Consider the following 57,671-nt stretch of genomic DNA (forward strand, 5'->3'; position numbering starts at 1 on the left):
TTTGGTCTATTAAATGTAGCCTCGCCTCATAAAACACATTTTTCTGAGGAGGAGTTAGCGTTATTAGAAGCGATTGCATTTCAAATTGGAACGACAATACAACGTATTCAATTAGTTGAGAAAGAACGAAAATATGTAGTAGTAGCTGAAAGAAATCGACTTGCACGTGACCTACATGATTCCGTTAAACAATTGTTATTTTCAATTATGCTAACAGCGAAAGGGACTCTAAATATGACGAAGGATAGAGACTTGCAAGAGATGTTAAGTTATATTGGAGAATTATCACAGGAAGCATTGCAGGAGATGACACTTTTGATTTGGCAATTAAGGCCTGAAGGATTAGAGAAAGGTTTAGCAGAAGCGATTCAAAATTACGGAAAACTGTTAGGGATTCAAGTGGAAGTTCGAATTGATGGAATGGTTTTAATTGAAGATGAAATAGAAGAAGTTTTATGGCGTATAAGCCAAGAGGCATTACATAATTGTAAAAAGCATGCTTCGTGTGAAAAAGTATGTGTTCATTTAAGGATTGAAGATAATAAGTTGCACTTTTACATAGAAGATAACGGAATAGGATTTATACAGGATCAAGTAAGAGAGTCAGCACTTGGTTTGAAAAATATGAAAGAACGAATTGAATTAATGAGGGGAATTTTTCGAATAAAAGCAGAACCGGAAAAGGGGACAAAGATAGAAATTCAATTACCGGTTTGAGAGGGAGAACATCAGTGAAAATTAAATTATTACTTGTAGAAGATCATCATATCGTTCGAAGGGGACTCGTATTCTTTTTGAAAACGAGAGAGGAATTTGAAATTATTGGGGAAGCAGAAAATGGTGAAGAAGCATTAACATTCGTCCAAACAGAAAGGCCAGATGTAGTATTAATGGATTTATCAATGCCGAAAATGGATGGTATTGAAGCGACAAAACGCATAAAACAATACGATGAGACAATAAAAATTCTTATGCTCAGCAGTTTTTCAGAACAAGATTACGTTTTACCAGCATTAGAAGCTGGGGCAGATGGTTATCAATTAAAAGAGGTGCAGCCAGATCAACTCGTTGCGTCAATTGTTGCGGTATATCAAGGAAATGCGAATTTTCACCCGAAAGTAACACCTGCACTATTAGGACGGTCAGCAGTCAAGAAAGAAAAAGAGAATCCTTTTTCCATGTTAACGAAAAGGGAGCAAGAAGTACTTCGTGAAATTGCGAAAGGAAGGAGTAATAAGGAGATTGCAGCGGCGCTTCATATTACAGAACAAACGGTTAAAACACATGTTTCTAACGTATTGGCTAAATTGGAAGTAGATGACCGCACACAAGCTGCCTTATACGCAGTAAAGCATGGGGAAAACTAGAAATAAGTATGAATAATTGTGTCATATGCTACGGAAGAATACATATGAGAAATTAAAATGTATAGAGATGCCGAATAAAGGTTTTTCTTCTTTCGATAATTAGGTACAATAAAGTGAAACTTTAATCAGTGGGGGGGCCATCCCCACTGATTATTAGTTGAACCAATCGGGTTTTTACGGGCAGTTGATCTCCCACCTAACTCCCTTGCATTCATCGAATTTTGAGGTGGGAGTCTTACTGCCCGTTAATACGGGATAAAGCTACTATGGAAGGGGAAGATACGCTATGCCTGGTACAAAAAGTGGGATTGGAAAGATTCAGGCTTCGTTAAATGGTTTATCACCGAAATTACGAAGTATTGCCGAACATATTTTGAAACATCCACAAGATGTTGTACATAAATCGATTACGGAATTAGCGGAAGTTACGAATAGTTCCGAAGCAACGATATTCCGCTTATGCAAACACTTAGGTTTTCAAGGGTTCCAAGACTTGAAAATTACATTAGCTCGTGAGATTGTACATACCCCGATGCAAAATATTCATGAGGAAGTATCGGTAGAAGATAATATGGTCACTGTTGCTAAAAAAGTTTTTCATTCACATATTACAGGACTGCAAGATACATTACATTTGTTAAACGATAACGCGTTGGAACAGGCAGTAAGTGCGCTGAATGAAGCGAAACGAATTGAGTTTTATGGAAATGGTGGGTCGGGTATTATTGCGATGGATGCTTATCATAAGTTTATGAGAACGGGTATTTCTTGTATTGCTCATACGGATTCTCATTTTCAAATTATGGGAGCTGGCTTGCTGACAAAAGAAGCAGTGGTCATTGCAATTTCTCATTCGGGTAGTAATAAAGGATTACTTGAAGCATTAGAAGTAGCAAAAGCAAGAGGAGCTCGCATTATTGCGATTACGAGCTATCAAAAATCGGCATTAAGCCAACTTGCTCATATAACGCTATATACTTCGACGCGTGAGACTGAATTTCGTACAGAAGCAAGTTCATCACGATTAGCGCAGCTTAGTTTAATAGATACTTTGTATGTGGGTTTGTCGTTGCAACGACAGGAGGAAACACTGCAAAATTTACAAAGCATACGTGAAACAATTTCAATGAAGCGAATATAAAAAGCTCTTCAAATGAAGAGCTTTTTAGTTTGTTGATATATCCTCAAGATCTACTTGTCCGTAGAAATACGCAACATGTTCATCTTTAGCCTTTTAATTAGTTTTATCCCGCTATTTGCGGGCAGTAAGACTCCCGTCTCAAAATTAGGAACAGGCGAGGAAGTTAGGTAGGAGAGTAACTGCCCGTAAAAGCCCGATCGGTGATATCCCATCACAATCAAGCTAAGAAAAGTAAATACCCCAAGATGAACTACAAAAAAATTGTTTGAAACGTTTTACTTATAGTCATAATCTCCCATCTTTACAACCATTCATTTTTTCTAACCTCTATATACTTCACATTTAAAATCAAAAGAATAGCTTGATAAATTCAAATGTAGATATAATAAAGTTTCAGATTTTCCTTTTAAATACATCAAAAATCCTTTATGTAATAATTCGAATATTGTTCAATATTTCGCAATTTGTTTATAAAATTCCATGTTATGATGAACCTGTAATGATGATTGAACACTTAAATTTGGTACAATAATTAGCCAAAACAGTGAGGACAGAATTTGTGAGATGAACTCATTAAAACTCTAAAACACTAAAGGGGAGATCACATATGAAAGCAGTAGTAGTTAATAAAAACAGCAAAGCAAACATTGAAGTTATTGAAAAAGAATTACGTCCGTTATGCTCAGGCGAAGCGTTAGTAGATGTAGAGTATTGTGGAGTTTGCCACACTGACGTACACGTTGCGAATCATGATTTTGGTAATACAGATGGCCGCATCCTTGGTCATGAGGGTGTAGGTATTGTTACGAAAATTGCTGATGATGTTACTTCACTTAAGCTTGGTGACCGTGTAAGTATTGCATGGATGTTCCAATCTTGTGGACGTTGTGAATATTGCGTAACTGGTAGAGAAACATTCTGTCGTGAAGTTAAAAATGCTGGTTATACAGTAGATGGTGGTATGGCTGAACAATGTATCGTTACAGCTGATTATGCTGTGACAGTACCAGAAGGATTAGATCCTGCTCAAGCATCATCAATTACATGTGCAGGCGTAACTACATATAAAGCTATTAAAGTATCAGATATTAAACCTGGTCAACCTATCGTAATTTATGGTTGTGGTGGATTAGGTAACTTAGCTATCCAATATGCTAAAAATGTATTTGGTGCAAAGGTAATTGCAGTAGATATTAATGACGACAAATTAGCATTGGCAAAAGAGGTTGGTGCTGATATGACTATCAATCCAATTTCTCAAGGTCCTGCTGATAAAGTTGTTCAAGAAACATTTGGTGGCGCTTATGCTGCTGTAGTAACAGCCGTTTCTAAAGTAGCATTCAACTCAGCGGTTGATGCAGTACGTGCCTGCGGTAAAGTAGTTGCGGTAGGTTTACCAGTAGAAACTATGGATTTAAACATTCCACGACTTGTACTAGACGGAATTGAAGTAGTTGGCTCTCTAGTAGGTACTCGTAAGGATCTCGAGGAGGCATTTATGTTCGGTGCAGAAGGAAAAGTAGTACCGGTTGTTCAAACTTGTCCTTTAGATGAAGTACAAGGTGTATTCGAAGAAATGGAACAAGGTAGAATTCAGGGACGAATGGTAATTGATTTTAAACAACACAATTGTGATTGCAAATAATTCACTTTAAATATAAAAAGCATGAGTCTAGCAAAGGACATTAAAAAAAGTTAGACGGCATAAAGAAGATGATCCCTGTATTCTGATATGATCCCCTTATAGTAGACAGTTGAAAGAAAGTTACTTTACTGTTTATTATGGAGGGGATTTTTTATGGGGAAAATTAGAAGAACTTTTTCAATTGATTTTAAAATGAAAGCTATTGAATTGTACTTACATAGAGGAATTGGAAGTAAGCTAATTGGAAAGGAATTAGGAGTTACATATTCAGTTGTAGATAGATGGATTAAAAAATATAAAAATGAGGGTATTCTGGGCCTACAAGAAAAACGTGGAAGATCTAAACAAACAAATGAAATAAGTCAAGATGCTAGAATACAACGATTAGAAGCGGAAAATGCATACTTAAAAAAGCTATTAGATACGAAAAGGGGGATGAGATCAAAAAAAGTAAATCAGTAGAATATGAGGTCATTCATACCTTAAAACAAAATTTTTCAATTGTATTGCTTTGTGAAATTGCAGGTGTTTCAAGAAGTGGATATTATAAGTGGAAAAAAAGAATCAACAATCCCTCTGAAAAGATGAAAGAGGACCAATTTATCATGTCTAAAATAGGAGAATGCGAACGAGATCCAGATATAAATGGCAGCTATGGTTACCGAAGAATTTGTATATGGCTCAAAAAGTATTATGGTTTACAGGTAAATCACAAAAGAGTATATCGTTTAATGAGGAGAATGGGGCTACAAGCTAAGATTCGAAAGAAAAAGTGGCGGCATTTTGGTTTAAAAGAACAATGCGTCGTGTCGGAAAATCTGTTAAACAGAGAGTTTTCAACTACAAGACCAAATGAAAAATGGGTTACAGATATAACTTATCTTACCTTTAATAATAAGCGCATATATCTTTCAGTGATACTAGATCTTTACAATAACGAAGTTGTGGCCTACCAAATGAGCGAATACAACAATTTAAAATTAGTTACAGATACAGTCAATAAAGCCTTAAGAAAAAGAAAAGCCTGCGAAACAGTATTACATAGCGACCGAGGTTATCAGTATACGTCAAAAAAATATAACCAATTACTTAAAAAGCACAAAATAACTGTGAGTATGTCTAGGAAGGGAAATTGTTACGATAATGCATGTATAGAGAGCTTTTTTAGTCATTTTAAGGCAGAATGCTTTTATAGACATACCTTTTATGAAAAGGCAGAAGTTTTTAAGGCCACTAAAAGATATATAAGCTATTACAATAACAAAAGATTTCAAAAAAGATTAAACAACCTTAGTCCTATTGAATTTGGAACTAAGGCTGCTTAATGAAAAGGCACCTAATCTATTACTGTCTACTTGACAGGGGTAAGACCATTCAACAGGGATCATCTTCTTTATATTCTACTAATATCAATGCCAATTAATACTTGATTGATGAGACATGATTAAAAGTTCACTTTATTTGCAAACGAAAAAGAATCTTTATGTTTAACAAATTTTTTATGATCTGGAACGGTTTGAATTGCTACAACTTGCGAATCTCTTGCTTTCAGTGCATCTTGAATCCCGATTGTCATAAGCTTAATAAATAGAATCGTAATAAAGAATGAAACGAGAGTATAAAAAATAATCCACCATGACAGATTCATTTCATAACGATTTAATCCAATAAGGCCTGCCCAATCATTAGATAGAGAAACAGGTTTGAGCACTCCGTCATAGAGTTCACGCATTTGTATGCCGCCAATTACAATATCAAGCAACGCTAAATGGATAACGAGTATGAGTGTTTGGACGATATGTTCCATGAATAACACAAATAAGCGGTCAAGTAATAAGACTCGTAAGTGTTTTTTGATAATATGAAAACGGCTAGCACCCAGTAATTGTGAACTTAAAATGTAATCTTGTTTCATAAATTCATCAACCTCTGAGGATATATATAAAGAAAGTGTAGGCAGAGCCACGAAAATAAGTACGAGTACTTGATAAAACGTAAATGAAATATTTGGATCTAATCTATCAGCATTTGATGTGATTACGATATTAACGGGCGTGATGAGTATGAATGCGATAAATAAAGTTGGAATATAATAAAAAACTTCTGAGCATGCCTGGAAAAATCTCTTGAATTTTGGAGCATATAAACTTAAGAGGATTCCTATACATGTTCCGCATAAAATTCGAAAGAAGCTAATTGCCACGGCTAATAAAATGGTGAATTTTGCTCCTTCTACAATTTGTAAGAAAACAGACTCTCCAAAACGATCAGTTCCAAAAGGCGGCATTAACGATGGCGGAAAGGGGGCCTTTCCAAGTAATTCGTTATTGTCATTGTAAAGTAACTGAGGCGGTTTTGGGATGTTATCTTTAAAGAACCAACTATAAATAAAACTAGCTGAAACAAGTATGAATAGATAAGTAAAGCCGATTAAAAAGCGTTTTGATTTCCAAATAGATTTCATAATGCTGCTCCTTTCAATTGCTTTTGCCATCTATTCATCATGAGAGAGATTATTTGAAAAATGGCATAAAACGGTAAAATAATCATTACAAGTATGATAAATGCAGCTGGAGGTGAAATAAACGCCTTTTTAAATAAAAATTGAATAATGCCTTCCATATTAAAAACAAATTCTAAAATGAATAAGTTAGAAAGTAAGAAAACAAAAATCGTTTTTAAATGATGGAAGAAGTGGATAGATATATTTTTGAATAAATGAATGCATAGTATATAACTTGATGAAAGGCCTTTTCCATATGCAACCTCTACGTAATGTTTTCCATGTTCTTCTTTTATGTATAACACCATCATCCGAAACATTTGTAATGTAGGTAAGACTGCTAAAGATAAAATAGGGAGTAAATAAGCTCGATTTTCATTAAAAGAAATAATGGTGACAGGAGATTCCCCGAATTTCTGAAGTACCCATATGAAAAATATTTGCAAACAAATCATCATCATCATATCAGGGATAGCTTCTAATATGAATACAATTCGGTTTATCCATTTTTTTATATAATCTTTTGCTAAAAAATAAAAAAATGCCATACTAGATGATAGAAAGAGCGCAAGAAAAAAGGCTATAAATAATACAGTAAATGAATATAGGTAAGGTTCTAAAACAGTTGGAAATAATGGTGTCTTTTTGAAACTACCAAATTTTGGATCTGATCCTATAACTACTAATGATGCAGGTGAGAAAACCTGTTTTAACATAGTAACGATCTGATTAAAAAAATGAATTGGTTGAAAAGTGAATCCCTGTTGAGTGATAAATAAATAAGGTAAATTTAGTAATAGTAAGAGTGATAAAAGAATTGATGAAAGTTTTATTGTGAATTGAGATATTTTATTTAACATTAAATCCCTCCGACATCTTTTTACAACATTATACAATAAAGTTTATATTTTGTTTTGATTTTTCTGAAAAATATAAATACTATTAGATTTTATAGTATGGAACATATATTTACAAGGTAAAAAAGTGATAGTAGGGAGCCGTGCTCTATGTCCATCAAGATAAAAGGACTAGTGAACCTAAAGCAATAAAAAGAGCAAAATGCACAAAATTTACGTATTGGTGGTAATTGCTTTTCTTAACTTGATAGCGATGTGACCCCTAATAATGAATATTGCTTTTCAACTCCTTTTTCATGCAAATGAGTAGAAAGTATGGAAGGACTATGTATGTGTTGTTAATGAGAGGAAAAGAGTGTGTTGCGAAACGAATATAATGCAACTTTACCGCACGGAAAAGCTAATTTTAGTTTGTAAATGAAATGAAGGGGTTTATTTTTTTGTTATGAAAAAAATTTTCTTTATAAAACTTGATTTATGAAAAAATATTTTATATACTAATTCATGTAAACGGTTTACTAGATCGCATTTTGCTAGAAACGAAGGGAAGATTCGCATGGAAACAAGGGGGAGAGTAATCGGGATTGACATCGGTACCACTAGTACGAAGACGGTTGTATTCACTGAAAAGGGAAAAGTCGTTGCTTCACATGCAATTGATTATCCAATCATTCAACCGAACGTCGGATGGGCGGAGCAAGATCCTGATGTAATATGTGCTGCTGTATACAAAACTGTAAGCGTCGTCATCGAGAAGGGTAATGTGTTACCGGAAGATATTTCTTCTATCGGGATTAGTACAGCAATGCATGCCTTAATTGCAGTAGATGAAAACGGTGCGCCGTTAACGCGCTCTATCATTTGGGCAGATAATCGAAGCACAAAACAATCAGAAAAACTTTTACAACAAATGAATGGTCATGACATTTATAGAAGAACTGGTACACCAATTCATCCGATGTCACCACTTTCTAAGTTACTGTGGATGAAAGAAGAAGAATCGGATTTATTCAGAACTGCTCATAAATTTATTTCTATTAAAGAGTATGTCATTTATCAATTGTTCTCACGCTATGTAGTTGATTATTCTATCGCATCTGCTACTGGGTTATTTAATTTAGAAACATTAAACTGGGATGAAGATGTTTTAACTATGTTAAATATGTCACCAGAACAATTATCAACACCTGTACCGACTACATATATTTTATCGGGAATGAAGCCGGAATTAGCACAAAAGATGGGGATTAGTGAGGATACTCCAGTTGTTATTGGTGCAAGTGATGGTGTTCTTGCAAATGTAGGTGTCGGTGCAATATCACCTGGCTCAGCTGCAATTACGATTGGAACAAGTGGAGCAGTTCGAACAATTTCATCAAGTGTTAATACAGATGAAAAAGGAAGAACTTTTTGTTACGCATTAACAGATGAGCACTGGGTAATCGGTGGACCGACGAATAATGGCGGGATTTTATTAAGATGGCTACGTGATGAATTCGGTAGTCCAGAGCAAGAAGTTGCAAGGAAGCTTGGGATTGATCCTTATGATTTATTAATTAAGTATGCAGAAAGTGTACCAGCTGGAGCAGAGGGATTGCTATTTTTACCGTTTTTATCTGGAGAACGTGCACCCTACTGGAATGCAAATGCTCGTGGTACATTCTTCGGTATAAACCTTCAGCATAAACGTGAGCATTTCATACGAGCTGTCATGGAAGGAGTTTGTATGAGTGTGTATTCAGTTGCACTTGCCATTCGTGATTGTACGGGGCCACTTTCTGAAATACGTGTTTCAGGAGGCTTTGCAAAGTCTGCATTTTGGAGACAAATGTTATCTGACATGATGGGGAAAGAATTGCTTGTTCCAGAAAGTCATGAAGCATCTGCGCTTGGGGCAGCGGCACTTGCTTTGTATGCAATTGGGAAAATTGATTCGCTTGAAGAGGTGAAGGATTGGATTGATATTGTCCATCACCATGTACCGAATAAAGAAAATACGGCTTTATATTTAGAGATGTTTTATATGTATGAACGACTTTACAATCGTTTGAAAGAAGAATTTGATTGTATAGCTGCTTTCCAACGTAAACAATAGGGGGATTGGGAGAAATGGTAGTTGGGATCATACTAGCGGCTGTTGTCATATTACTTTTACTAATTACGGTAGTAAAATGGCATCCATTTGTCGCGTTAATTTTAACAGCAATCGGTGTAGGGCTAGCAATGGGGATGCCCTTAATTGGAACTTCACCACAACATCCAGGGATTATCGATTCTATTAAATTAGGTCTTGGTAATACGTTAGGATTTTTGGCGATTGTTTTAGCTTTAGGAACAATGCTTGGAAAAATGATGGCTGAGTCTGGCGGTGCTGAACGAATTGCTAACACATTAATTGGACGTTTTGGGAAAAAGCGTGTTCACTGGGCAATGATGTTCGTTGCATTTATAGTAGGGATTCCGGTATTTTTCCAAGTTGGATTTGTACTATTAATTCCGTTAGTATTTACAATTGCGTTAGAAACAGGGGTATCACTTATTACAATCGGTATTCCGCTAGTAGCAGGTCTTTCGGTTGTACACGGACTTGTTCCACCGCATCCAGCAGCTATGGCAGCGGTAGGTATATTTAAAGCAGATGTAGGGAAGACAATTTTATATGCATTAATTGTCGGACTTCCAACTGCAATAATTGCAGGTCCGCTTTACGGGAAATGGATCGGTGCTCGTATACATAAAGAAGTACCATTAGATATAGCGGAGCAATTTATTGAAAGAGATAAGAAGAAGGAACTTCCTAGCTTCGGAAATACATTGTTTACTATTTTACTTCCAGTATTTCTTATGTTAGGTGCATCGATAGCGGAAGTAGCATTAAATAAAACAAGCCAACTTGCACAAGTATTGCACTTTATTGGAGATCCAATAGTCGCATTATTAATTGCAACGATATATTCTTTCTTTAGTCTTGGCTATGCAAAAGGGTTTTCTAAAGACAAAGTCTTACAAGTCACAAATGATTGTTTAGGCCCAATTGCAAACATACTGTTAGTTATCGGTGCAGGTGGCGCCTTTAATAAAGTGTTATTAGATTCTGGAATTGGAACTACAATTGCGGAGATGGCGAAAGAATCACATATTTCACCAATATTATTAGGGTGGGGAATTGCTGCACTTATTCGAATCGCGACTGGCTCTGCTACTGTTTCCATGATGACAGCAGCAGGAATAGTGGCACCGATTGCGGCAAGTACACCAGGAGTGAATGTAGAGTTACTGGCACTTGCAACAGGAGCAGGGTCATTAATATTATCACATGTGAACGATTCTGGATTTTGGATGATTAAAGAGTATTTCGGAATGACTGTGAAAGAAACATTATTAACATGGACTGCAATGGAGACAATACTATCTGTTGTAGCACTTGGACTGATTTCGTTATTAAATATATTTGTATAGAATGGGAGATTGATTAATATGAAACTAGGTTTAATTGGATTAGGAAAAATGGGATTCCCATTAGCTGAACACTTACATGAAGACAAGCATGAAGTAGTTGTATACGATGTAAATAATGAGCTTGTTGAAAAGGCAGGAAAACTAGGGATTACTGCACGTCATACATTAAAAGAAATGATTGCTGAACTAGAAGCACCTCGTACAATTTGGGTAATGGTACCTGCAGGAGAAGTTGTTGAGTCAGTACTAAAAGATGTATATCCATTATTAGAGGAAGGCGATATCGTTATTGAAGGTGGAAATTCATTCTATAAGGATACGTTGCGCCGTGCTGAAGAAGCGAAAAGCTTTGGCTTACATTACGTAGATATCGGTACATCAGGCGGTGTAGAAGGAGCTAGATACGGTGCGTGCTTAATGGTTGGTGGAGAAAAAGAAATCTATGATCAATTAGAACCTTTATTTAAAGACTTAGCAGTAGGAAACGGTTATTCTTATGCAGGCCGCGTTGGAAGTGGTCATTTCTTAAAAATGGTTCATAACGGTATTGAATATGGAATGATGCAAGCAATCGCTGAAGGATTTGAAGTGTTAGATAAAAGTGATTTTGATTTCAATTATGAAGATGTTGCAAAAGTATGGGCAAATGGATCAGTTATCCGTGGTTGGTTAATGGACTTAACTGAAAAGGCATTTGCAGATGATCCGAAACTTGATGGTATTAAAGGTGTAATGAACTCTTCCGGGGAAGGAAAATGGACTGTTGAAACTGCGCTTGAACTACAAGCAGCGGCACCAGTTATCGCAATGTCATTATTTATGCGCTATCGTTCTCAAGAAGATGATACATTCCATGGGAAAGTTGTTTCAGCTCTTCGTAATCAATTCGGTGGACATGAGGTTGTGAAAAATTAGTTTTGTGAAACTCATACGAAAGTATGAGTTCTTTTTTATTTCTCATACTATTTTATGAAAGCTTTTACCTCTTTTTACTGTATTTTGTATAGAAATTTCTGATAATATAAAGATAGAATTTGAAAACAAAGGGGAGAAATGATTATGAAACTAGTCGTAATTAATGGTACACCAAGAAAGTTTGGAAGAACTCGCGTTGTGGCAAAATATATTGCAGAGCAATTTGAAGGGGAGTTATACGATTTAGCAGTAGCGGAATTGCCTTTATATAATGGAGAAGAATCACAACGTGAATTAGAGGCAGTAAAAAAATTAAAAGCTTTAGTGAAAGCTGCGGATGGAGTAGTACTATGTACACCAGAATATCATAATGCGATGAGCGGAGCGCTGAAAAATTCGTTAGATTACTTAAGTAGCAGTGAATTCATCCATAAGCCTGTCGCATTATTAGCGGTTGCTGGAGGAGGTAAAGGGGGAATTAACGCATTAAATAGTATGCGCATTGTTGCTAGAGGCGTTTACGCAAACGCAATTCCAAAACAAGTCGTGCTTGATGGATTACATGTGCAAGATGGTGAACTTGGAGAAGATGCAAAACCATTAATTCATGATTTAGTTAAAGAATTAAAAGCATATATGAGCGTATATAAAGAGGTGAAAAAACAATTAGGAGTTGAGTGATATGTCCTCTCTTTATCATGATTCTCGTTTGTATTACATTCTAGGAGCCAATAGTTTATCTGCTATTGGTTCTGGGATTGTTATGATTACGATTCCATGGTTATTGATTAGGGAAAGTGGAGGAGAGACGACATTTGGTTATGTTTCTATCGTTGCAACTCTCATAATGTTTTTATTAACGCCATTTATTGGGCAAAGTATAGATCGTTTTTCAAGAAAATATTTGTTGTTATGTAACGAAGGTATCGGGATAGCGATTATAGGAATGATGGCTATTTGGGGATTTGCTGGGCAATCATATAATTCTATTCATTACATTATTATTTATATAGCGGGTTCTTTCTATTATCTATTATTCTATCCTACAATTTTTGCATTCAACCAAGAAATATTTCAATCTGAGCATTATAAAAGTTTAAGCGGCACGATGGAAATACAAGGACAATTAACGCAAGTTATTTCAGGGGCAGCTGCTAGCTTTTTAATTGAAATCATTTCTTTGAAATGGATCTTATTAGTAGATATGTTAACTTTTGCAGGAGCATTTTTTCTTTTCTTATGTATACCGTATGTAAAGAAAAAAGAAGTAAAACGGAAAGTAACATTTAAGAAGCAATTGTTCGAAGGTATTCATTTTATGAAAAAACGTCCTAAGTTCTTTTGGTTTTTACTTGCCACTTATATGCCGTTTATCGGTGTTATGATGGCAAATTATTTAATCCCAGTTTATATTTCAGATATACTCAAAGCTAGTGCCTCTGTATACGCGATAGAAGGTATGATGTATGGTGTAGGGGCTGTTATTGCGGGAATAAGTATTCCAATCATGATGAAATATGTCAAAATAGAAGTTTCAATCGTTATGACGATGTTTATTTATGTAATTTCAATTACCGCAATGATTATTGAGCCTTCCATTATGTTATTATATGGACTTGCGATTTTTCATGCGATTGGAAATGCTGGAACGAGAGTGGCGAGAAATGTATTGATGATGGAAGAAATCCCAAATGAATTAATGGGACGTGTGGACAGCTTATTTCGACTAATTGGTACAGGAATTCGAATTGTATTATTAATGTTGTTTACGGCAGGCGTATCTAAAGCCGGGGTAATGATCCCGTTTTACGTACTAAGCTTTATATTGATCCTATCATTAGGGATTGCTTTTTATTATGTAATTTCAAAACGTAAAATGAAAGCGAATGTGTCTAATAAATCAATTGTTTAAAAAATACTTCTGCCTCCTTTTCTTTTTCTATATAATAAAAAGAAAGGGAGTGTTAACTTATTTATGAACAAATGGATATTGCTTATAATCTTATTACTACCTCCGCTATACATCATTTATATGACGTTTCGAATGAATAAAGTTGCTCGTGAAAAATTGAGTAATCACTCTCCATACGTTCTTATATTAGGTGCAAAGTTATTTGGAGATAGGCCTTCTTTATCTCTTCAAAACCGTTTGGATGTGGCGCTCGAATATTTACATGCTCACTCTGAGGTGAAAGTAATTGTTTCAGGTGGTCAAGGGGAAGATGAAGATATACCGGAAGCTCACAGTATGCGAAACTATTTAATGGTACATGGTATAGATGAGAATCGTATTTTAATTGAAGACCGCTCTACAAATACGTATGAAAATTTAAAGTTTAGTATGGATTTATATGATGTAAAGCATGCGGTAGTTGTAAGTAATACGTATCATTTATATCGAACGAAAATAATTGCAAAGCGTTTAGGGATAAAGATGGAAGCACTAGCTGCTGAAACACCGAGTCGTTCTAAGAAAAAAGCGTATGTGCGTGAATATGCTGCAATTATGAAAACGATATTGTTCGACCGTTAGAGCTCAAATGAGAGCTCTTTTTTTGTATAATAAAGCGTATCATTTGAAATGAATTCTATATTCCATCAAAATAAAGGAAACAACATGAAAGGAGTTGTGTCTGTGATTCAATTTAATCATGTGTCAAAAGCGTATGAAGATGGCACAAAAGCAGTGGATTCATTGCATTTAGAAATTAAAAAAGGAGAATTTTTTGTTCTCATTGGTCCGAGTGGTTGCGGGAAAACAACGACAATGAAGATGATTAATCGTTTAATTGAAACGACGGAAGGATCAATTTTAATCGATGGAAAAGATATTCAAGAATATAACATAAACGAACTGCGTTGGAATATAGGGTACGTGTTGCAGCAGATTGCGCTGTTTCCACATATGACAATTGCTGAAAATATTGCAGTTGTCCCTGAAATGAGAAAGTGGAGTAAGGAGAAAATAAAAACGCGTGTTGATGAACTGTTACATATGGTTGGATTAGAACCAGATGTATATCGTGATCGTATGCCAGATGAATTGTCGGGAGGACAGAAGCAGCGCGTTGGTGTCGTTAGGGCATTAGCTGCAAATCCGAAAATCGTTCTTATGGATGAACCATTTAGTGCGTTAGATCCATTAAGCAGGGAACAACTTCAGCAGGATATAGTGCAATTGCAAAAAAAAATTCAAAAAACGATAGTATTTGTAACGCATGATATGCAAGAGGCTTTATCACTTGGTGATCGCATTTGTGTAATGAAAGAAGGGAAAGTTGTTCAATTAGATACACCAGAAGGTATTATACATAATCCGAAAAATGAGTTTGTAGAGGAGTTCATTGGAAATCGTGGACGACCTTGGTATGAGGGGAAGAGTATAGAAGCGGTATTGCCGCTAGACAATCGTATACGAGTAGAAGGGAAGGCTCTATCTTTACATTCGACTTTACAAGAAGCGCTAGTCCGCTTACAAACTGAAGAGTCAGTGCCGGTTGAAGAAAATGGTCAATATGTTGGAGCGTTAACAAGTCGTCATATTGTCAATTACATTGTTGAACAAATGAAGGAGAGAGGCTAAACAGTGACTGATTTTATTCAAACGTTTCAAGAACGAAAAGTAGAATTGCTAAGTGCATTAAGTGAACATTTACAAATATCGCTTATTTCATTATTTTTTGCAGTAATTATTGCGGTGCCTCTTGGCATTCTATTAACGAGAAAAGAACGGATGGCTGAATTTATAATAGGGACTTCTGCTGTTATGCAGACTGTGCCATCACTTGCATTACTTGGACTTTTAATTCCATTAGTAGGAATCGGAAAACTTCCAGCCATTATCGCATTAGTTGTGTATGCACTATTACCTATTTTGCGAAATACTTATACAGGAATACGGGAATTAGATGAATCACTTATAGAAGCGGCGAGAGCTATGGGAATGAATAGCTGGAGAAGATTATGGAAGGTAGAGCTTCCTCTCGCATTGCCAATTATTATGGCTGGTATTCGGACAGCGATGGTATTAATTGTTGGAACGGCTACATTAGCTGCTTTAATAGGCGCTGGTGGACTCGGTAAGCTCATACTACTCGGTATCGATCGGAATGATCATGCGCTTATCATTTTAGGGGCCGTACCAGCTGCGTTACTCGCTTTATTCTTTGATATAGTACTTCGCATGCTTGAGAGGCCCAAACGCTCATATAAGCGCGTTATATTAACGATATGTATAGTTGTCGTAATGATCGCTTCGCCATTTCTTTGGAATACACAAAAGAAAGATATAGTTATTGCTGGAAAACTTGGATCTGAACCAGAAATTTTAATTCAAATGTACAAGCAACTTATTGAACAGGATACAGATTTACAAGTAGAATTAAAACCAGGCCTTGGGAAAACAGCATTTGTATTTGAAGCGTTAAAATCAGGTGAAGTAGATATATACCCAGAATTTTCAGGAACAGCTTTATCTACTTTCGTGAAAGAAGAACCGAAAAGTACAAATCGTGATGAAGTATATGAACAAGCTCGTATGGGAATGGAAAAGAAATATAATATGGTTATGTTAAAGCCGATGGAGTATAACAATACATACGCACTAGCTATGCCGAAAAAAATAGCAGATCAAAATAACATAAATACAATTTCTGATTTAGGAAATATTGCACAGGAAGCTAAGATAGGATTTACATTAGAATTTGCTGATCGTGAAGATGGTTATAAAGGTATGCAAAAATTATATAACTATAAGTTTTTAAATGTTAAAACGATGGAACCGAAACTACGCTATAGCGCAATTCAATCGGGGGATGTTAACGTAATCGATGCATATTCAACAGATAGTGAACTTGAGCAATATGGACTTAAAGTGCTAAAAGATGATAAAGGACTATTCCCTCCTTATCAAGGAGCGCCATTATTAAGAAAAGAGACGTTACAGAAATATCCTGAGCTTGAAAAAACATTGAATAAATTATCTGGAAAGATTACAGATGAAGAAATGCGAAAAATGAATTACGAAGTAAATGTGAATGGGAAAAGTAGTGAAGAAGTAGCAAAACAATTTTTACAAAAAGAGAATTTACTTCGTTGATTTTACAAGAAATATACAACTTTATATGTTTGAAATAACCGTTCATTACAAAATGAACGGTTTTTTTGTGCATACTTATACATTTTTTCAAAAAAGTATTCCATTTTTCTTCATTTTATTTTAGAATAAGTAATGTTTTCCTGAAAAAATATAAGAGAAACGTCTATTAGAGAATAGGTGACTTTAATAGTTGAACGAACATAACACCTAGAATGACAGATGGGGTGGTACAAATAGAAAAGAAGTTAGGGTTTTTTCCGTTAATCGCATTAGTAGTTGGAACAATGGTTGGTGGCGGTGTTTTTAGTTTACCGCATGATTTAGCAGTAGGAGCAAATAGTGGTGCAACAATAATTGGTTGGTGTATTACAGCGATGGGAATGATTCCGCTTGCGCTCGTATATCAAACGTTAGCAAGACAAAAACCGGAGCTTGAGGGCGGAATTTATAGTTATGCACGAGCTGGTTTCGGTGAATATATTGGTTTTAACAGTGCGTGGGGGTACTGGCTGGCAGGAATTTTAGGAAATGTCGCAACAATTATGTTGTTGTTTAGCACATTAGGTTATTTCTTCCCGATTTTTAAAGGAGGGAATAATATTGCGTCTATCGTTGGTGCCTCTCTTTTATTATGGACACTTCATTTTCTTATTTTATTTGGAATTCGTGAAGCGTCCATTATGAATGTTATCGCAACAATTGGGAAATTAGTTCCGATCTTATTATTTATTGTTGTGATGGTAACGGCGTTTCGCTGGGATACATTTACACATGACTTTTGGGGCGAAGGAACAATCTCAGTTTCCTCTGTACTAGGTCAAGTGAAAAATACAATGCTTGTAACTCTTTGGGTGTTCATTGGGGTTGAAGGAGCAGTTGTATTATCAGGAAGAGCTAAAAATAGCAGAGATGTTGGAAAAGCGACAGTACTTGGATTAATTTTAGTTATGTCTATTTATATTTTAATTTCTGTTCTGTCAATGGGAGCTATGACGAGAAATGAACTTTCGGTTTTAGAAACTCCTTCAATGGGACATGTATTAGAACATGTTGTTGGACCATGGGGGGCAGTTGCGATTAACATCGGTTTAGTTGCTTCACTTGTAGGGACATTGATTGGTTGGTTTTTACTTGTTTCTGAAATTTCGCATGTAGCAGGAAAAGATGGCGTGTTTCCGAAAGTCTTTACGAAAACAAATAAGAAGCAAACGCCGCATATGGCATTATGGATTTCAAATATCGTTGCCCAAATTATATTTATAATCGTTCTGTTTTCAGAATCGACATATCAAATTATGTATTTTATTGCGTCAACATCAATTTTATTACCGTATTTATTATCAGCGCTATTTCAATTGAAATTAGTCATTACGAAAGAGCTGAAAGTTGCGAGAGTAAAAAATGGCTTATTAGCTTTAATTGCTTGTGTATATTCTGTATGGCTCATTTATGCAGCTGGTTTAAAGAATTTATTACTTGTTTCAATTGTATATGGAATCGGGATTATCGTGTACGTTTTTGCAAGAAAAGAAAAAGGGAATCGTTGTTTTGTAGGTATAGAGAGATATGTGATGTGGGCAATTGTTATTGCAGCTATCACATCACTTTATATGTTACTGACAGGAAATATAAAAATGTAAAAGTCCTTTTAATTTAAAGGGCTTTTTTCCTTGTCTAGAGAATATTTAATACATAAGATATTCAGGAGGGATGAAAATGGAAGAAAAAGAACAGTTGTCTAGAATTATGGATTTAGCTAGTGATTTAAGGAAAGTATTAGTACAAGAATCTTTTTTTAATCATCATCCTGAACTTCGAGGCGTGATTGAAAATTTAGCGAGTTCTGTAGAGAATTTGGCGAGTTTGCAGCAAAATAAAGATGAAAATGCCGAAGATCGATTACGGTACGTACTTGCTAAAATGAAAATCGCTCATAATGCCATTTTACAAGAAAAAAAAGCATTTCCTTCTCATTAATATACGTTTTAATTTTGAACCTGACGGATGACGTCAGGTTTTTTATTTCTAGTTTTAGATTGTAGTTCATACACTAAGAATAGTATGAAAAAAAGAAGGTGACTACGTTGAAGTTACATAAAGCTCTTCATCCAAGTTTTATAAAGCGAATGTATTATATGAGGTTTATTGGGAAGTTTGCAAAAGCTGAGGGAGAGAAGAATGGGGAAAATTTCTTTGTACAATGTCTTTCTCCAATACCTTTAACTTTACAAGAGTTATTTCCGACTGGAAAATATTTGTTTGAAGGATTATGCAGTAATAAAAAGAATGAAAAAATCTTTACTGATTTAAAGAAGCGTAAATTAGAAAAGCAACTGGTTATGTTTCGTCTTTATTATGATCGTGGAAATTTATTACTGGAATTAATATGCACAGAAGAGCCTCGGGAAATAGCATCTTCATATAAATTGATTCCTTCACCAAAGGTCTCAAATTATAAAAAGAGAGCGTCTTTGGAACGGAAGTTAGGCAACGGTTACTTATCATTTCTTATGCCTAAATTACCAAAAGACTTTGAGCCTCCAGAATTATTGTGGCATGAAGGAAGGCTATATGGAAATTTATCGTTAAAATCATCAATAAGTTCAATTTCATATTTTGAGCAAAGAAAAGAATGTAAATATATTGAAATAAACGAGTGGATGAAACATGTAGAAATAGCAGTAGATGATCATTTATATTTTGTAAGTGAAAATGTGTATGCCCAACTAAATAAACGAATTGTTGAAGAAGGTAAGTTAGTTGAAGTAGAAGATATTAAAATGCAAAAGGAGGACTGGGAATGGGATGAGCGTGAATCCTCTTTTTTGCAGTATGTACAAAGTATGGTTCGTAATAAAGGGCTATATTTGGATGATACAGATATATATAATTTTCACATTAGTATTAAAACCAATATGTTAACAATTGTTGGTGGTATACCAGGTGTTGGGAAATCACGCTTTGTGCAAGCTTATGCAGAAGCACTTGGGTTACGTTATGGTGAAGAATTAATTTGGATTCCGATTTCACCATCGTATCAAGAACCACATGATATTCTCGGTTACCTTCATCCGAATGGTAATTTTATTGAAAGTGAAACGAAGTTAGTTCGGACATTGTTAAAGGCTAAAGAAAACCCAAATCAGTTGTATATAATTGTATTCGATGAAATGAACATGTCACATATTGAGCATTGGTTTACTCCGTTTCTATCTGTTCTTCAACTTGAAAAGAAAAATCGTATTTTGAGTTTGTATGAGAAAGTACAAGAAATAGAAAATCAAATTCCACCCTCAGTGGAAATTGGTGAGAATATTATTTTCGTAGGCACTGTAAATTTTGATGAAACGACGAAAGAGCTTTCCGATCGATTATTAGATCGAACAAATTTGATTACATTACAAAAAATTCCGTTTTGCGAGATGAGTATAGAACATGAGAAAGTTGTTCAGCAACCCCCGCTGAAAGTAACAACGGGAGAATTTCGACTCAATTGGTTTAGGAATAAAGAGATGATCGAAGTGTTTACTGAAGAGGAATTAGAGTTATTGGATAAGTTACATGATGTATTATCATCACACGATATATCAAAAGGAATTTCTTTCCGATGTGCAAGCGCAATCGCTACGTATTTGCAAAATATACCGTTCCAAAATAATCAATCCTATATGATTAGCAGGGAAGAAGGTTTTGATTTGCAAATAAAGCAACGTGTATTAACGAAATTAAGGGGGACAGAAATGACAGTGGGCTCTCTACTTTCTGAAGAAGCAAAAAGGGGAGCGACATTGATACCACTTTTACAGTCTCCGCTTGCAAATCGTGTATCTACATTTGAACATTCTCTAGCTTATATAAGACAAAAGCGTAGAGAACTGGAGCTGTATGGCTATGCAAAATGAGGAGCGTTATGAAACAGCAATCGTCGATACGAAAGAAACGCTCCCGTTTGTATTGAAGCTAATTATTGGTACTGAGGGAAAAGGCGATTTTATCCTTTTAAACCGGCTTTGTACGTCTACTACAGCACTAGTTCAATGTATTTATAAAGTACAGGAATTAAAACCACTGAAATTGCATTTCCATTATCAAAATCCAATGGATATTACATTCGTATGGAATAAAGTATATGAGGGACAAAAGAATATAAAAGAGTCACAATATGAATTAAATGAAAAAAAACAAAGAGTATTAGTGTATGAACATGGAAAAACTGAATTTTTTTATCCGTGGCGCTGTGGCTTATACCATTTTGAAGTGCGTATAGAAGATAGAACTTATTATGGTGCGTTTCAAGTTGTTCCTAAAAACTTTTTTGATGACCAATTTGAAATGATTCAAGATTATGTGAAGTCAATTTTAAACGAGTTAATTTTAGATAGAGGTTATTACAAGAAAACTTTCTCAGCACTTAGCGATATTGAAGATTCTTCTTATTTGGTACTGTTAAGAAAGTTGCCACAAAAAATGAAAAGAATAAAACAAATTTTTAAGAAAGTAGAATCGAATGCGGAATTTGTACACGAATATGAATGGGAAACGAAAGAGCGGAAGACAACGAGAAAAACTGCCATTATGACAGAAAGAAAGCTTTATGCGAAATATTACAACCGTAAATTTAAGGAGAAAAAAAATAGTATTGAAAATGCATTTCTTAAATTTAAAACGATGCAATTCTATTATTATTTACTTGAAGCAGAAAGTTTTGTACGCAAAACTATTGAAATACTAGAAGGAGAAAAGAAGAAAAAGTCAGATGAATTTCAGGCTGTTAAAACAATTATGAAAACGATTGAACGAAATGGGTCCGTGACGGATAGGGAAAAACAAAAATATAGAAATTTACATTTACTGAAAGAAGCAGATTTACGGAAAAGTTCTGTGAAAATACAAGAATATAAAATATTAGCTCATATCGTATATGAAAGCGTGCAATACTTTCGAAATTTATTGTATTCTCCATTTTGGAGGGAAGTTTCTGAAACAGCTACCATTAATTCGAACACTTTATCTATACCGCATCAACAATTAATCCACCATTTAGAATTGTTACCGCAACATACAGAGCAACCCCCATCTTTATTATTCGTATATAAACCAACGTTTTTAGTGTATGAGTATTACGCTTTTTTTATCGTTATTTCTATATTAGAACAAATCGGATTTGAAGATAAGAATCCTATCCGTGAACAAATACAAGAATATTTTTATTTAGACGGATTACAAGATGGAACGACAGTGATATTACATCGAGATGATATAAAAGTGCACGTCGCGTTTAATGATTTAATTGAAACACACCCTCTTATCGCACTAAGCAAAGGAAGTAATTTTTATAACGGAGAGGACACAAAGAAGCCGGATATTCGTTTAGATTGTTATGTAAAGGAAGAAGAAAAGTATGTATATAAATCTTCTATTATTATCGAAGTGAAATACAGCCCTATGTACAATATTTTTCAGCCTGTCGGTAATACGAAAGCAACTGAGCAAATGTATAAATACTGGTCCATTAAGTATGTAGAAGAACAGAATGGCAAACGAATTTTTAAGCGAAGAGCGATTTATGAAGTGATTTGTGTATATCCAGGTAGCCATATGCATAGTAAAAAAATTGAATCTGGTTGTGGAGTGTTTTTACAACTATATCCATATAAAACGAAACAAGGAGAAGAGAAGTTGGCTGGGAAGCATGGGATGATTCAAATTTTTGAGAAATGGTTAAAAAGTAATAAAATGTAAAAGGAATCCTTTTTAATGAAGGATTTCTTTAGGTTAAGAAGAATTATATGCCATAAGGAAAGAAGCATAACGTGGGTCGAACTTGAAAGGATAAACATTTTTCATTGGAGCAATTAACTTTCTTTGTATGTATGATTGTATAAGAAAGTAAGAAATGGTACATGCGGGGGAAAAGAGTGTGAAATAGGAATTTAATTCAATTTGCAGAATATAATAAGACATAAATATTTTTAGTTGCATACGAAGATTTGTTCTTATATGATAGTAAGTGAAAGCGTTATCAAAAACAGAACGGCGATGGGAAAGGCGGGTAAATATGTTCCAACGTGTTCAAACAAAGGAAGAACATTTTTGGTTCGAGCAACTGTGGGGAGATTTTTGTGAAGAAAGAAACTTAATGTTTGTAGAACGTAATTTAAATCCATCACGATTTTTATTAATAGAAGATGAACATCATATTGGTACAGTAGAATGTATTAAGTTTACAGTACCTGAACAATCAAATTCTGAGTTTTTCTATCCGTTTTCTAAAAATGATTTAGTGAAAGATTTGAAAAATGTGTATGAAATAGGAAAGTTAAGTATTGCGAAAACGTCTCGGGGGAGAGGACATTTCAAAAGGCTGGCAGCTATTTTATTTATGCATGCGTTAGAGACGAAAGCGGAATGGTATATTGCAGCAGTTACAAAAAGAATGTATATGTATTTACTTACACTCGGTTTTCCAATTGAACCGATAGATAGTCCATTCCAGTTTCATGATACTTTACAAGGTGTACCAGTGCGGATTCATGCTCGAAAAGGGGCTACACATCTGTATTCTTTGAAAGAATTCCGTGATATTATTCAAGGGAATGCTCATGCGCAGGTACTTATTGCAGAATACAGTAAAAATATTATGTTAACAAAATGAAAATATATGAATATGTATAGTATGAAGAAGGGTGTCATATTACAGTCATCTTTCTTCATACGAAAAAGTAGACCCTTATTTTTGTAATAAGGGTCTAAAAGGTTATAGTCCAAATATACTAAAAATCATTTTACGACGCTTCGGTTTCTTTTCTCTTTCATATGTTGGTTTTGCATCAGGAGTAATGTATATTGGTTCTTCTTTTTTTAGGGCAGCTTCTAGTTTTTGAATTCGTTCTAACATTTCCTCCATTTCGCGGCGATGTTGTAAAAGTTGGTATGTAACGACATCATTTGCTTTATCTTGCATTTGTTCTTCCATTCGATCTAGTCTTCTTGTAATTGTGGTTAATTGAGCTGTTAATTGTTTAAAATCATTCGATGATGTATTTTGAACAATTGTGTTTACTTGAGTTTTTAATTTTTCTACATCATTTGAAGATGTTTTTTGAGTAGTTTGAGAGTTTTGAGGCTGGTCCATTTGAGAACGATGGTATTCTAACATTAAATCTAAATCACCTTGTGTAAAAATAAAATGACCATATTTATTTTTTTTTATCGTAAGATTTAATTGTTGTGCAATCCGGACAACAGCCTTTGGGCTAACACCTAATTTCTTTGCGATAAATGGTGTTTTATATTCCAAAATAATCCCTCCTATATATATCCTGTTGAATGATTTCTAGTTATGTAGCAAGTTCCCTTCAGGTGTGACAAAAGAAGTGTGGAATCGGCAAAGAAAGTGTTTTTTCACGAAGTTTAGCTGTTTAGCACATACGATTTATATAAATCATTTTCAGTTATCGGAAAATTGGGCTTATTATAGTTTGACGATAATAAGCTAATTAGATTATCATAATTATAAATATCTTTTTTATGTATGCATATAATATATAAAAAGGTGGTTACTAATGTAGAATTTTATTAGAGTATAAGAATGCTTACTTCACTTGAATAAATTTAAGTAGGAGGTGGCTTCCTTGCTTACACTGTAAGTAAGGAAAAGTATTTGGACATATATAGTATAAGTATAGTGATTGTTTTGATTGCCTTAACGGCATTTTTCGTTGCAGCAGAATTTGCAATTGTTAAAGTGAGGAGTTCACGAATTGACTATTTAATTGCAGAAGGAAATAATCGTGCAATATCTGTCAAAACAATCATTACAAACTTAGACGAATATTTATCAGCTTGTCAATTAGGAATAACTGTTACAGCTCTTGGGATTGGGTGGTCTGGTAAACCTGCGCTAAAGCACATGTTTGATGTGTTGTTTGCAAATTGGAACGTCCCTACTCAACTCGCAGACATTTTCGCTATAATTTTGGTATTTTTGTTTATCACATTTTTCCATGTGGTAGTAGGAGAGTTAGCTCCAAAAACATTTGCGATTCAAAAAGCAGAACAAGTGAGTTTCTTTGTTGCTAAGCCACTCATTTTGTTTTATCGGATTGCATTCCCATTCATTTGGATTTTAAATGGATCAGCTCGGTTAATTACAAAGTTTTTTGGGTTGAAACCACCAAAAGGGCATGATGAAGTGCATTCAGAAGAAGAATTGCGGTTGTTAGTTTCAGAAAGTTATAAAAATGGTGAGATTAATCAATCTGAATATAAGTATGTGAATAAAATATTTGAATTTGATGATCGTATTGCGAAAGAAATAATGGTACCACGAACAGAGATGAATATTTTAAATAAAGAAATGCCTGCTGAAGAGGCTTTACAAAAAATGTCTCATGAAAAATATACGAGGTATCCGGTTGTTGATGGTGATAAGGACCATGTAATAGGCTTTGTGAATTTTAAAGATATATTTACAGATTTTGTGAAGCATCGAGTTGTTAGTGAAAAGACAGTGGAGCAATATATTAGGCCAATTATTTTAGTTATTGAATCTATCCCAATTCATGATCTATTTTTAAAAATGCAAAGAGAAAGGACACATATCGCTATATTAATTGATGAATATGGTGGTACATCAGGTCTTGTAACCGTTGAAGATATTTTAGAAGAAATTGTAGGGGATATTCAAGATGAGTTCGATACTGATGAACAACCGGAGATCCAACAAGTTAGTGAGACGAAAACGATTTTAGAGGGAAAAGTACTTGTTAGTGAAGTGAACGCATTATTAGGTTTGACTATTGATGACGATGATGTCGATACGATTGGCGGTTGGATTCTAACAAAAAATATTGAGATTTCCGAAGGCGATACCATTAAAATTGAAAATTATAAATTTTGCGTGAAAAAATTAGATGGACACTATATTAAGAGGTTAGAAGTAACGAAACCTTCAGAATCGATTGTTATTGTTGGAGATGAAAAAAAGATTTCGCTCCAAGAACAAATTAGTTCGTAAACTCTGCTTTGTAGCAGAGTTTTTTTTGAGCAAAATGTTTTTTGGTGTATTAGGGCTATGATACAATTACATAAGTCAGACCTTTCACTAGGTGAAGTAAATGTAATGTATTATTGTATACATATATTTGGAAGGAGAACCACTATGAAAAAGCATTTATATATAAATGGGATATGGAAATCAGTAGGGACGTATAAACCATTGTATGCACCATATTCTGAAGAAACATTAGCGGAGATTGCGCAAGGTACAGAAGATGACGTTAAGGAAGCAGTAGTTTCAGCTAAAAATGCAATGAAAGAAATGAAAAAATTATCTGCATACGATCGCGCAACCATTTTAGAAAAGGTTGCACAAAAAATGGATGAGAGAAGAGAAGAGTTTGCAGAGATTATCGCAAAAGAAGCTGCAAAACCAATTCGTGCTGCACGGGGAGAAGTAGATCGCACTGTTCAAACATATAAGTTTGCAGCTGAAGAAGCGAAGCGAATATATGGTGAGACGTTACCATTAGATGCTGCGCCAGGAGCAGAGGGCCGTATAGCGTATACAATTCGACAACCAATCGGGGTTATTGGTGCTATTACACCGTTTAATTTTCCGCTTAATTTAGTAGCACATAAAGTAGGCCCAGCAATTGCGGCTGGAAATACTATTGTGCTAAAGCCAGCAGACCAAACGCCACTTTCGTCGTATGCATTGGTAGAATTATTTGAAGAAGCTGGTTTACCAAAGGGAGCTTTCAATATAATTTCTGGACCTGGATCTGTTGTAGGTGAGGCATTAGTAAAAGATGAGAACGTTGCTAGTATTACTTTTACAGGAAGTCCGAAAGTAGGTATTGGAATTAAGGAAAAATCTGGATTGAAACGAGTGACGTTAGAATTAGGATCGAACGCTGCTGTAATTATTGATGAAGATGTTGAATTGACAGACGAAATAATTGAACGTGTAAAATGGGGCGCGTTTGTGAATAATGGACAAGTTTGTATTTCAGTACAACGTGTTTTTGTGCATGAATGCAAAATGGAGGAGTTTATTACAAAATTAACGAAAGCAATGGAAAACGTTGTAGTAGGAGACCCGCTTCATGAAGAAACAGATGTATCGGCACTTATTTCAAAAAACGATGTAGAACGTATAAATTCATGGGTGGAAGAGGCAGTTAAGGAAGGAGCAAATGTTGTATACGGTGGTAACAAACGTGATGCAAGGATTTTTGAACCAACTGTATTAACAAATGTTCCAGAGTATGTATCTGTTCAGTGCCAAGAAGTATTCGGTCCACTTATGACTGTAAATACATTTAAAGAATTTGATGAGGCTTTAGAACAAGTAAATAATTCACGTTATGGATTACAAGCAGGTGTATTTACAAACAATCTATGTAAAGCAATGCGTGCAATTGATGAATTAGAAGTCGGTGGTGTCATGATTAATGATATTCCAACGTTCAGGGTAGATCATATGCCTTATGGTGGTGTAAAAGAGAGTGGCACAGGCCGTGAAGGGATTAAATATGCAATAGAAGAAATGACAGAAATGAAATTAATATGTATTAAAAAATAAAAAGTACACTTTTTTAATCAAGTGTACCTTTTATTTTACTTCATTTCTTGTTTGAAAATATCATCTTCGGCATAAATGTGTTCTTTATCTACAGCAGTGCTATGAGATAGTACTAAACCGATTGGTGTTTCTGTGCCTTTATTTTGAACAATTGTAAAAGGAACATTTTTTTCATTTGCTAATTTAATGTATTTTGATAAATGTGGGTAAGCAATGCTACCATTTAGGAATAGTTGTAATGATTGAGAAGAACGCATGCTACCTGTTACTTCTGTATACACATTACTTTGCATTACTTGACCGATGGTTAAAGCGATTTCTACACGCTCACGTAATGTAGTTAAGTACATATTACGTTCTTCTGGTTTGTTTTGCTTTTGGCCATATATGCCTTCTTGGAGATAGTCTTCCACATTTTTATTTACCATATTTTTCACACCTTTCACTTCTTATTGTACGCAAGAATTAAAAAGGATGCAAAAAAAGTAGTTTTGAACAGGAAAATAATTTAAAAAATGAGAAGGGAAAAGGGATATATGAATACAACTTATTTAAATAAGAAAGGAAAAATAAATTTTATCAACAGAAATTAACAAAATGTGACAAAAATCTATTAACGAAATGTATTTTTTGTGTTAATATTCAAAATATAAAGGGTATTCGTCGTATGGAAATGGAGGGAATGGAGGTTTTTCCAATCGATAAGGATATTAAAGAAGTATTTTGTTCGCACTTGAAAAACAACAGGCACCAATTCGTAGAGAACTGGAAAAACAAAATGATAATTTCCGAAAAAGATCCATTTAAACAAGAAGTTGTTCAAAATGGAGAAAATTTATTAGAGTTAATTATCGAACTTATTATGGAAGATAAAGACATTAATTATCTTCAGCCATTATGTGAGAAAATGGCTATTGAGCGTGCAGGTGCAGATGCGAATATTGGAGATTTTGTTTACAATGCAAATGTGGGAAGAAATGAACTTTTTGAAGCAATGTGCGAATTGGATGTAAGCGCCCGTGAATTGAAACCGATTATGGCCAAAATACATACTTGTTTTGACAAATTAATTTATTATACCGTTTTAAAATACTCAGAAATTATATCGAGGAATTTAGAAGAAAAACAGCAATATATAAATGAAACACATAAAGAAAGGCTTACGATTCTAGGGCAAATGTCGGCTAGTTTTGTGCATGAATTTCGTAATCCGCTAACTTCGATTATGGGATTTGTCAAGCTATTGAAGACAGACCATCCTCATCTATCGTATTTAGATATTATTTCACATGAATTAGATCAATTGAATTTTAGGATTTCGCAATTTTTACTTGTATCGAAAAAAGAAATGTGGAATGAATCGGAACGTTTTTGGCTAAATGACTTATTTCAAGATACTATACAATTCTTATATCCAAGTTTAGTTAATGCAAATGTTTTGATTGAAAAGAATTTGCCGTATCCTATTCCACTCGTTGGTTACCGGAGTGAAGTGAGGCAAGTAGTTTTAAATATTTTAATGAATTCGATTGATGCTCTTGAATCGGTGAAAGAAGAGCGGAAAATTATCATTGATGTATTTGAAGAGGATCAGGCTGTGCGCATTGTTATAAAAAATAATGGACCTATGATTCCAGCAGAAAATGTAGAGACTATTTTTGAGCCATTTGTAACTACTAAAAAGCTAGGAACTGGTATCGGATTATTTGTATGTAAACAAATTGTAGAAAAACATAATGGATCCATATTGTGTCGTTCGAATAACGATTGGACAGAATTTCAAATTACGTTTCACAAGTAAACAGTCTACACCATACGAATGGTGTAGACTGTTTTAATTTGTAAGTATAACGGTCTCTAATTTTGGATCCTCAGCTGAATAACCTACCATTGAAATTGTGTAAATTGTATTTGGTTCAACGTTGAATTTCGGAATGGTTAATAGTACTTTTTTTGTATCCGCAAGTGAAACTTCAATATCTGCTGTACCAGGGCTAACTTGTAAAAAATCTGTTATTTGTTTAAAGAGTACATTTTCAAATAAATGATCCCCATCTTTTAAATTTACATTTACTACTGGAGTGTCTGGTGAAAAATGTGCAAACCGTATTTTTGCTTGACCAGATGGTAAATGAGTATTATCAAGAATAGGTTGTAATTGGAGATGATTATCGCTATTGACTGCTGCAAGGGTATAAGCGTGATTCCCCATTATTGGTACTAATGCTGAGAATATTGGAGTTTCGTTTCCGACAGGGACAATATCAATACGGTATTTACCTTGTACTAATGATAAATAAGGACTGAATTGTTTAAAAGAAATATTTTTAATAACCTTTTGTCCGTTTATTATAATATCAACTGCTGGTGTATGGGGAGCTGTGTGAAAAATTCTCATATGTGACGGTAAAGTTGCTTCTTGTGAATCTCTCTTTTCATATGCTTGTACAAGTTTTGTAATTGCATCATGGTATTTCATATAGAGTTCTACATATCTTTTAGGATTGCTATATTGATAGTAACGAGCGAGCTGTTCGTAACGTGCAGCTTCTTGTCCATACTTTTCAATTTCGGATTGAGTCATGAACATTCCTCCTTTATCATCATTACAAATATATGCGAAGCTAGAAAGAGGTTATGCAAAAAACTTACCTTTCTAGAAGGAAAAGTTAAAATGGGGATTTTTTTATTTATAGGCAAACACACATACAAATCGATAATTGTCCTACATAAATTATAAAGGAAAGGTAGTTTGACTTTTATGGAAGGAGTGGAACCCTAGGGATGGGGATATCCCAATAGTTATTGGGAGGAGGATTTGGTGCAATAGGCTGTGGGACGAATTATGGATTTGCATTATGAGTATTTCTATTAATTTTAGTGATGCGTTGGATAAGGTAATACCGATAAAAGAGCGTCGTGCCGAACTGATTAATATGGTTAATCGGTTCTTTTTTTATTGTTCTAAACAGGTGATACTATTTGTTAAGTAATAGTTACGATAAATATGGCGAAGTAAAATGTCGAATTTTGTTTGAAAATATGCAATATAAAGTAGGATAATAGGAAGGAGAATAACGGGAGTTCCGTCGAAGTTTACACAATGTCAGCAATTGAGGGGAGCTGATATTATGTTGAAAAAATATTCGATTTATTGTTATCTTAAATCAGGAAGGGGTATTTAAGGGTAAAGATAAGGATTGGTCTTCGTGTTTGATTCTGAATTTTCTGTTTTATAATTAATATTTAGCACTCATTTGTATATTTTATAATAGTTTTTTGATAAATTCACTGCTTTCGCAGAGGGTTCTTTTTTATGAAAGAAACGTCAATTTTCTTCATATATATATACAAATTGGAGAAATGGGGGAGCGCTATGCGCGATTACTTAATTAAGCCACTTGTTGGTCAGCCGTATCCAATGATTTCACATGGAAAAGGTGTTTATTTATATGATCAAAACGGAAATAAATATTTTGATGGTTCGTCAGGAGCGATTACGGCAGGTATTGGACATGGCGTAACAGAGATTGCGGAAGTTATTAAAAAACAGGCAGAGGAGATTGCGTTCGTTTATAGATCACAGTTTACGAGTGAACCGGCCGAAAAATTAGCGAAGAAGTTGAGTGATTTAAGTGTAGGAGATTTGAACTGGAGCTTTTTTGTGAATAGTGGTACGGAAGCAAATGAAACAGCTATGAAAATCGCAATTCAGCATTTTCAGGAGCGTGGCATTCAAGGGAAACATAAAATTTTGTCACGGTGGATGAGCTATCACGGGATTACAATGGGAGCTTTATCTATGTCTGGGCATCCACTGCGCAGACAACGTTTCGTTTCTATTTTGGAAGATTATCCGACTATTCCAGCGCCATATTGTTTCAGATGTCCTGTACAAAAGGTATATCCAACATGTCAACTTTCTTGTGCGACTGAACTAGAAAGAGCGATTGATCGAATTGGTGCAGAGCATATTGCAGCTTTTATTGCTGAACCGATTATCGGAGCTGCTGGAGGCGCGGTTGTCCCACCGAAAGAATACTATAAAGTAATTAAAGATATTTGTAGTCATTACGATATATTATTTATTGCGGATGAAGTAATGACTGGACTTGGTCGTACTGGTGCATGGTTTGCTATGGAGCACTGGGGTGTAGAACCGGATATTATGACGCTTGGTAAGGGGCTAGGAGCGGGTTATACACCAATGGCAGCGACAATTGTAAGTGACCGTGTTATGGAGCCGATTTTACATGGATCACGTTCTGTAATGAGCGGACATACGCTTAGTGCAAATCCATTGTCTGCAGCAACGGCTTTAGCTGTTATTGAATATATGGAGAAACATAATTTACCTGAAAAAACAGCAGAAAAGGGAGAGTATTTGTTAAAAGGTTTGCAGAAAGTTCAACAACAATCGACAATCATTGCCGATGTGCGTGGAAAAGGGTTGCTAATTGGAATAGAATTGCAACCGTTTACAAAGGCATCAGAGCTTATTTCAGTTGCTGCTAAAAATGGACTGCTCTTATACCAAGCTGTTTCAGGGCAAGCAGGAAAAGAGGATAGTGCACTGCTTGTTGCACCACCAATGACAACTACATATTCCGAGTTAGATGAATTACTTTCAATTTTTGTACAGAGCGTGGAAGAGATGATGCAAAAAGGAGGGCATAGTATCGCATGACAACCATTACAAATACATTCGGTAAATTAAAAGAAATAGAGGAAGTAATTTCTTTGTTCCATGATGATATGACATTAATGTTTGGGGGATTTGGAGGAATCGGATCCCCACCATCTTTAATTCAAGCTGTTTTAGATAAAGGTATTACAAATTTAAATTTAATAGGAAATGATACTGGATTTCCTGATGTAGGAATCGGTCGTCTTGTTACGAATGAAAGGGTTAAATCTTTAGTTACTTCTCATATTGGGTCAAATCCAAATGCGGGAAGACAATTAAATGAAGGAAGATTGCAAATTGAATTCTCTCCGCAAGGAACACTCGCAGAGCGTATTCGCGCTGGCGGTGTAGGGCTTGGTGGTATTTTAGTTGATGTTGGTGTTGATACGATTGTAGAAGAAGGAAAACGAACAGTTGAAATGAATGGAAAGACATATTTAGTTGAAACAGCTTTAACGGCTGAAGTCGCAATTGTATATGCGAAAAAAGCGGATCCGTTTGGCAATCTTGTATTTGATAAAAGCGCTCGTAATATGAATCCACACGTAGCTATGGCTGGTGACATAACGATTGTAGAAGCAGAAGAAATTGTTCCACTTGGAAGTTTAGATCCAGAAGAAATTGTCGTCCCAGGTGTATTTGTAAATTATATCGTGCCATCGGAAGGAGTGAATTGGAAATGGGTATGGGCGTAGAAGTAAGAGATAAGATTGCAAGACGTGCAGCGAAAGAAATTCAAAATGGTATGCTTGTAAATTTAGGTATTGGGATTCCATCGCTTGTACCGAATCATTTGCCAGAAGATATGAATGTTATGTTTCATGCGGAAAACGGTATTGTTGGTATGGGACCAACGCCAAGTAAAGGGAATGAAGATGAGAATTTATGTAACGCAGCCGGTTTACCAACATCTCTCATTACAGGAGCAAGTTATTTTGATAGCTGCATGGCATTTGGCATGATTCGAAAAGGATTACTTGATGTTACGATACTTGGTTCGTTACAAGTAAGTGAAAATGGTGATTTAGCGAACTGGATTGTACCAGGAAAACGTGTTCCAGGTATTGGAGGAGCGATGGATTTAGCGCAAAAAGCGAAGCGGGTCGTTGTTGTGATGAATCATGTTGATAAATACGGAAATGCAAAGATTGTTTCGGAATGTACATTGCCATTAACCTCGAAAAAATGTGTAGATTTAATTATTACAGACATGGCTGTCATGGAAGTGACTCCAAGAGGACTTGTCTTACAAGAATTAATGAGTCCGTACACTGTAGAAGATGTAAAACGACATACGACAGCTGATTTTCATATAAGCTCAAATTTACTAGTAATTGAATGAGGGGAGTTGTAATATATGGAGCAATTAAAAAAACAAGTTTGTGATTATATTGAGAGTCATGAAGAAGAGAGCGTAAAATTTTTAACACGATTAATTCAAGAAAAGAGCGTATCTGGTGATGAAAGTGGTGCGCAGGCAATTGTTATTGAAAAGTTGCGTGAGTTAGGTCTAGACCTTGATATTTGGGAGCCTGCTTTTAATGAAATGAACGATCACCCTTATTTCGTATCACCTCGTACAAGTTTTACAGATAGCCCGAACATTGTAGCGACTTTAAAAGGAAGTGGCGAAGGGAAATCTATGATTTTGAACGGGCATATTGATGTCGTGCCAGAAGGGGATGTAAATCAGTGGGATCATCATCCATACAGTGGAGAGAAAATAGGAAACCGCATATATGGACGTGGAACAACAGATATGAAAGGCGGCAATGTCTCACTTATGCTTGCGATGGAAGCGATTGTTGAATCTGGTATTGAACTAAAAGGTGATATACATTTTCAAAGTGTAATAGAAGAAGAGAGCGGTGGGGCAGGAACATTAGCCGCTATTTTACGAGGATATAAGGCAGATGGCGTTATTATTCCTGAGCCGACGAATATGAAGTTTTTCCCGAAACAACAAGGGTCAATGTGGTTTCGTCTACATATAAAAGGCAAAGCAGCACACGGTGGTACACGGTATGAAGGAGTAAGTGCAATTGAAAAAAGTATGTTTGTTGTAGATCATTTGAGAAAATTAGAAGAGAAGAGAAACGGTCGAATTACAGATCCGTTATTTAAGGGGATTCCGATTCCGATTCCAATTAACGTTGGGAAAATTGAAGGGGGAAGCTGGCCAAGTTCTGTTCCCGATTCATTAATTTTAGAAGGAAGATGTGGTATTGCGCCGAATGAGACTATAGAGGCAGCAAAAGAAGAGTTTGAAGGCTGGATTGGTGAATTAAAAGAAGTGGATAGTTGGTTTATAAAAAATCCTGTAGAAGTAGAATGGTTTGGAGCGAGATGGGTTCCTGGTGAACTAGAAGAAAATCATCCACTTATTACAACGCTTCAACATAACTTTGTTGAAATCGAAGGGAACGAACCGATTATAGAAGCTTCGCCATGGGGAACAGATGGAGGTTTGTTCACACAAATCGCTAACGTACCAACGATAGTATTTGGTCCAGGAGAGACGAAAGTAGCACATTATCCAAACGAATATATAGAAGTTGATAAAATGATTGCTGCCGCAAAAATAATTGCATGTACATTACTAGATTGGTGTGAGGTGAAGAAATGAAATACTATGAATCTTTTAGTGAACAGACAAAGCATTACACAGTAGAAGGGGTTTTAGATTATTTTAATAAACGTGTTAGAGTTGATCACTATACAGGAAATGTTGAAAGTATTATACAAACAATCGATGAATTAGCAGAGAAACATTCTTTCACTAAATGTATTATTAAAGGAAAGGGAGAGCATGTTTCAACATGGCTCTCTTTCGGTTTCTTACTGGAAGCAACGATACCTCATTATTTTCAAGGACACGATGCGCACTTCTTCGTGAAATATCATAATGATGAAAGACGAAATAGTATTCATTGGACTGAGGAAGATACCATTTTAAGTGGTGTAAAAGCAAAAGAAGTGAAAGAAAAAATAGTCCCAGAGGAATTTGTGTTAAGAAAAGCGACAGAAGAGGATGCGGAAGAATTAGCAATTGTCTTTGGAAAAGTATTTGAAGTTTATCCGACACCTTTAAATGATGCGAGTTATGTAAAGCAGACGATGAAGGAAGACGATACAATTTACTATGTTTATGAATTCGAGGGGAAAATTATTAGTACAGCATCTGCTGAAATGAACGTGAAAGAAGGTAATGCAGAATTAACGAATTGTGCTACATTACCTGAATATCGAAAACATGGTTTCATGAAAAGTCTGTTAATTAAATTGGAGGAAGAGCTCCAAGAAAAATCTATTTTTTGTTCTTATACAATTGCTCGCTCGCTATCTTTCGGTATGAATGCAGCCTTTCATCAATTAGGCTATACATATACGGGAAGGCTTGCGAATAATTGCTACATTTTTGATAAGTTGGAAGATATGAATATATGGGTGAAAGATTTATCCAGCTATTCGAAAGCAGTAAGACTCCCGCCTCAAAATTCGGCTGTAAAGCAAAGAAGTTAGGTGGGAGTCGGGTTAATAATCAGTGGGGATGAATAAAGCCCCACTGATTAAAGTTTCATTTAACCATAAATAAGCAATAGAAATATATATAAATTTCATCAAAATAATAGAACGGAATCGTCATGCTTATAATCGCACAGAGGGATGCCGAAAATCCGGCATGCATTTGCCAGATTTTCGGCAAGAGGGGGAATGACATTGCTAGCAGTTTCGACACAAGAAGTCATTGAAGCGATTTTGGGCAGTATTGATGAGGCTATACATGCAGTGGATGAAAATGGTATTACAATTTTTTATAATACAGTTGCTGCAAAACATGATGGATCGAAAATTGAGAATGTGCTAGGAAAACATTTATTAGAAGCATTCCCTTCATTATCTAGGGAAACGAGTACACTAATGAAAGTGTTACATACGAAAAAACCGATTGTACATCAAGTTCAGCATTATCAAAATTTAAATGGGGAAGACGTTTGTACGGTAAATACGACGCTACCTATTTTTATAGATGGAAATATTGCCGGTGCTGTTGAAATTGCGAAAGATTATTCTACAATTCAAACGCTTACTGACACAATCGTAGATTTACAATCGAAAATAAAACGGTCGACTAGCAAAAAAATGGTAAAAAAGCATGTTGCATTCGAGACAATTGTAACAAATGATTCCCGCTTTAAACAGACGAAAGAGTTAGCTCAAAAAGTAGCCCCAACAGATGCAAATGTTTTAATATATGGTGAAACAGGAACAGGGAAAGAGCTATTTGTGCAAGCAATTCATGAAGCTTCTAAACGGAAAAACAAGCCATTTATTGCACAAAACTGCGCAGCTTTGCCAGAGTCGCTATTAGAAAGTTTATTGTTTGGAACTACAAAAGGAAGCTATACAGGGGCAATTGAACGAGCGGGATTATTTGAACTTGTAGATGGAGGAACATTGTTTTTAGATGAACTTAATTCAATGCCACTCGATTTACAAGCGAAGATGCTACGTGTATTAGAAGATGGAGTTATTCGTCGCATTGGTGATAATAAGACGAGAAAAGTAGATGTTCGCGTTATTACTGCAATGAATCAGCCTCCAGAAGTATGTTTAAGAGAAAATAAAATTCGCACTGATTTATACTATCGATTAAATGTGTTTTCATTATATATTCCGCCGCTTCGCGAAAGAACTGAGGATGTACTGTTATTAGCGTCTTACTTTTTGAAAGAATATAATAAAAGTTATAAAAAAGGTGTACTTCAAATTGATAAGGAAGCGAAAGAAAGATTACAAGCTTATCAATGGCCTGGAAATGTTCGTGAGTTAAAACATACGATTGAACATGCTGTCATTATTACGGAAGGGAATTCGTTAACAGCAAATTGCTTACCACGAACATTTCGGAAAGAGAAACTTCCGAAGAAGAAAAGTATATTACCACTTAGGGAAGCTCTTCATCAAACGGAAAAGGAATTAATAGATCAAGCATTAATTGAAACGGAAGGGAATATTTTGCAAGCAGCAAAAATATTAGGTATTCCGCGTCAAACGCTTCAATATAAACTGAGCAAGTACGACAAAACCGCCGAATAATCGGCGGTTTTTGTGTGTTTGCACCAATAAAAGAGCGTTTACATATATAACAAGTAATGAATATGATAGTAAATATCGTTTTAGTACAGTACTTAAAAATATTTATTCTCTTATATAATAGGGTATTTCTCGCATTTACTTATCAAGTATATGAAGTTGGCATAATTATTGCTTATATAAAGGATGAGCGTATAAAAAGGGGGAATAGCAATGTTACATGATGTATACAAACCAAATCGTCACTGGAAGGATATTGAATTATGGAAAGATGTTACAGAAGAACAATGGAATGATTGGGTTTGGCAATTAACGAATACGATCAAAACTTTAGATGATTTAAAGAAAATAATTAACTTAACACCTGAAGAAGAAGAAGGTGTTAAAATTTCAACGAAAACGATCCCGTTAAACATTACACCGTACTATGCTTGGCTAATGAATCCTGATGACCCACGCTGTCCGATTCGGATGCAATCAGTACCGATTTCGGAAGAGTTATATAAAACAAAATATGATTTAGAAGATCCTCTTCATGAAGATGAAGATTCACCAGTTCCAGGATTAACGCATCGCTATCCAGACCGCGTACTATTTTTAGTAACGAATCAATGTTCTATGTATTGTCGTTACTGTACACGTCGTCGTTTTAGTGGACAAATTGGAATGGGCGTACCGAAAAAGCAATTAGATGATGCGATTGCTTATATTAGTGAAACACCACAAGTACGTGACGTTTTAATTTCTGGCGGTGATGGACTTCTAATTAATGATAAAATTTTAGAATATGTATTAAAGAATTTACGAGCAATCCCGCATGTCGAGATTATTCGTATCGGAACGAGAGCACCAGTTGTATTCCCGCAGCGTATTACAGAAAACCTGTGTAACATTATTAAAAAATACCATCCAGTATGGTTAAATACGCATTTTAACACTTCTATTGAGATTACAGAAGAATCGAAACTAGCATGTGAAATGCTTGCGAATGCAGGTGTTCCAATTGGAAACCAAGCTGTAATTTTAGCTGGAATTAATGACAGCGTTCCAATTATGAAAAAACTTATGCATGATTTAGTGAAAATTCGTGTTCGTCCATATTACATTTATCAATGTGATTTATCAGAAGGTATCGGTCATTTCCGTGCACCAGTTTCGAAAGGTCTTGAAATTATTGAAGGCTTACGTGGACATACGTCTGGTTATGCAGTACCAACTTTCGTTGTCGATGCACCGGGCGGAGGCGGAAAAATTGCGCTTCAGCCAAACTATTTAATTTCACAAAGTGCGGATAAAGTTGTTCTTCGTAACTTTGAAGGGGTTATTACAACGTATCCAGAACCAGAAAACTATATCCCAGGAAGAGCAGAAGGCTACTTTAAAGAAATTTATCCGACTTATGAAGAGAAACGTTCTGATATCGGCGTTGCAGGATTGATGAGTGATAAGAAATTTAATCTTGTTCCAGATGATTTACAACGTATGAATCGCCGTAAAGATTATGAAGTCAATGAAACGCATGCTTCTTTAAAAGATAAACGTGATAAGCGTGATCAATTAAAAGATAAAAAATATCAAGCACAAATAGCAAAGTTAGATGATGACAAAAAAAATGAGGGTGACGTAGTATGAATTGTATGTGGTGTGACAGTACAGAAGCGAAAGAAAGCTTGAATACTGTATATTGGGAATTACCAGATGGTACGAAAGCCATTGAAATCCAAGAGACACCATGTATTACTTGTTCCTCATGTGGAATGGACTATCAAGCAGACCATACTGTAAAAGAAATTGAAGATCAGTTGTTTTTAATTTATACGAAAGATTTGCCAAAACAACTAACATACGAAGAGTTGATGGGAAGACCACGTTTATTAAAAAGGAATTATTTCGACTTTTAACCAGCTTTTATGCTGGTTTTTTTCTTTTTTGCCTTGTATAATGTACCCAAGTTAGAAAGGTAGGGAATATTTTTGAAAAAGACATTTTACCATTATATGATGAAGCACCGTGCAGCTTTATTTAAAAATGAAATATCAGATTTAGCAGAGGCGATGTATGATGATTTAAGTTTTCCGAAGCAATCTGAAGACTATGATGTAATTAGTTCATACTTAGAGTTAAGTGGAATGCTAGAAAGTATGTCTATATTTGATGATGCATGGGATTTATATATACAAGAGAGATAACGATATGAAGTTTTAGGAAAATGAAAACATAATGAATACATTACTTTGAAAGAAGTGAAGTATTCATTATGTTTTTTTATTTACAATACGTCTTGCTGTTAGAACATAAATGAAAAGTGAAAGCTATTTTAAATACTAGTTTTTTTGAGTTATATACAAATTCTACTTTTTTATTGAAAAAATTTATGAATATAAGCTTCTGTGATAAGCGTTTTTATGTAGGTTGCATATACTGTTATCAAAATCACGACGTTTAAAAAAGGAGAGATATAGATGGCAAGGAAAAAACAACCTAAATATAACGTAGGGGACATAGTCGTGATTACGCTATATGGAACCGTTGGAAAAATTACAAATATGAAGATTTTAGATGGAGTTTACGTATACGAAGTAAATAATCACGATGGGTTTTACGTTGAGCAAACTTTACAGCATGTAACAGAGCAAGAAATGAAAAAGGGCGACACAGAGTGGATTGAATTAAATTATAACTTTACGTTTGGTGATCTCGTGCAAGTAACTGGATATGATAAAGATGTTTTTCGTATTGTTGGTTTTCGTACAGAAGTATGGAGATATAAAAATGATGCATGGGAAGATACTATATATGAATTGTCACGAATTACTGATGGTGAATGGTTAGAAGCTGATGAATCTGATTTAACATTACTTGCCAATGCACAAACGGCAAATGCAATTTTGAAGAAAATGAAACAAGATAAAGCTGGTATGAATAAATTGGATTTAGGAAAATTGAAGTCAATTAACAATTCGAAAAAAGTAAGTGTAAAGACGAATCGCCAAGAAATTATTGATGGGTTATTAGATATTTATAATGATTATCATTTATTATTCGATACATTTAAAGATGAAGAATATAAAATTGTTATGGATGTTGTTCAAAATTATTTAGTTAAATTGACAGAGAAAAAATAGTTAACTAGAAAGAGAGAATAAATTGAACAACAACATATGCAGTATAAGGTATGCCTACAATTATTAAAAAAATAAAAAGCCATTTAATAAGAGAGTCTGCCCATTGATCTTCATGCATGAACTCTTCTTTTGTTTGCTCTACTTCGTATTGGTATTCCATTATTATTTCCCCCTTTGGATAGCTTGTACTAACATCGTATGCCCTTTATCTACATGATATGACTTATAAAAAAGAAAAAACTATTTTTCTAATCTCATATACATAATTTTGAGATTTTTTCATAAAACAGAAATAAAGGAGTGATGCTCATGAAGGAAATTGAAGTCGTAATTGACACGGAAGAGATTGCGGAGTTTTTTTATGAGCGACTAATTGAAAGAGGGTACGTTCCAAAAAGAGAAGAAATTGAGGACCTGGCAGATATTACATTTGAGTATTTATTAGAGAAATGCATGATTGATGAAGTTTTTGATGAAGAGGAAGATTGAAAGTAACGGCGGGCTTAACTCGTCGTTTTTTACTCTTTACAAACTTGTCACAAATATAGACAAGAATTGTTGGTATAATTAAAAGAAAATTTTATACAAGAGGTGAAGGGATGTTCAAAAAAATTATTGATTCTTTATTAGGAAAGAAAAAACATCGTTCGTATTCAAGTAGTGATTATCGTCATAGAGGGCGCTCGTATTCAAGTAGCGATAATAAACGACGTTCATCTGGTTATGGGCATCAGCATTATAAAAGAAAACGTAAAAGCCGTAGCTTCTTTTCAAGTAGCTGATGAAATGGCGTCGTATACTAGCTTTATTTGATAGACCACTGCGAAAAAATACAATCGTTGCAGAGCGTTATAAGATTGAATCAGTAATTGGAATGGGCAGTTATGGGGTTACATATGTCGTTAATGATTTACAAATAAATAAATATAAAGTCTTAAAACAATTAAGGCAAAGTAAACAAAGATATGAGTCTGGTAGAAAATCATTTGAGCAAGAGAAAGTGATTTTACAAACATTAAATCATGCGTCAATTCCTAATCTACATGATCATTTCATATGGGAGAAAAAGAACTTTTTTGTGATGGAGTATATGCCGGGGGAAAATTTCGAAGATCATATTTTCTTAGATGGGCAAGTATATGATGAACGTGAAGTTTTTGAAATTTTATATGAAGTACTAGGAATTGTTTCGTATTTTCATAGTAAAGGTATCATTCACCGAGATTTACGTATTCCAAACATATTAATGAAAGAAAATCAGATTAGTATTATTGATTTTGGATTGGCTAAATTGAAAGGTGAGGGTGATGAGCGAGCTATAACTTATGAAGGTGAACAAGCTTTGATGCGAGAAGTTCACTTTCGTAGCGACTTTTATGCGCTCGGTCATTTCGTATTATTTTTATTGTATGCTGGTTATGAATCGACTGAAAAAAAGGAAAAACCTTGGTATGAAGAGTTAGTGCTGGAAGAATATAATCGCGACATGCTAATGCGAATGTTACAAATGAAAGCGCCATACTATGAAAATGTACAAGATTTGAAAAAAGATGTAGCTTACGCTTTAGAAAGGATGGAGACCCCATGTTTCAAAAGTTTTTAGCAAGCGTTGGAATTGGAAGTGCAAAAGTAGATACTGTTCTTGAAAGAGATGAGTATACAGTTGGAGAAGAGATAGTAGGGAAGGTTCATATAACTGGAGGTTCAGTTAGCCAAGAAATTGAAAGCATTTACTTAACGTTGTCGACGTCATATGTAAGAGAAGTGGATGATAAAAAAGTAACTGCATCGTATGATTTAGAGCGAGTTCGTTTAACAGATCCATTTTCTGTAGAGCCAAATGAAAAAGTGGAAATTCCATTTTCGTTTTTAATGCCAATTGAAGCACCACTAACACTTGGAATGAAAACGGTTTGGGTTCATACAGGTCTTGATATTAAACGTAGTATTGATCCAAGTGACCGTGATTATATTCAAGTATTGCCGAATGCGCTATTGAACAGTGTATTAGCTAGTGTAAATCAATTAGGTTTTAAAGCGCGTCATATAGAATGCGAAGAATTACCGTATCGATTACGTAAGCAAGTTCCATTCGCGCAAGAATTTGAGTTTATTCCAGTTTCTGGAGAGTATTATGGGAAATTAGATGAATTAGAATTATTAATTTTGCCAAGTGCCCACGACCGATTAGAAATCATTATGGAAGTAGATAGAAAATCACGTGGATTGGCTGGTTTATTCGCAGAAGCGCTTGATCTTGATGAGAAGGTTATTCGCTTTACAGTAACAAACGAAGATATTCCAACGATGCAGCAAAAAATTAACAATAATATTTTTTAATAAACTATGCATAAAAAAGAAATGGAGAGGAAAACTAAAACAACCGCTCCATTTTTTTGCATAGTGAGGTTATGTATGTGAAACGATACCGACATTTATACTTGTTAAGTTGTACACTACTCATTTGTTTTGTCGCACTATCACTTTCGTATCATACCGCTTGTATTGAAAAATTTGATAATGTAGTCGCACACTTTATTCAAAGTTTCCGAAACGATTATTTGACAACCTATTTTACTTGGGTATCCTTTATCGGTTCAAAAAGAATATATTTCCCGTTACTCATTATACTTGTAATGTATTTTCTTCTTAGAAAAAAAATATTAAGTGCATTACTTCTAACAATTAATTATTACGGATCACGTTATTTGAACAGTATGCTCAAACTATGGTACGAACGAGCAAGACCTGATGTGACGCAGCTTGTTACAGCAACTGGATATAGCTTTCCGAGCGGTCATACGATGAACGCTACTGCTTTTTTAGGATTTATTGCATACGTCACAATTACAGAAGATCGTATTTCATTGCATAAAAAGTTGCTGCTTATTTTTATAGCAAGCTTCGTTGTATTATCTATTTCAGTTAGCCGAATTTATCTTGGCGTGCACTATCCATCTGACATATTAGCCGGATGGGCAGCGGGCGGTAGCTGGCTCGTTTTATGTGTTATATTTCATAAGGCGTTCATTAAAAAAGAACCTATGTCATAATAGGTTCTTTTTGCATAGGCTCCACATGAATATGAGCATGGTAAATTCCGAATTTCTTTCGAAGCATATCTTCAATATTGTCAGTAATACAATGGCTTTCGCTAACATCCATTCGAGCATCTACTTCAATTGTAATATCTACATACGTTTGATTCCCATACATACGAGCGCGAATATCTACAATATGTTCCACACCTGAAATATGCTCGATAGCATCAGCATATTCATCCATTTTCTCAGGATCGATTCCATCCGTTAGCATATGAGAAGCTTCTACGAAAATTTCCCATGCAGTCTTACAAATAATAAAACCGACAATTAAAGCAGCGATAGGGTCTAAAATAGGCATTTTGAACTGTGCTCCGACAATACCTATTACTGTACCAATACTTACGAGAGCATCTGATAAATTATCTTTTGCAGCGGCTTCTAACGACTTACTCTTTGTTTGAATCGCAATCTTTTTCGTATATTTATATACGAAATACATTACGACGGCAGAAAATAAAGCAACCCACGCAGCGAGTACATTAGGCGCTGCTTGTTTCGGATTTAAAAACGATTGAATTGCACTAATCACAACTTCTAATCCGACCGTTGCCATAATAAAGGAAGCAACAAGTGATGCGATTTGTTCTGCACGCGAATGCCCATATGGATGATCTGGGTCACGAGGCTTACGAGAAATTTTTAGGCCAATTAATATTGCTAAAGAAGCACCAATATCCGTTAAGTTATTCAAACCGTCAGCACGTAATGCGCTAGAGAGGGTAATATAACTGATGATGATTTTCAAAGAGGATAAAAATATGTAGGCTATAACGCTGACAATAGCACCTTTATCAGCTTCTTTATGAGAAAGAGAATCCATTTTAATCACTCGCCTTTCTACAAGGAGTTTCTTTCTATACATAGAGTATCAAACGAAACTCGTGTGGGTCTATACAAACATTGTTGACGTTTTATAGCTTTTTAAGAAGGGGATAACAAAGTTTCGTTAAGGAAAAATATGTTGAAAAGCACAAAGTGGAAATTTATTAAACAATTAATGCTGATTATGGCAAAAGGAAAGAGGGCGAGAATAATGATTTTCATAATTTATCCCGCATTAACGGGCAGTAAAACTTCCACCTCAAAATTCAGTTGGAGCAAAGAAGTTAGGTGGGAGATCAACTGCCCGTAAATGCCCGATTGGTGAAGGCTAATAATCAGTGGGGGATGAACAAAACCCCCACTGATTAAAGTTTCACTTTATTTCATATATATTTTTCACAAAATGACTCTTTGTAATTCCCCGTGTGAGTAATATATAAGAAATGATAAAAAAATTCTTCAATAAGAAGAGGAGAAAGCATTATAATATTCACTTTCCAGAAAGAGACAAAGGCAAAGACAAAGACCAATTTGAAAACGAAAAAAACCTCTGATGATTTTTCAGAGGTTTTTCGTTTCTTAGTATGCTTCTAAAAACTCAGTAACTTGCTCTTCCGTTTTTGCATTTGCACTATGTAAGTGACCTAACTTTTCGCCATTTTGATATACAAGTAGGCTTGGAATACCCATTACTTGATACTCTTCAGCAATACTTGGGAACTCATCTTTATTAATAGAATACCATTCAAACTTATTGAACTCTTCCATTACATCTCCGATAAAGTTGTCCATACGCACGCAATCTGGGCACCATGTAGTAAAGAACTTAACAACTACTGGCTCCTCGCTTGCGATGATGTCTTTGAATTCCTTGTCAGACTTGATTTCTCTCATGTTTTGTTGCTCCTTTTTCACTTATAATATTTTGGGTTATTTAGGCGGCGTTTTTGCCAAGAAAAGAAAACTTCTAACGAAAGTTCTTCTTTCCGAATAATTCTTTTGCAAATTGATCCACCGCAGTTTCCTGAAGTCCTGGTACAACATGTGAGTAGGTGTCCAGTGTGATACCTACTCTTTTATGTCCTAATCGTTCACTTACAATCTTCGGATGTATACCTTGTTTCAACATTAATGTTGCATGAGTATGCCTCAGATCATGGAACCGAATATCAGGAACCTCACTTTTCTTTATAAGCTTTTTCCAGAGCTGTGTCAAACTTCTGAAACGGCAGACCAAATCGCAGTCATTATAGCCTTCACCATATCGCTCTTTTTCCCTCAGAGATTTTTTGCAGATGGTCATTTAGTGCCATTAAAGTAATGTCAGGCAAAATCAGCAATCTCTTTCCTGAAGAGGTTTTTAGTTCATGGAATCCCTTTGTAATGTGAGAGAGGGAACGGTTAACAGATAACGTTCGTCTCTCAAAATCAATATCTTTCCATTGTAGACCTAAGATTTCACCTTTACGCATTCCACATGTAATAGCAAGAAGATAAGCGATATAATAACGGTTTTCTTTTGCATGTTCTAAAAAACGAAGAACTTCTTCATCGATTAAAAAACTAGGGGGTTAACGCTGATTTAGTGGAAAGAGCTCATTATATCACTCTTTCGGAGGAGGTGAGTTAGGATGCGGAAATGGTTAAAGAAACTATTTTCGAAAAAAACGCCCACCCTGCATTGTTTATGAGGAACAAGAAGGTGAGCTTCAATTAAACGAAACTGATTGGATTTGTGAAAATTGTGCCCAAATTATGCATGAACAAGGTATTGAAAGAGATGAATAGTACCCTTTACATCTTATTCCATATATAACAAAGCTGGTTAGCTTCTGATTCAAGTGCTATTAAATGATCATTATTAATAGAGTTATTCGTATACATTCTGTTCTTTTGGATGTTAAGAACCGTATAATTCACATCGTTATGTTCATTTGAAAATGTTGATTCGTTTAATAATGTCAGCGTTGAGTTGATGTTGTATTTATCAATTCGCTCTTTCTTTCCTTTGAAAAACAGTTTGATAAGATGCGGCTCATCATTAATGAGCAAACCGAGTTCAGGTGATGAGCGGACGATTAAATCATCTGATATCCAATGTGATTTACCTGGATCGAACCAAGAGACGTCGTTGTTTTTAATAAATTTTTTGTACTGCTTTATGACATCGATATAGTTTTGCTTTTTCCTTTGATCAACCGTTTGTACTAATGTTTCGAAACATTCAAAAGGTAGTTCATTTTGATGAAATTTAATAACAGTGTCTCGTAATTGTTTCCAGTAATCAAAAGCTGGTTGGTATTCAGGTTGAGATTTTAGATTTTTTACAAAGTTTGTTTTAGCTGCACTACTTTTCAGTGTGAAGTCTAAAAATTGTGTAAGTCCTACTTTAATTTTTGCCATGTTACACCCCCTTTCCAAACATTACTAATTCGATAATAGAAAGGAAAATCCTGCATTTTTTAAGGCGGCGAGCTAGATGCTAGAAAACCAGATGTCCATGCACAATGGCTATGGTAAAGCTGATCCACAGGAGCAAGAAGGTATCATGACAACGTCTATCGATGCCGAAAAGTTACAAGATGCCATCAGTCGAGCGGTAATGATTTCACAGGAATATCCAGAAGGCGCGGAACCTGAGGGTGTGAATGGGAGCATTAATGAAGCGTTGGAATTGTTACAAAAGTATTTGGGCAATAAAAAAGGACTCACGGCAATGAGTCCTCATAAAAAAATATATGTTGGTATCAGTATAATATGGAAGGTGAGTGAATAGAACATGCAAGCAAAAGTATTGGTTAACACACTAAACATGGACTACGTTCAGTGGTTGCAAGCTATTGGTGGCTCAGATGTTTCTGCAATCGCAGGTTTAAATTAATGAAAATCAGCAGTTCAAGTATTCTTTGAAAAAACACAAGCGATTGAAAAGGAAGATTTACAAAGTGAATCGGCATATTTCGGAAACGTTTTGGGAGAGGTAGTTGCAAAAGAATTTTCCAAGCGTACGAATTTAAAGGTACAACGCAGAAATGCAATCCTGCAGCATCCTGAATACCCGTGGATGATTGCAAATGTAGACCGATTGATTGTCGGTGAGAAGATTGGCATTGAATGCAAAGTATCGTCTGAATATTTTGAAAAAAGTGAGGGGTCAAAAGAAGGAAGGTGAGCAAAAACGCTATTTGAATAAAAGCTAGTGGACTAGTTTTTAACACTCACTGAAATTAAGAATCATAACATACTTTGTAATAACTTATATGGAAGTGAGTTGAATAATAATGTTTTATTCATATTTTGATACCCGAGATAGAATGCGTCCGTATGGTACGGCGGGTATTACGTATAGCGGAGCACAAAGTACAATTCAAGCTGTTCAACAAGCGTTACAAGCACAGCAGCAAATGCAACAAATACAGCAAGGCATACAACCGTACTATTCATCTATGGAGTATTATTACCCAATGCATCATATTACACCATACGGAATTTCTGTTTCAACAATTCCATATGGAACTGTATACAATTTATAAAAATATACGGGGGAATAAATTTGAGTATTTATTATATTAGGGCGCAAGTACAGAGCGTCCTTATAAGAAATGATTCGTATCTAGGGAACAATTATAAAATTTTAGATATTGGAATGAGAATGTTACAACCTCATGAGTTATATGCAGTGCAAGGATTCCCAAGCAACTACATTATTGATCATGATTTTTACGGGAAGCCTTATCCGAAAACAGAACAAGTTGCCAGATGCGGAAACGCGGTACCGCCACCATTTGCTGAACAATTAGTCAGAGAAAACTTACCAGAAATGAGCGTAGCGGAGGGGGGATAATAAATTCAAGAGGGCAGCAGTAATGTAGGGTGTTATAAAACGATAACATCCTAGGCCAAGGAATGCATCATTAAAGATACTACTTTAGTAATATAATTGGTGACGCATTCCTAACATTAAGCTTTGTTTTATACTTATACTTTCTCTTCAAGCTGTCTTATGGTAGCACGTTCTTATTTTTGTAATAGCAGCAAATTAGTCTAAACCTTCCAAATCTAGCTTGCATAATATGTAGTAATAGAGTAGAAAGGAGCGCTATATATGTCTTGTTATTACTACTGTAAGAATTGTGAGAGTTACAAAAAGAAAAATCATGATTGTTGTAAAAAAAGAAGTGATGACTGTTCTTGCGATCATAAGGAGAAAAACCTTGTAAGAGCATCTGCTTTTAGAGCTGTAAATACAGTTGATCAAAACCTTCCGGCAAATACTTTTGTTAAAGTATTATTTCAAAATGAACAATTTGATTTAGCGAACGAATATAACCCAGCAACATCAGATTTTACTCCAAAGACTAGAGGAGTTTATTCCGTAATTGGGACGATTGGTTTCTTTCCGAACGATACAAATTTAAATTATAGAGCGCGTGTAGAAGTTCGAGTGAATGGAAATGCGGCAATTGCTATTGATAACGACTTTTTTGGTCCAATAAATTTTGGTAATGTTGTAAGTGTTTCAACAATACTTCAATTACATGCAGGTGATATTGTCGAGATTTTTGCGCAAAGTAGTATAGATGGGGTTATTAGTAGTACAGAAGATGGTTCTCATTTTGAGGCTGCAAGATTCCCATCTCCAATTGTATAAATATTAAAAAGGAAAAAATTTTATTAACTCTGCTTTTCGGTGGAGTTTTTTTAATTTCATAATAGCAATAGCTCGTCCAAACTTTTTAAATTTATTTTGCATAGTATACAACAATAGATTTAGAAAGGGGATATAAGTATGTCTTATTATTATTGTAAGCATTGCAATGGCTATAAAAAGACACAGCATACTTGTTGTAAGAAGAGTACAGATTATTACGATAAGTGTTGTGATAATGAGAAAGATAAACTTGTAAGGGCATCTGCTTTTAGAGCTGTTAGTACAGTAGATCAAAATGTCACTGCAAATACTTTTGTTAAAGTATTATTTCAAAATGAACAATTTGATTTAGCGAACGAATATAATCCAGTAACATCAGATTTTATTCCGAAGACTAGAGGAGTTTATTCTATTATTGGTACAATCAGCTTTGCACCTAATGATAGTAATACGAATTATAGAGCGCGTGTAGAAATTCGGGTAAATGATAATCCAGCTATAGCGATAGATAATGACTTTTTTGGTCCACCCAATTTTGCAAATGTCGTAGCTGTTTCAACAATACTTCAATTACATGCAGGAGATGTAGTTGAAATTTTTGCTGAGAGTGATGTAGATGGACTGATTATACAAAATGATCCAGGATTTATTAGTACGCATTTTGAAGCTGCAAGATTCCCATCTCCAATAAAATAAAAGACATGTTTGTGATTTATGGACTATTTTTTTAAAAAAGGCTCTACCTTATGGTAGGGCCTTTTAGTTTAAGTTATTTAGAAGGTAATATATTAAAATAAGTTCATAAATACTTGATAAGCAACACCTAGAGTTAATACGATAGCTAACAGTTTTGCTACCCATCTCGGTGCATTTAAATTTAGTAAAAGGGAATGACATATATTAAATGTAATGCCGAGTGTTAAAAGAATTGCGATAAGATATAAAACTAATAGGAAGAAAGGTTGCTCTATGGAGCCGAAGTCAATTTTGGATGGATTCATGTAATATGTACCTCGTTTTTTATTGATATATTAATATAATAATGAAAAATACAAGAAATTGGAAGAGTAATGTAATAAATACTATAAAAGTAAATTTGAAGTTATGGATGGAGTAGATCAAATGATCTTTGAAAGACTATTCAAAGTCATCATTTGTTTAAGTTTGATATACAAGAACGAATGTTCTTGGTATACTGAAAAATAAAAAAGGTGCGTTTACATGACAAATTTTAGTAATATAATTGAAAAACTAGATGAAATGATTTATAAACCTAATAATCTATTAATTACTAAACGAAAAGAAGAAAAGCAAAATTCAGAATATGCAGGATGGGTATTCCAGCTAAATAATAGAAGCATACGATTTAGGGTATCGAAAATTACGCCTAATAAGATTGGACAATTTGTTTCTTTTTGGGAGAAAAATGCCTCTATGAGCAATCAGGCATTTTTTTATGATTCGGCTCCTAACCTTTTAGTTATCACTTGTATAGCGGATAATAAACTAGGACAATTTATTTTTCCAAAAGAGATTCTTCTAAAAGAAAAAATATTAAAAACGCAAAACCAAAAAGGGAAAATGGCTATGAGGGTTTACCCTATTTGGGATAAACCTGTTAGTAATCAAGCTAAGAAGAGTCAACTGTGGCAACTTCATTATTTTGTCGATTTAAGTGATACTGAAAATGTAGCTACAGATAAATTATTAAACTTATATTCATAGTGCATTATAAGAAAATGTTTTTTTGAAATATTCAATGTTTGGTTAGATGGATATTTGGAAATGTTAACAAGATAATCCGTTAAGTAAAGAATAAAAAAGGAGCATACAAACAAAGTATGCTCAAAAAAGATAGGTTTTATGAGTGGAGAATCTCCATACGATAATATATGCTCATTTCATTAATATGTGTAAAATATCAACAAAATATCAATAGAATATCAATTAATGAGTTATTTTAGTTTTTTAATGAAGTCATGTTTTTGTGAAATGAAAAAGAGCCGTTTCTTTTGAAAGATGCGGCTCTTTTTACTATTTTGTTATCGTACTGTTCGAAATGATAAATCATAAAATTATACGATTAACAATTTGATAATGATCGGACTTCAGTTATATATTTCTTAAAGTCTGGATATTGAGATACAGTTTGGCGGGTAGGGGTGGGTAGTTGATTAATTAAAGACACATTTGTAATTACTTCGTTACAAGGACCGTAGAATGTAACTTTTAGCTTTGAATTCGGGGGAACTTTGAATACGATAGGGATTTTTCTCATTAAATAAACTCCTTACATAACAGGGGTTATATGTTTATTTCCTTTTAATTAGGAAGACATATTAATATAATATGTAATTTTTATTGTAGTTGATTATTACATATACTGTATGAGTTGATTTAATTTCTAGTACGTATCAAAATAGTGTTGTAAAAAAATATATATCATGTTTATAAAAAGCTTAAAAACAGACTAATACGAGGGAATAAGCGGTAATTAACTTGTCTCTATATAATAAATTGTAAAAAGGCAGCTTTTTTTAGCTGCCTTTTTACAGGGAGATTGAAAAATCTTGGAGGTCATTCATGAGTATAAGCAAAAATTGCTTATATATAGTATGTGCATTATTTGTGATTTTATCCCAATATTTAGTGTGAAATAAACGTAAGTCTATCGTTTACAAATGTAAAAAGAAGAACTTGTTTATTATGGATAAAAAGAAATTATTTAGTTTTAAAAAATGATGAAAATATATTTATTTGTCTTATAGAAGCTTGCTATTAGGCATATGGGTCTAGCAATAATACAAGCTTTGAATAAGATAATAAAAAGGAGTTGATTAGTAATGGGTTATATTGTAGATATTTCGAAATGGAATGGAAATATTAATTGGGATATTGCAGTGTCTCAGCTAGACTTAGTTATTGCTAGAGTTCAAGATGGTTCGAATACGGTCGATTTTATGTATCAAGGTTATGTGAAAGAAATGAAGAAACGTAGTATTCCATTTGGGAATTATGCATTTTGCCGTTTTATATCTATTTCAGATGCAAAAAAAGAAGCGCAAGATTTTTGGAATCGTGGCGATAAAAACGCTAAATTTTGGGTGGCAGATGTAGAAGTTCAAACAATGGTAGATATGCAAGGCGGGACTCAAGCATTTATTGATGAATTACGCCGATTAGGTGCAAAAAAAATTGGTTTATATGTAGGACATCACACGTATGTATCATTTGGAGCTCGCAATATTGATGCTGATTTTATTTGGATTCCTCGTTATGGAGGGAATAAACCAGCATATCCTTGTGATATTTGGCAATATACTGATTCAGGAAATGTTCCTGGTATTGGAAAATGTGATTTAAATCAATTAATTGGGAATAAAAATCTTTCTTGGTTTATAGGTTCAAATCAAACAAATCAATCTAGTATTGGAGATAGTAAGCAACCAAATGGAATTGGTATTGCAGTTTCAAAATATGATGATGGATACGGCATTAATTTATATGAAAATCCTGCGAATCCACAGTTTACAGGAAGACTTACGAAAAAAATCCCATATTTAATCTTTAAAGGTTATTGGGGAGGTGGCGAAAAAGATATGATTTGTTTAGGTAGTGAACAACAGTGGGCTAACTTAGAACATTTTAATGTACAATGGTTTTATGCATATTCCAAATACACACCTGGATATGAAATTAGAACGTACGATGGACCAAACGGGAATGATACAGGTGCGGTCGATGGGAAGGTCCCTTATCGTATTTGGAATCGTCAAGATGGATATATAGATATAGGTGGGAACAAATGGATCAAAGAAGAACATGTGCAGATTAAATGATGTTAAAAAGTCGGCTTTATGCCGGCTTTTGTATTTAATAAAGCTTGTCTCTGGCATGAAGAGAAATACTTGCGGAAAACACATTAATTTCACAATAGCGCTGTATAGTTCCTAATATACATTTATCAAAGTGAGGTATTTGAATTGAAAAAGAAAAAGCTATTTATGGGAACTATTATTACATGTGTGGCGCTAACATTGTCTGCGTGTGGTTCCTCAGAAAATGTTGCAACATCAAAAGTAGGAAACGTGACAGAGAAAGAGTTTAGTAAAGAATTAAGGCAAACATATGGAAAAAGTACTTTATCTCAAATGATGTTAAATAAGGCATTGCTAGATAAATATGAAGTTTCAGATGAAGAAGCTAAAAAACAAGTAGACGCAGCGAAGGAACAAATGGGTGACAAGTTTAAAGTGGCTTTAGAGCAAGTAGGATTAAAAAATGAAGATGAATTAAAAGAGAAAATGAAGCCAGAAATTGCACTGGAGAAAGCGATTAGAGCGACTGTCACAGATAAAGATGTGAAAGATAACCATAAACCAGAAATGAAGGTAAGTCACATTTTAGTGAAAGATGAAAAAACTGCGAAAGAAGTAAAAGAGAAAATAAATAATGGTGAAGATTTTACTGCTTTAGCGAAACAATATTCGGAAGATACTGGTTCAAAGGAACAGGGCGGAGAAATAGCTGGTTTTGCTCCTGGTCAAACTGTGAAAGAATTTGAGGAAGCTGCGTATAAATTAGATGCAGGACAAGTAAGTGAGCCAATAAAAACATCTTTTGGTTATCATATTATAAAAGTGACGGATAAAAAAGAATTGAAACCATTTGATGAAGTGAAAGATTCGATTCGAAAAGATTTAGAACAACAAAGACTACAAGATGCGACAGGTAAATGGAAACAACAAGTAATCAATGATCTATTGAAAGAAGCGGATATTAAAGTAACAGATAATGAATTTAAAGATACATTTAAATTCTTAGATGCGAAGTAAAGTTTAGAAGGAAAACAGAGATTTAGCATAGTGCTATATTTCTGTTTTTTAATTTTTAATAGAAAAGGGAACTCATATAGAGTTCCCTTTTCTCGTTAGTGTGTGAGTTATAAATAGATAGTAAGACAATACAATATTACATTTAAATATTAAGAATTACAATAGAAAATTTTGGTGTAAATAAAAAGGAATAAACAATTACTTCGCAAAATGTTGAAATGATAATGTTTTAGTTAATTAATTTTGTTAAATATAAACTAAATATATTTTTAATATTTTCTTAGAAATTGAATAGAGGACATAATTTAAAGAATGGTACATATCATATTTATTGGAGTATAAACTAACTTTATAGGAAGTGAAATTTTGAACATTTATTACAAAAGGATGTTCTTAACGATGATATGAATTATTTATTAAAGTAGGATGAATATTTTTATATTTACTAGATTATTAAATTAACTTGGGGGAGAATATATGAAAGTTATTTTTAAGAGAGAAGGCGGAGGGAAAATTTTTGAATCATCTAATGAAAATATAAGCGTTCTATTAGCTGTATTAAAGGAAACAAAAGAGATAAAGATTGGGATGGTTGAGTATGAAGTATTAGAATATAAACTGGAATACTATCGAAATCCGAAAAAAACAGAAACAGAGAGAGAATTACATATTATTATGCAACCTAAACTTATTCAATAAAGAAAGTGAAATATTAATCAATTTGAGTTTTGTTCGTTCTCACTGATTATTAGCTCGCAAATAGCGGGATAAATGGTAGTAATTGTCGATATGTATGAAACTTATGAGGAATGAATGGTTTTACATCATAAGTTTCTAAAGATTTGTGCGTTCGTTCATAATCAAAGTATATGCTTTTGTTGAAGGATGGTTAATGAGATGTAGCTGAAATTTGTATTCCAGAAAGAACGTTAGTTAGGATAGAAAAGTAAAATTAGAAATATAATTAGTTCAATAAAAGCGATTTCACATTAGGTGGAGTCGCTTTTATTGTTGCTACACGTATTCTATGATGCGATAGGAAGTGCAAAGAGAATTCATTAATTAAAAGGAGGAATCAATCAGTATGAATAAACTTCATAGATTAAGGTTGCATTTTGTTTAAAAAATTTACATGTTGTACTTCCGAAAGAACATTCGTTCGTGTATAATTAGAACTAACGTTCTTTTTGGGTGGAGATTCCTACAAATTCATAAATAATTTTGAATTGGAAAGCTACGCTACATATTAAATAAGAGATGGATAAAGTGTATTTAGAAGTGAAATTTATGAATGGATAGATGTAGAAAATTGAGGAGTAAAGAAAATGAATTATGTAAAGGTACAGGAAAAAGGAAGAGAGTGGGTTCCATTTACAGTAATGTCGGAACAATTATTAAGTATGAGAAAAATTATTGGAGAGAAATTAAAAGTCCAAAGGCCACTAATAACGAATGAAGCGAAAGAAAGTATTTCAGACAAATTATTAACTTCATTATTGTCTGAAAAAGAGATGTTAGTGACCTATTTTGAAGAAGGATACATACTTACGAGTTATATGACAGTGGTTCATATAAATCCAATTCAACAAATTGTAAAATGTACAGATGCATTTTATAAAACATATATATTTGCTGCAAGGGACATAATTGATGTAACTTAAAAGAAGCTGAATTTTGAAGTTTAGCTTCTTTAATTTATCTAGCTATTTGCGGGCAGTTAGATTTACGCCTCAAAATTCGGCTGTGAGTCAGGCTGCCTGTAAAAATCTAATTTTTTTGAAGAGGTGAAGAACTAAATGAAAAAGCAGCTAGATGCAAGCTAGCTGCTTAGTCCCAGGGAAAGGGAGAAAAAGATTGGCACTCAAAAAATCGACGATAGCTGTGTATCAGCCTGAGTATAGTATAGACAAATTTGAAAATGTTATACAAAAATGATTACCGATTTGGTTAGGCCGTACCAACTTGGTTTTGATCTGCTAGATCAGAATCAAATGTATTAGTCGCGCTAACCCCACTGAAAGTGTTCACTACGAAACCAACGTTAGATGCGCCAGAGCCGTTATAAGCTTTCGTATTCTCTTTTGGAGAAACGTTGTAGAAATCACCTAAGTTGAAAGACCCGTTACTATTTTGTACAACTAAATTCCCTACAACTGAGGGCATAATTTTCACCTACTTTATAAGTAATTGTTTGCATTACTATATGAAGGTATAGTCTAATTGGTTCATTTGACAAATATTCCGGAATAGAAAAATGTTATAAGCTTTGTTTAATCAATCGAGCAAAAAGTATGTTAAAATTAACGAAGAGTTGAATTTTAAAAAGAATAAATTCGAATAATTAATATATACGGAATTAAAGGAGGCAAAATGTAATGGATAATGTTATAAAAACAGTGGATTTAACAGATGCAGAATCAAGTAAACTTGTTGCTTTTATTTATAGTAATGATGTTACTTTGATCGAAAAAGCATTTTGTCCTAATGAAATAAAATTAAAGTTTAATGAAATAGCAATTTTATCGGCAATTAAAACCGCATATATTACGAAAGTATCTATAAGGAAAGAACTTGAAGCGATTTTTCACGATACAGGCGTTTTATTAGTGAAGCAAAATGTTGAAAGGAATAGTATTCAATCTATAACAATGCATTTTGAGCAATTTAAAAAGTTGCAAAATGAGATTGAGAATTTAAATAAAAGTATGCTATAAGACTAGGTGGAAATTCTTTGATAGAGATGGGCTCTGTTAAGTTGCAAAAGTGGATTGAAAAGTATTTAGATAAATCGAACCATAAACATAAATATACTTTCATTAAGGTGTAGCTTATATTTATCGATGTAAACAAAAAGAGTAACTATTATGGTTACTCTTTTTGCTTGTTAATATGTAATATCAAAAATACTTCTAAAGTATGAAATGAATTGATACTTAAGTGAGAAGTTGAATAAGAATAAAAAGAGTAATATTAATTGAAAGGAGGAGATGCAGTTGGAGCGAAACGACATTGGGAAACTTGTAATTATTACTGGAGTAACGCAAGGGTTAGGACGTGCAATGGTTGATAGGTTTCATGAATTGGGGTGGAAAATAGCAGGGTGTGGACGCTCAAAAAATAAAATTGAAGAGCTTAATAAATATTACGGTGCTTCACATGATTTTCAAATAATTGATGTTTCAAATCATCACCAAGTTAGTAAATGGGCAAGTCGGATTCTTAATAGGTATAGGGCTCCCGATATGTTAATAAATAATGCATCGATTGTTAATAAAAATGCACCGCTATGGAAAGTTACCGCTCAAGAATTTGAAAGAGTAATGAGTGTAAATGTGAACGGGGTAGTAAATGTCATTAGGGCGTTTGTCCCGGCGATGATAGCTAGGAAAGAAGGAATTATTATTAATATGAGCTCTAGTTGGGGAAGAGAAGGCGAGGCTGAACTTGCGCCATATTGTGCTTCGAAGTTTGCTATTGAAGGTATCACGCAGTCAATGGCAATGGAACTGCCAAATGGTATGGCCGTAGTTGCTTTAGATCCAGGTGGAAGTATTAGCACTCCAATGCTTCATTTATGTGCACCTCAATATGTAAAAGAATCTCCTACACCTGAAATGTGGTCACATAAAGCAATTCATTATATATTAAATATATCAATAGATAAAAACGGAGATTCATTGACATGTCCGGTATGCATTTAATCTTCAGATAGGTATTAAATGTTATATTCACAGATTTGAAGGACAAGCATATATTGAAGTATGTAGGAAGCATTTG

Annotated in this window: 60 protein-coding genes and 4 pseudogenes (1 of these 64 running past the window's edge); 50 read left to right on the forward strand and 14 right to left on the reverse strand. The window is 34.4% G+C overall.

The genetic code is table 11. From position 1 onward, the window contains the following. The 6 genes from MHB76_RS10900 to MHB76_RS10925 all read left to right on the forward strand — a co-directional run. Positions 1-717 carry the 3' portion of a GAF domain-containing sensor histidine kinase gene (locus MHB76_RS10900; protein ID WP_242476377.1) on the forward strand. Its footprint begins 381 nt before the window's first position, so 717 of the gene's 1,098 nt are visible here — the last part of the coding sequence; the start codon falls outside the window, past its left edge; the stop codon is at positions 715-717. A 14-nt stretch (positions 718-731) separates the two neighbouring features. Then, entirely contained in the window at positions 732-1,367 is a 636-nt protein-coding gene (locus MHB76_RS10905) for a response regulator (protein WP_002157992.1), read from the forward strand. Between the two features lie 286 nt (positions 1,368-1,653). Then, positions 1,654-2,508 carry a MurR/RpiR family transcriptional regulator gene (locus MHB76_RS10910; RefSeq protein WP_078173681.1) on the forward strand — a complete coding sequence of 285 codons (855 nt, stop codon included), beginning with the start codon at positions 1,654-1,656 and terminating at the stop codon, positions 2,506-2,508. Positions 2,509-3,115: 607 nt separating this feature from the next. Further along, entirely contained in the window at positions 3,116-4,153 is a 1,038-nt protein-coding gene (gene adhP / locus MHB76_RS10915) for an alcohol dehydrogenase AdhP (RefSeq protein ID WP_078173680.1), read from the forward strand. A gap of 153 nt (positions 4,154-4,306) precedes the next feature. Further along, positions 4,307-4,615 carry a helix-turn-helix domain-containing protein gene (locus tag MHB76_RS10920; protein ID WP_078175295.1) on the forward strand — a complete coding sequence of 103 codons (309 nt, stop codon included), beginning with the start codon at positions 4,307-4,309 and terminating at the stop codon, positions 4,613-4,615. Continuing rightward, a complete protein-coding gene (locus tag MHB76_RS10925; RefSeq protein ID WP_254866035.1) occupies positions 4,594-5,478 on the forward strand; it encodes an IS3 family transposase in 885 nt (294 codons plus the stop codon). The genes MHB76_RS10920 and MHB76_RS10925 overlap by 22 nt, the downstream gene beginning before the upstream one ends. Before the next feature lie 119 nt (positions 5,479-5,597). On the opposite strand, the gene MHB76_RS10930 is transcribed toward MHB76_RS10925, so the two are convergent. Together MHB76_RS10930 and MHB76_RS10935 are read right to left on the reverse strand one after the other, a co-directional pair. Beyond that, positions 5,598-6,617 (reverse strand): ABC transporter permease, encoded by a 1,020-nt coding sequence (locus tag MHB76_RS10930; protein WP_078174249.1) that lies wholly within the window; start codon positions 6,615-6,617, stop codon positions 5,598-5,600. Next, entirely contained in the window at positions 6,614-7,516 is a 903-nt protein-coding gene (locus tag MHB76_RS10935) for an ABC transporter permease subunit (protein WP_199709551.1), read from the reverse strand. Before MHB76_RS10935 ends, MHB76_RS10930 begins: the two co-directional genes overlap by 4 nt. A 553-nt stretch (positions 7,517-8,069) precedes the next feature. Here MHB76_RS10935 and gntK point away from each other — a divergent pair. From gntK to MHB76_RS11000, 13 genes are all read left to right on the forward strand, one after another. Next, on the forward strand, positions 8,070-9,608 hold the full coding sequence (gene gntK / locus MHB76_RS10940) for a gluconokinase (RefSeq protein ID WP_078174247.1): 1,539 nt from the start codon (positions 8,070-8,072) through the stop codon (positions 9,606-9,608). A gap of 14 nt (positions 9,609-9,622) precedes the next feature. Further along, a complete protein-coding gene (locus tag MHB76_RS10945) occupies positions 9,623-10,972 on the forward strand; it encodes a GntP family permease (protein WP_002157986.1) in 1,350 nt (449 codons plus the stop codon). Positions 10,973-10,990: 18 nt separating this feature from the next. Further along, a complete protein-coding gene (gene gnd / locus MHB76_RS10950; protein ID WP_078174246.1) occupies positions 10,991-11,887 on the forward strand; it encodes a phosphogluconate dehydrogenase (NAD(+)-dependent, decarboxylating) in 897 nt (298 codons plus the stop codon). Positions 11,888-12,031: 144 nt separating this feature from the next. After that, positions 12,032-12,568, forward strand: a complete 537-nt coding sequence (locus tag MHB76_RS10955) for an NADPH-dependent FMN reductase (RefSeq protein ID WP_000780366.1) — start codon at positions 12,032-12,034, stop codon at positions 12,566-12,568. 1 nt (position 12,569) lies between these two features. Continuing rightward, a complete protein-coding gene (locus MHB76_RS10960; protein ID WP_002200621.1) occupies positions 12,570-13,799 on the forward strand; it encodes an MFS transporter in 1,230 nt (409 codons plus the stop codon). Positions 13,800-13,862: 63 nt separating this feature from the next. After that, positions 13,863-14,420: a YdcF family protein gene (locus tag MHB76_RS10965; protein ID WP_078174245.1), complete on the forward strand. Its 558-nt coding sequence runs from the start codon at positions 13,863-13,865 to the stop codon at positions 14,418-14,420. Positions 14,421-14,522: 102 nt separating this feature from the next. Then, positions 14,523-15,470: an ABC transporter ATP-binding protein gene (locus tag MHB76_RS10970; protein WP_033711815.1), complete on the forward strand. Its 948-nt coding sequence runs from the start codon at positions 14,523-14,525 to the stop codon at positions 15,468-15,470. Between the two features lie 3 nt (positions 15,471-15,473). Beyond that, on the forward strand, positions 15,474-16,985 hold the full coding sequence (locus MHB76_RS10975) for an ABC transporter permease/substrate-binding protein (protein WP_078174244.1): 1,512 nt from the start codon (positions 15,474-15,476) through the stop codon (positions 16,983-16,985). 212 nt (positions 16,986-17,197) lie between these two features. Then, positions 17,198-18,625: a basic amino acid/polyamine antiporter gene (locus tag MHB76_RS10980; protein WP_002119048.1), complete on the forward strand. Its 1,428-nt coding sequence runs from the start codon at positions 17,198-17,200 to the stop codon at positions 18,623-18,625. A gap of 76 nt (positions 18,626-18,701) precedes the next feature. Then, positions 18,702-18,962, forward strand: a complete 261-nt coding sequence (locus MHB76_RS10985) for a hypothetical protein (RefSeq protein WP_002085825.1) — start codon at positions 18,702-18,704, stop codon at positions 18,960-18,962. A 107-nt stretch (positions 18,963-19,069) separates the two neighbouring features. Then, positions 19,070-20,887 carry an AAA family ATPase gene (locus tag MHB76_RS10990; protein ID WP_199709550.1) on the forward strand — a complete coding sequence of 606 codons (1,818 nt, stop codon included), beginning with the start codon at positions 19,070-19,072 and terminating at the stop codon, positions 20,885-20,887. After that, entirely contained in the window at positions 20,877-22,727 is a 1,851-nt protein-coding gene (locus MHB76_RS10995) for a hypothetical protein (RefSeq protein ID WP_078174242.1), read from the forward strand. The genes MHB76_RS10990 and MHB76_RS10995 overlap by 11 nt, the downstream gene beginning before the upstream one ends. Before the next feature lie 316 nt (positions 22,728-23,043). Further along, complete coding sequence (locus MHB76_RS11000; RefSeq protein WP_002157977.1) at positions 23,044-23,640, forward strand: hypothetical protein; 597 nt, start codon at positions 23,044-23,046, stop codon at positions 23,638-23,640. Positions 23,641-23,742: 102 nt separating this feature from the next. On the opposite strand, the gene racA is transcribed toward MHB76_RS11000, so the two are convergent. Beyond that, complete coding sequence (racA, locus tag MHB76_RS11005) at positions 23,743-24,285, reverse strand: chromosome-anchoring protein RacA (RefSeq protein WP_002157976.1); 543 nt, start codon at positions 24,283-24,285, stop codon at positions 23,743-23,745. Between the two features lie 363 nt (positions 24,286-24,648). Here racA and MHB76_RS11010 point away from each other — a divergent pair, with 363 nt between their 5' ends. Further along, positions 24,649-26,004 (forward strand): hemolysin family protein, encoded by a 1,356-nt coding sequence (locus tag MHB76_RS11010; protein ID WP_078174241.1) that lies wholly within the window; start codon positions 24,649-24,651, stop codon positions 26,002-26,004. A gap of 144 nt (positions 26,005-26,148) precedes the next feature. Then, on the forward strand, positions 26,149-27,573 hold the full coding sequence (locus MHB76_RS11015) for an aldehyde dehydrogenase family protein (RefSeq protein WP_088099036.1): 1,425 nt from the start codon (positions 26,149-26,151) through the stop codon (positions 27,571-27,573). A 35-nt stretch (positions 27,574-27,608) separates the two neighbouring features. On the opposite strand, the gene MHB76_RS11020 is transcribed toward MHB76_RS11015, so the two are convergent. Further along, on the reverse strand, positions 27,609-28,001 hold the full coding sequence (locus MHB76_RS11020; RefSeq protein WP_002157973.1) for a YueI family protein: 393 nt from the start codon (positions 27,999-28,001) through the stop codon (positions 27,609-27,611). A gap of 239 nt (positions 28,002-28,240) precedes the next feature. On the opposite strand from MHB76_RS11020, the gene MHB76_RS11025 reads away from it, so the two are divergent. Beyond that, a complete protein-coding gene (locus MHB76_RS11025) occupies positions 28,241-29,374 on the forward strand; it encodes a BA2291 family sporulation histidine kinase (protein WP_324287228.1) in 1,134 nt (377 codons plus the stop codon). Between the two features lie 33 nt (positions 29,375-29,407). Here the strand turns inward: MHB76_RS11025 and MHB76_RS11030 are convergent, their stop codons facing one another. Beyond that, complete coding sequence (locus MHB76_RS11030; RefSeq protein ID WP_078174239.1) at positions 29,408-30,157, reverse strand: DUF4397 domain-containing protein; 750 nt, start codon at positions 30,155-30,157, stop codon at positions 29,408-29,410. A gap of 792 nt (positions 30,158-30,949) precedes the next feature. Here MHB76_RS11030 and MHB76_RS11035 point away from each other — a divergent pair. The 10 genes from MHB76_RS11035 to MHB76_RS11080 all read left to right on the forward strand — a co-directional run bounded on the left by MHB76_RS11035 (position 30,950) and on the right by MHB76_RS11080 (position 40,482). Beyond that, entirely contained in the window at positions 30,950-32,260 is a 1,311-nt protein-coding gene (locus MHB76_RS11035) for an aspartate aminotransferase family protein (protein WP_002157971.1), read from the forward strand. Then, positions 32,257-32,955, forward strand: coding sequence for an acetate CoA-transferase subunit alpha (gene atoD / locus MHB76_RS11040; RefSeq protein WP_002085805.1), 699 nt, complete (start codon positions 32,257-32,259; stop codon positions 32,953-32,955). Before MHB76_RS11035 ends, atoD begins: the two co-directional genes overlap by 4 nt. Beyond that, positions 32,940-33,602 (forward strand): CoA transferase subunit B, encoded by a 663-nt coding sequence (locus tag MHB76_RS11045; RefSeq protein ID WP_002202118.1) that lies wholly within the window; start codon positions 32,940-32,942, stop codon positions 33,600-33,602. The genes atoD and MHB76_RS11045 overlap by 16 nt, the downstream gene beginning before the upstream one ends. A 15-nt stretch (positions 33,603-33,617) precedes the next feature. Continuing rightward, positions 33,618-34,886, forward strand: coding sequence for a peptidase (locus MHB76_RS11050; RefSeq protein WP_016104759.1), 1,269 nt, complete (start codon positions 33,618-33,620; stop codon positions 34,884-34,886). After that, complete coding sequence (gene ablB, locus MHB76_RS11055; protein WP_002200607.1) at positions 34,883-35,782, forward strand: putative beta-lysine N-acetyltransferase; 900 nt, start codon at positions 34,883-34,885, stop codon at positions 35,780-35,782. Before MHB76_RS11050 ends, ablB begins: the two co-directional genes overlap by 4 nt. A gap of 192 nt (positions 35,783-35,974) precedes the next feature. After that, complete coding sequence (rocR, locus tag MHB76_RS11060) at positions 35,975-37,360, forward strand: arginine utilization transcriptional regulator RocR (RefSeq protein WP_088099037.1); 1,386 nt, start codon at positions 35,975-35,977, stop codon at positions 37,358-37,360. Between the two features lie 210 nt (positions 37,361-37,570). Further along, on the forward strand, positions 37,571-38,989 hold the full coding sequence (gene ablA, locus MHB76_RS11065; protein ID WP_002157965.1) for a lysine 2,3-aminomutase: 1,419 nt from the start codon (positions 37,571-37,573) through the stop codon (positions 38,987-38,989). Next, complete coding sequence (locus MHB76_RS11070) at positions 38,986-39,258, forward strand: YokU family protein (protein ID WP_002085797.1); 273 nt, start codon at positions 38,986-38,988, stop codon at positions 39,256-39,258. The genes ablA and MHB76_RS11070 overlap by 4 nt, the downstream gene beginning before the upstream one ends. Positions 39,259-39,330: 72 nt before the next feature. After that, positions 39,331-39,546 carry a YozE family protein gene (locus tag MHB76_RS11075; RefSeq protein WP_002085796.1) on the forward strand — a complete coding sequence of 72 codons (216 nt, stop codon included), beginning with the start codon at positions 39,331-39,333 and terminating at the stop codon, positions 39,544-39,546. Between the two features lie 273 nt (positions 39,547-39,819). After that, complete coding sequence (locus MHB76_RS11080) at positions 39,820-40,482, forward strand: hypothetical protein (protein WP_002119090.1); 663 nt, start codon at positions 39,820-39,822, stop codon at positions 40,480-40,482. 4 nt (positions 40,483-40,486) lie between these two features. On the opposite strand, the gene MHB76_RS11085 is transcribed toward MHB76_RS11080, so the two are convergent. Then, complete coding sequence (locus MHB76_RS11085) at positions 40,487-40,642, reverse strand: DUF3930 family protein (RefSeq protein WP_002018281.1); 156 nt, start codon at positions 40,640-40,642, stop codon at positions 40,487-40,489. A gap of 149 nt (positions 40,643-40,791) precedes the next feature. Here MHB76_RS11085 and MHB76_RS11090 point away from each other — a divergent pair, with 149 nt between their 5' ends. The 5 genes from MHB76_RS11090 to MHB76_RS11110 all read left to right on the forward strand — a co-directional run bounded on the left by MHB76_RS11090 (position 40,792) and on the right by MHB76_RS11110 (position 43,535). Further along, positions 40,792-40,971: a YozD family protein gene (locus MHB76_RS11090; RefSeq protein WP_002012644.1), complete on the forward strand. Its 180-nt coding sequence runs from the start codon at positions 40,792-40,794 to the stop codon at positions 40,969-40,971. A gap of 110 nt (positions 40,972-41,081) precedes the next feature. Further along, positions 41,082-41,264, forward strand: coding sequence for a hypothetical protein (locus MHB76_RS11095; RefSeq protein WP_002141661.1), 183 nt, complete (start codon positions 41,082-41,084; stop codon positions 41,262-41,264). After that, the gene (locus tag MHB76_RS11100; RefSeq protein ID WP_002012642.1) at positions 41,264-42,085 is read left to right on the forward strand and encodes a serine/threonine protein kinase; all 822 of its coding nucleotides are present in this window, start codon (positions 41,264-41,266) and stop codon (positions 42,083-42,085) included. The genes MHB76_RS11095 and MHB76_RS11100 overlap by 1 nt, the downstream gene beginning before the upstream one ends. Then, positions 42,067-42,822 carry a sporulation protein gene (locus tag MHB76_RS11105; RefSeq protein WP_002157963.1) on the forward strand — a complete coding sequence of 252 codons (756 nt, stop codon included), beginning with the start codon at positions 42,067-42,069 and terminating at the stop codon, positions 42,820-42,822. The genes MHB76_RS11100 and MHB76_RS11105 overlap by 19 nt, the downstream gene beginning before the upstream one ends. Positions 42,823-42,899: 77 nt before the next feature. Then, positions 42,900-43,535, forward strand: coding sequence for a phosphatase PAP2 family protein (locus MHB76_RS11110; RefSeq protein ID WP_002157962.1), 636 nt, complete (start codon positions 42,900-42,902; stop codon positions 43,533-43,535). Here MHB76_RS11110 and MHB76_RS11115 read toward each other — a convergent pair. From MHB76_RS11115 to MHB76_RS11135, 5 genes and pseudogenes are all read right to left on the reverse strand, one after another. Beyond that, entirely contained in the window at positions 43,525-44,406 is an 882-nt protein-coding gene (locus MHB76_RS11115; RefSeq protein ID WP_340986478.1) for a cation diffusion facilitator family transporter, read from the reverse strand. The two genes, MHB76_RS11110 and MHB76_RS11115, sit on opposite strands and share 11 nt — an antisense overlap. 581 nt (positions 44,407-44,987) lie before the next feature. After that, positions 44,988-45,302, reverse strand: coding sequence for a thioredoxin family protein (locus tag MHB76_RS11120; RefSeq protein WP_001206934.1), 315 nt, complete (start codon positions 45,300-45,302; stop codon positions 44,988-44,990). Positions 45,303-45,375: 73 nt separating this feature from the next. Further along, positions 45,376-45,748 (reverse strand): annotated as a pseudogene (locus tag MHB76_RS11125) (tyrosine-type recombinase/integrase). 87 nt (positions 45,749-45,835) lie between these two features. Further along, a pseudogene (locus MHB76_RS11130) lies at positions 45,836-45,964 on the reverse strand (site-specific integrase); the annotation flags it as partial. Positions 45,965-46,202: 238 nt separating this feature from the next. Continuing rightward, positions 46,203-46,811: a hypothetical protein gene (locus MHB76_RS11135; RefSeq protein ID WP_002157959.1), complete on the reverse strand. Its 609-nt coding sequence runs from the start codon at positions 46,809-46,811 to the stop codon at positions 46,203-46,205. A gap of 76 nt (positions 46,812-46,887) precedes the next feature. On the opposite strand from MHB76_RS11135, the pseudogene MHB76_RS11140 reads away from it, so the two are divergent. The 6 genes and pseudogenes from MHB76_RS11140 to MHB76_RS11165 all read left to right on the forward strand — a co-directional run. Beyond that, positions 46,888-47,103 (forward strand): annotated as a pseudogene (locus MHB76_RS11140) (hypothetical protein); the annotation flags it as partial. A gap of 228 nt (positions 47,104-47,331) precedes the next feature. Continuing rightward, entirely contained in the window at positions 47,332-47,580 is a 249-nt protein-coding gene (locus MHB76_RS11145) for a YqaJ viral recombinase family protein (RefSeq protein ID WP_078174222.1), read from the forward strand. Between the two features lie 109 nt (positions 47,581-47,689). Then, positions 47,690-47,941, forward strand: a complete 252-nt coding sequence (locus tag MHB76_RS11150) for a DUF3947 family protein (RefSeq protein WP_002136277.1) — start codon at positions 47,690-47,692, stop codon at positions 47,939-47,941. An 83-nt stretch (positions 47,942-48,024) separates the two neighbouring features. Next, a pseudogene (locus MHB76_RS11155) lies at positions 48,025-48,252 on the forward strand (DNA cytosine methyltransferase); the annotation flags it as partial. Between the two features lie 261 nt (positions 48,253-48,513). Next, positions 48,514-49,059 carry a C1q-like domain-containing protein gene (locus MHB76_RS11160; RefSeq protein WP_078174221.1) on the forward strand — a complete coding sequence of 182 codons (546 nt, stop codon included), beginning with the start codon at positions 48,514-48,516 and terminating at the stop codon, positions 49,057-49,059. Between the two features lie 138 nt (positions 49,060-49,197). Beyond that, positions 49,198-49,755, forward strand: a complete 558-nt coding sequence (locus tag MHB76_RS11165; RefSeq protein WP_078174220.1) for an ABC transporter permease — start codon at positions 49,198-49,200, stop codon at positions 49,753-49,755. A 92-nt stretch (positions 49,756-49,847) separates the two neighbouring features. Here the strand turns inward: MHB76_RS11165 and MHB76_RS11170 are convergent, their stop codons facing one another. After that, entirely contained in the window at positions 49,848-50,060 is a 213-nt protein-coding gene (locus MHB76_RS11170; RefSeq protein ID WP_002157952.1) for a hypothetical protein, read from the reverse strand. Between the two features lie 220 nt (positions 50,061-50,280). On the opposite strand from MHB76_RS11170, the gene MHB76_RS11175 reads away from it, so the two are divergent. After that, complete coding sequence (locus MHB76_RS11175) at positions 50,281-50,784, forward strand: MepB family protein (RefSeq protein ID WP_016104770.1); 504 nt, start codon at positions 50,281-50,283, stop codon at positions 50,782-50,784. Between the two features lie 358 nt (positions 50,785-51,142). Here MHB76_RS11175 and MHB76_RS11180 read toward each other — a convergent pair whose 3' ends face one another. Beyond that, the gene (locus MHB76_RS11180) at positions 51,143-51,337 is read right to left on the reverse strand and encodes a hypothetical protein (protein WP_078174219.1); all 195 of its coding nucleotides are present in this window, start codon (positions 51,335-51,337) and stop codon (positions 51,143-51,145) included. Positions 51,338-51,902: 565 nt separating this feature from the next. Between MHB76_RS11180 and MHB76_RS11185 the strand changes: the two genes are divergently transcribed. The 4 genes from MHB76_RS11185 (at position 51,903) to MHB76_RS11200 (ending at position 55,555) form a co-directional block, all read left to right on the forward strand. After that, a complete protein-coding gene (locus MHB76_RS11185; protein WP_016104772.1) occupies positions 51,903-52,898 on the forward strand; it encodes a glycoside hydrolase family 25 protein in 996 nt (331 codons plus the stop codon). 144 nt (positions 52,899-53,042) lie between these two features. Next, the gene (locus tag MHB76_RS11190; protein WP_002202103.1) at positions 53,043-53,894 is read left to right on the forward strand and encodes a peptidylprolyl isomerase PrsA; all 852 of its coding nucleotides are present in this window, start codon (positions 53,043-53,045) and stop codon (positions 53,892-53,894) included. Between the two features lie 477 nt (positions 53,895-54,371). Further along, entirely contained in the window at positions 54,372-54,593 is a 222-nt protein-coding gene (locus MHB76_RS11195) for a hypothetical protein (protein ID WP_078174218.1), read from the forward strand. Between the two features lie 626 nt (positions 54,594-55,219). Further along, on the forward strand, positions 55,220-55,555 hold the full coding sequence (locus MHB76_RS11200; RefSeq protein ID WP_002012722.1) for a YolD-like family protein: 336 nt from the start codon (positions 55,220-55,222) through the stop codon (positions 55,553-55,555). A gap of 286 nt (positions 55,556-55,841) precedes the next feature. On the opposite strand, the gene gerPF is transcribed toward MHB76_RS11200, so the two are convergent. Then, complete coding sequence (gerPF, locus tag MHB76_RS11205; RefSeq protein ID WP_001141569.1) at positions 55,842-56,057, reverse strand: spore germination protein GerPF; 216 nt, start codon at positions 56,055-56,057, stop codon at positions 55,842-55,844. Positions 56,058-56,269: 212 nt separating this feature from the next. Here gerPF and MHB76_RS11210 point away from each other — a divergent pair, with 212 nt between their 5' ends. Continuing rightward, the gene (locus tag MHB76_RS11210; RefSeq protein WP_002012726.1) at positions 56,270-56,608 is read left to right on the forward strand and encodes a hypothetical protein; all 339 of its coding nucleotides are present in this window, start codon (positions 56,270-56,272) and stop codon (positions 56,606-56,608) included. A 279-nt stretch (positions 56,609-56,887) separates the two neighbouring features. Next, on the forward strand, positions 56,888-57,595 hold the full coding sequence (locus tag MHB76_RS11215) for an SDR family oxidoreductase (RefSeq protein WP_078174217.1): 708 nt from the start codon (positions 56,888-56,890) through the stop codon (positions 57,593-57,595). Positions 57,596-57,671 lie beyond the last annotated feature (76 nt).

The organism is Bacillus sp. FSL M7-1345 (assembly GCF_038006985.1).
Taxonomy (GTDB): Bacteria; Bacillota; Bacilli; order Bacillales; family Bacillaceae_G; genus Bacillus_A; species Bacillus_A cereus_U.

Coding starts and splice junctions, on each gene's coding strand:
- MHB76_RS10910 (WP_078173681.1), top strand. CDS start 1,654: ATGCCTGGTACAAAAAGTGGGATTGGAAAGATTCAGGCTTCGTTAAAT.
- adhP (WP_078173680.1), top strand. CDS start 3,116: ATGAAAGCAGTAGTAGTTAATAAAAACAGCAAAGCAAACATTGAAGTT.
- MHB76_RS10920 (WP_078175295.1), top strand. CDS start 4,307: ATGGGGAAAATTAGAAGAACTTTTTCAATTGATTTTAAAATGAAAGCT.
- MHB76_RS10930 (WP_078174249.1), bottom strand. CDS start 6,617: ATGAAATCTATTTGGAAATCAAAACGCTTTTTAATCGGCTTTACTTAT.
- MHB76_RS10935 (WP_199709551.1), bottom strand. CDS start 7,516: ATGTTAAATAAAATATCTCAATTCACAATAAAACTTTCATCAATTCTT.
- gntK (WP_078174247.1), top strand. CDS start 8,070: ATGGAAACAAGGGGGAGAGTAATCGGGATTGACATCGGTACCACTAGT.
- MHB76_RS10945 (WP_002157986.1), top strand. CDS start 9,623: ATGGTAGTTGGGATCATACTAGCGGCTGTTGTCATATTACTTTTACTA.
- gnd (WP_078174246.1), top strand. CDS start 10,991: ATGAAACTAGGTTTAATTGGATTAGGAAAAATGGGATTCCCATTAGCT.
- MHB76_RS10955 (WP_000780366.1), top strand. CDS start 12,032: ATGAAACTAGTCGTAATTAATGGTACACCAAGAAAGTTTGGAAGAACT.
- MHB76_RS10960 (WP_002200621.1), top strand. CDS start 12,570: ATGTCCTCTCTTTATCATGATTCTCGTTTGTATTACATTCTAGGAGCC.
- MHB76_RS10965 (WP_078174245.1), top strand. CDS start 13,863: ATGAACAAATGGATATTGCTTATAATCTTATTACTACCTCCGCTATAC.
- MHB76_RS10980 (WP_002119048.1), top strand. CDS start 17,198: ATGACAGATGGGGTGGTACAAATAGAAAAGAAGTTAGGGTTTTTTCCG.
- MHB76_RS10985 (WP_002085825.1), top strand. CDS start 18,702: ATGGAAGAAAAAGAACAGTTGTCTAGAATTATGGATTTAGCTAGTGAT.
- MHB76_RS10995 (WP_078174242.1), top strand. CDS start 20,877: ATGCAAAATGAGGAGCGTTATGAAACAGCAATCGTCGATACGAAAGAA.
- MHB76_RS11000 (WP_002157977.1), top strand. CDS start 23,044: ATGTTCCAACGTGTTCAAACAAAGGAAGAACATTTTTGGTTCGAGCAA.
- MHB76_RS11015 (WP_088099036.1), top strand. CDS start 26,149: ATGAAAAAGCATTTATATATAAATGGGATATGGAAATCAGTAGGGACG.
- MHB76_RS11020 (WP_002157973.1), bottom strand. CDS start 28,001: ATGGTAAATAAAAATGTGGAAGACTATCTCCAAGAAGGCATATATGGC.
- MHB76_RS11025 (WP_324287228.1), top strand. CDS start 28,241: ATGGAAATGGAGGGAATGGAGGTTTTTCCAATCGATAAGGATATTAAA.
- MHB76_RS11030 (WP_078174239.1), bottom strand. CDS start 30,157: ATGACTCAATCCGAAATTGAAAAGTATGGACAAGAAGCTGCACGTTAC.
- MHB76_RS11035 (WP_002157971.1), top strand. CDS start 30,950: ATGCGCGATTACTTAATTAAGCCACTTGTTGGTCAGCCGTATCCAATG.
- atoD (WP_002085805.1), top strand. CDS start 32,257: ATGACAACCATTACAAATACATTCGGTAAATTAAAAGAAATAGAGGAA.
- MHB76_RS11045 (WP_002202118.1), top strand. CDS start 32,940: ATGGGTATGGGCGTAGAAGTAAGAGATAAGATTGCAAGACGTGCAGCG.
- MHB76_RS11050 (WP_016104759.1), top strand. CDS start 33,618: ATGGAGCAATTAAAAAAACAAGTTTGTGATTATATTGAGAGTCATGAA.
- ablB (WP_002200607.1), top strand. CDS start 34,883: ATGAAATACTATGAATCTTTTAGTGAACAGACAAAGCATTACACAGTA.
- rocR (WP_088099037.1), top strand. CDS start 35,975: ATGACATTGCTAGCAGTTTCGACACAAGAAGTCATTGAAGCGATTTTG.
- ablA (WP_002157965.1), top strand. CDS start 37,571: ATGTTACATGATGTATACAAACCAAATCGTCACTGGAAGGATATTGAA.
- MHB76_RS11070 (WP_002085797.1), top strand. CDS start 38,986: ATGAATTGTATGTGGTGTGACAGTACAGAAGCGAAAGAAAGCTTGAAT.
- MHB76_RS11080 (WP_002119090.1), top strand. CDS start 39,820: ATGGCAAGGAAAAAACAACCTAAATATAACGTAGGGGACATAGTCGTG.
- MHB76_RS11085 (WP_002018281.1), bottom strand. CDS start 40,642: ATGGAATACCAATACGAAGTAGAGCAAACAAAAGAAGAGTTCATGCAT.
- MHB76_RS11090 (WP_002012644.1), top strand. CDS start 40,792: ATGAAGGAAATTGAAGTCGTAATTGACACGGAAGAGATTGCGGAGTTT.
- MHB76_RS11095 (WP_002141661.1), top strand. CDS start 41,082: ATGTTCAAAAAAATTATTGATTCTTTATTAGGAAAGAAAAAACATCGT.
- MHB76_RS11100 (WP_002012642.1), top strand. CDS start 41,264: ATGAAATGGCGTCGTATACTAGCTTTATTTGATAGACCACTGCGAAAA.
- MHB76_RS11105 (WP_002157963.1), top strand. CDS start 42,067: ATGTTTCAAAAGTTTTTAGCAAGCGTTGGAATTGGAAGTGCAAAAGTA.
- MHB76_RS11115 (WP_340986478.1), bottom strand. CDS start 44,406: ATGGATTCTCTTTCTCATAAAGAAGCTGATAAAGGTGCTATTGTCAGC.
- MHB76_RS11120 (WP_001206934.1), bottom strand. CDS start 45,302: ATGAGAGAAATCAAGTCTGACAAGGAATTCAAAGACATCATCGCAAGC.
- MHB76_RS11135 (WP_002157959.1), bottom strand. CDS start 46,811: ATGGCAAAAATTAAAGTAGGACTTACACAATTTTTAGACTTCACACTG.
- MHB76_RS11150 (WP_002136277.1), top strand. CDS start 47,690: ATGTTTTATTCATATTTTGATACCCGAGATAGAATGCGTCCGTATGGT.
- MHB76_RS11160 (WP_078174221.1), top strand. CDS start 48,514: ATGTCTTGTTATTACTACTGTAAGAATTGTGAGAGTTACAAAAAGAAA.
- MHB76_RS11165 (WP_078174220.1), top strand. CDS start 49,198: ATGTCTTATTATTATTGTAAGCATTGCAATGGCTATAAAAAGACACAG.
- MHB76_RS11170 (WP_002157952.1), bottom strand. CDS start 50,060: ATGAATCCATCCAAAATTGACTTCGGCTCCATAGAGCAACCTTTCTTC.
- MHB76_RS11175 (WP_016104770.1), top strand. CDS start 50,281: ATGACAAATTTTAGTAATATAATTGAAAAACTAGATGAAATGATTTAT.
- MHB76_RS11180 (WP_078174219.1), bottom strand. CDS start 51,337: ATGAGAAAAATCCCTATCGTATTCAAAGTTCCCCCGAATTCAAAGCTA.
- MHB76_RS11185 (WP_016104772.1), top strand. CDS start 51,903: ATGGGTTATATTGTAGATATTTCGAAATGGAATGGAAATATTAATTGG.
- MHB76_RS11195 (WP_078174218.1), top strand. CDS start 54,372: ATGAAAGTTATTTTTAAGAGAGAAGGCGGAGGGAAAATTTTTGAATCA.
- MHB76_RS11200 (WP_002012722.1), top strand. CDS start 55,220: ATGAATTATGTAAAGGTACAGGAAAAAGGAAGAGAGTGGGTTCCATTT.
- gerPF (WP_001141569.1), bottom strand. CDS start 56,057: ATGCCCTCAGTTGTAGGGAATTTAGTTGTACAAAATAGTAACGGGTCT.
- MHB76_RS11210 (WP_002012726.1), top strand. CDS start 56,270: ATGGATAATGTTATAAAAACAGTGGATTTAACAGATGCAGAATCAAGT.